50 protein-coding genes and 1 pseudogene (2 of these 51 cut by a window edge) are annotated in these 56,186 nt (G+C 60.5%); 34 read left to right on the top strand and 17 right to left on the bottom strand.

The window, feature by feature from the left end:
* On the bottom strand, positions 1-932 hold the 5' portion of the coding sequence (locus XpruCFBP8353_RS03290; protein WP_101361891.1) for a site-specific integrase. Its footprint begins 469 nt before the window's first position; the window shows 932 of its 1,401 coding nt (coding positions 1-932); it begins with the start codon at positions 930-932; its stop codon lies off the left edge, out of view.
* A 970-nt stretch (positions 933-1,902) separates the two neighbouring features.
* Here XpruCFBP8353_RS03290 and XpruCFBP8353_RS23780 point away from each other — a divergent pair.
* From XpruCFBP8353_RS23780 to XpruCFBP8353_RS03240, 11 genes are all read left to right on the top strand, one after another.
* Entirely contained in the window at positions 1,903-2,409 is a 507-nt protein-coding gene (locus tag XpruCFBP8353_RS23780) for a hypothetical protein (protein WP_162300962.1), read from the top strand.
* 40 nt (positions 2,410-2,449) lie between these two features.
* Complete coding sequence (locus XpruCFBP8353_RS24065) at positions 2,450-2,947, top strand: hypothetical protein (RefSeq protein WP_101361889.1); 498 nt, start codon at positions 2,450-2,452, stop codon at positions 2,945-2,947.
* Between the two features lie 286 nt (positions 2,948-3,233).
* On the top strand, positions 3,234-3,458 hold the full coding sequence (locus XpruCFBP8353_RS03275) for a hypothetical protein (RefSeq protein WP_101361888.1): 225 nt from the start codon (positions 3,234-3,236) through the stop codon (positions 3,456-3,458).
* 400 nt (positions 3,459-3,858) lie between these two features.
* Entirely contained in the window at positions 3,859-4,338 is a 480-nt protein-coding gene (locus XpruCFBP8353_RS03270) for a JAB domain-containing protein (RefSeq protein WP_101361887.1), read from the top strand.
* Positions 4,339-4,483: 145 nt separating this feature from the next.
* Complete coding sequence (locus XpruCFBP8353_RS03265) at positions 4,484-5,311, top strand: DNA adenine methylase (RefSeq protein ID WP_243391035.1); 828 nt, start codon at positions 4,484-4,486, stop codon at positions 5,309-5,311.
* Between the two features lie 10 nt (positions 5,312-5,321).
* The gene (locus XpruCFBP8353_RS03260) at positions 5,322-7,307 is read left to right on the top strand and encodes an ATP-binding protein (protein ID WP_101361886.1); all 1,986 of its coding nucleotides are present in this window, start codon (positions 5,322-5,324) and stop codon (positions 7,305-7,307) included.
* A 1-nt stretch (position 7,308) separates the two neighbouring features.
* Positions 7,309-8,646, top strand: coding sequence for a hypothetical protein (locus XpruCFBP8353_RS03255; protein ID WP_101361885.1), 1,338 nt, complete (start codon positions 7,309-7,311; stop codon positions 8,644-8,646).
* Positions 8,647-8,741: 95 nt separating this feature from the next.
* Positions 8,742-9,431 (top strand): hypothetical protein, encoded by a 690-nt coding sequence (locus XpruCFBP8353_RS03250; RefSeq protein ID WP_228423557.1) that lies wholly within the window; start codon positions 8,742-8,744, stop codon positions 9,429-9,431.
* Positions 9,424-10,836, top strand: a complete 1,413-nt coding sequence (locus tag XpruCFBP8353_RS03245; RefSeq protein ID WP_070690772.1) for an XVIPCD domain-containing protein — start codon at positions 9,424-9,426, stop codon at positions 10,834-10,836. The genes XpruCFBP8353_RS03250 and XpruCFBP8353_RS03245 overlap by 8 nt, the downstream gene beginning before the upstream one ends.
* A 174-nt stretch (positions 10,837-11,010) precedes the next feature.
* Complete coding sequence (locus XpruCFBP8353_RS24450; protein ID WP_258072051.1) at positions 11,011-11,133, top strand: hypothetical protein; 123 nt, start codon at positions 11,011-11,013, stop codon at positions 11,131-11,133.
* Positions 11,130-11,885, top strand: coding sequence for a reverse transcriptase domain-containing protein (locus XpruCFBP8353_RS03240; RefSeq protein ID WP_101361884.1), 756 nt, complete (start codon positions 11,130-11,132; stop codon positions 11,883-11,885). The genes XpruCFBP8353_RS24450 and XpruCFBP8353_RS03240 overlap by 4 nt, the downstream gene beginning before the upstream one ends.
* Before the next feature lie 21 nt (positions 11,886-11,906).
* Here XpruCFBP8353_RS03240 and XpruCFBP8353_RS03235 read toward each other — a convergent pair whose 3' ends face one another.
* Positions 11,907-12,236: a hypothetical protein gene (locus XpruCFBP8353_RS03235; protein WP_081340661.1), complete on the bottom strand. Its 330-nt coding sequence runs from the start codon at positions 12,234-12,236 to the stop codon at positions 11,907-11,909.
* Between the two features lie 266 nt (positions 12,237-12,502).
* Between XpruCFBP8353_RS03235 and XpruCFBP8353_RS24510 the strand changes: the two genes are divergently transcribed.
* Positions 12,503-14,104 carry a MobA/MobL family protein gene (locus XpruCFBP8353_RS24510; protein WP_101361883.1) on the top strand — a complete coding sequence of 534 codons (1,602 nt, stop codon included), beginning with the start codon at positions 12,503-12,505 and terminating at the stop codon, positions 14,102-14,104.
* A gap of 52 nt (positions 14,105-14,156) precedes the next feature.
* On the opposite strand, the gene XpruCFBP8353_RS03225 is transcribed toward XpruCFBP8353_RS24510, so the two are convergent.
* Both XpruCFBP8353_RS03225 and XpruCFBP8353_RS03220 read right to left on the bottom strand, forming a co-directional pair.
* Positions 14,157-14,498: a hypothetical protein gene (locus XpruCFBP8353_RS03225; RefSeq protein ID WP_070698044.1), complete on the bottom strand. Its 342-nt coding sequence runs from the start codon at positions 14,496-14,498 to the stop codon at positions 14,157-14,159.
* Between the two features lie 478 nt (positions 14,499-14,976).
* Positions 14,977-15,237, bottom strand: a complete 261-nt coding sequence (locus tag XpruCFBP8353_RS03220; RefSeq protein WP_101361882.1) for a hypothetical protein — start codon at positions 15,235-15,237, stop codon at positions 14,977-14,979.
* Positions 15,238-15,815: 578 nt separating this feature from the next.
* On the opposite strand from XpruCFBP8353_RS03220, the gene XpruCFBP8353_RS03215 reads away from it, so the two are divergent.
* The 4 genes from XpruCFBP8353_RS03215 to XpruCFBP8353_RS23305 all read left to right on the top strand — a co-directional run bounded on the left by XpruCFBP8353_RS03215 (position 15,816) and on the right by XpruCFBP8353_RS23305 (position 17,749).
* Positions 15,816-16,502 carry a thermonuclease family protein gene (locus XpruCFBP8353_RS03215; RefSeq protein WP_455685159.1) on the top strand — a complete coding sequence of 229 codons (687 nt, stop codon included), beginning with the start codon at positions 15,816-15,818 and terminating at the stop codon, positions 16,500-16,502.
* Positions 16,503-16,613: 111 nt separating this feature from the next.
* Positions 16,614-17,006, top strand: a complete 393-nt coding sequence (locus tag XpruCFBP8353_RS03210; protein ID WP_101361881.1) for a hypothetical protein — start codon at positions 16,614-16,616, stop codon at positions 17,004-17,006.
* A 90-nt stretch (positions 17,007-17,096) separates the two neighbouring features.
* On the top strand, positions 17,097-17,489 hold the full coding sequence (locus tag XpruCFBP8353_RS03205; protein WP_101361880.1) for an H-NS histone family protein: 393 nt from the start codon (positions 17,097-17,099) through the stop codon (positions 17,487-17,489).
* 71 nt (positions 17,490-17,560) lie between these two features.
* Positions 17,561-17,749, top strand: coding sequence for a hypothetical protein (locus XpruCFBP8353_RS23305; RefSeq protein ID WP_133125613.1), 189 nt, complete (start codon positions 17,561-17,563; stop codon positions 17,747-17,749).
* 234 nt (positions 17,750-17,983) lie between these two features.
* Here XpruCFBP8353_RS23305 and glgX read toward each other — a convergent pair whose 3' ends face one another.
* On the bottom strand, positions 17,984-20,116 hold the full coding sequence (glgX, locus tag XpruCFBP8353_RS03200; protein ID WP_101361879.1) for a glycogen debranching protein GlgX: 2,133 nt from the start codon (positions 20,114-20,116) through the stop codon (positions 17,984-17,986).
* Positions 20,117-20,617: 501 nt separating this feature from the next.
* On the opposite strand from glgX, the gene rimK reads away from it, so the two are divergent.
* From rimK to XpruCFBP8353_RS03180, 4 genes are all read left to right on the top strand, one after another.
* Positions 20,618-21,505, top strand: a complete 888-nt coding sequence (gene rimK, locus XpruCFBP8353_RS03195; protein WP_101362455.1) for a 30S ribosomal protein S6--L-glutamate ligase — start codon at positions 20,618-20,620, stop codon at positions 21,503-21,505.
* A 212-nt stretch (positions 21,506-21,717) separates the two neighbouring features.
* Positions 21,718-22,107, top strand: coding sequence for a hypothetical protein (locus XpruCFBP8353_RS03190; RefSeq protein WP_101361878.1), 390 nt, complete (start codon positions 21,718-21,720; stop codon positions 22,105-22,107).
* 79 nt (positions 22,108-22,186) lie between these two features.
* Positions 22,187-22,864, top strand: coding sequence for a response regulator transcription factor (locus tag XpruCFBP8353_RS03185; RefSeq protein WP_003490678.1), 678 nt, complete (start codon positions 22,187-22,189; stop codon positions 22,862-22,864).
* Positions 22,857-24,191 carry a sensor histidine kinase gene (locus XpruCFBP8353_RS03180; protein WP_162300930.1) on the top strand — a complete coding sequence of 445 codons (1,335 nt, stop codon included), beginning with the start codon at positions 22,857-22,859 and terminating at the stop codon, positions 24,189-24,191. Before XpruCFBP8353_RS03185 ends, XpruCFBP8353_RS03180 begins: the two co-directional genes overlap by 8 nt.
* Before the next feature lie 103 nt (positions 24,192-24,294).
* Here the strand turns inward: XpruCFBP8353_RS03180 and XpruCFBP8353_RS03175 are convergent, their stop codons facing one another.
* The 3 genes from XpruCFBP8353_RS03175 to XpruCFBP8353_RS03160 form a co-directional block, all read right to left on the bottom strand.
* The gene (locus XpruCFBP8353_RS03175) at positions 24,295-24,588 is read right to left on the bottom strand and encodes a SymE family type I addiction module toxin (protein ID WP_162300929.1); all 294 of its coding nucleotides are present in this window, start codon (positions 24,586-24,588) and stop codon (positions 24,295-24,297) included.
* 867 nt (positions 24,589-25,455) lie between these two features.
* The gene (locus XpruCFBP8353_RS03165; protein WP_101361877.1) at positions 25,456-25,824 is read right to left on the bottom strand and encodes a DUF6869 domain-containing protein; all 369 of its coding nucleotides are present in this window, start codon (positions 25,822-25,824) and stop codon (positions 25,456-25,458) included.
* Positions 25,825-25,828: 4 nt separating this feature from the next.
* On the bottom strand, positions 25,829-27,481 hold the full coding sequence (locus XpruCFBP8353_RS03160) for an RHS repeat domain-containing protein (RefSeq protein ID WP_407071303.1): 1,653 nt from the start codon (positions 27,479-27,481) through the stop codon (positions 25,829-25,831).
* Positions 27,482-27,898: 417 nt separating this feature from the next.
* Between XpruCFBP8353_RS03160 and XpruCFBP8353_RS03155 the strand changes: the two genes are divergently transcribed.
* On the top strand, positions 27,899-28,648 hold the full coding sequence (locus tag XpruCFBP8353_RS03155) for an AAA family ATPase (protein ID WP_052844664.1): 750 nt from the start codon (positions 27,899-27,901) through the stop codon (positions 28,646-28,648).
* 124 nt (positions 28,649-28,772) lie between these two features.
* On the opposite strand, the gene XpruCFBP8353_RS23300 is transcribed toward XpruCFBP8353_RS03155, so the two are convergent.
* The 5 genes from XpruCFBP8353_RS23300 to XpruCFBP8353_RS03135 form a co-directional block, all read right to left on the bottom strand.
* Positions 28,773-29,057 (bottom strand): DUF6968 family protein, encoded by a 285-nt coding sequence (locus XpruCFBP8353_RS23300; protein ID WP_101378132.1) that lies wholly within the window; start codon positions 29,055-29,057, stop codon positions 28,773-28,775.
* A 4-nt stretch (positions 29,058-29,061) separates the two neighbouring features.
* Positions 29,062-33,576 (bottom strand): RHS repeat domain-containing protein, encoded by a 4,515-nt coding sequence (locus XpruCFBP8353_RS03150; RefSeq protein WP_249027450.1) that lies wholly within the window; start codon positions 33,574-33,576, stop codon positions 29,062-29,064.
* A gap of 223 nt (positions 33,577-33,799) precedes the next feature.
* A complete protein-coding gene (gene coaE / locus XpruCFBP8353_RS03145; RefSeq protein WP_101361876.1) occupies positions 33,800-34,408 on the bottom strand; it encodes a dephospho-CoA kinase in 609 nt (202 codons plus the stop codon).
* A gap of 13 nt (positions 34,409-34,421) precedes the next feature.
* Positions 34,422-35,285 carry a prepilin peptidase gene (locus XpruCFBP8353_RS03140; RefSeq protein ID WP_101361875.1) on the bottom strand — a complete coding sequence of 288 codons (864 nt, stop codon included), beginning with the start codon at positions 35,283-35,285 and terminating at the stop codon, positions 34,422-34,424.
* Positions 35,286-35,291: 6 nt separating this feature from the next.
* Complete coding sequence (locus XpruCFBP8353_RS03135) at positions 35,292-36,551, bottom strand: type II secretion system F family protein (protein WP_101361874.1); 1,260 nt, start codon at positions 36,549-36,551, stop codon at positions 35,292-35,294.
* A gap of 354 nt (positions 36,552-36,905) precedes the next feature.
* Here XpruCFBP8353_RS03135 and XpruCFBP8353_RS03130 point away from each other — a divergent pair, with 354 nt between their 5' ends.
* The 7 genes from XpruCFBP8353_RS03130 to XpruCFBP8353_RS03100 all read left to right on the top strand — a co-directional run bounded on the left by XpruCFBP8353_RS03130 (position 36,906) and on the right by XpruCFBP8353_RS03100 (position 44,419).
* The gene (locus XpruCFBP8353_RS03130; RefSeq protein ID WP_101361873.1) at positions 36,906-37,325 is read left to right on the top strand and encodes a pilin; all 420 of its coding nucleotides are present in this window, start codon (positions 36,906-36,908) and stop codon (positions 37,323-37,325) included.
* Positions 37,326-37,405: 80 nt separating this feature from the next.
* Complete coding sequence (locus tag XpruCFBP8353_RS03125) at positions 37,406-39,313, top strand: hypothetical protein (RefSeq protein ID WP_101361872.1); 1,908 nt, start codon at positions 37,406-37,408, stop codon at positions 39,311-39,313.
* On the top strand, positions 39,310-39,771 hold the full coding sequence (locus XpruCFBP8353_RS03120; protein ID WP_101361871.1) for a GtrA family protein: 462 nt from the start codon (positions 39,310-39,312) through the stop codon (positions 39,769-39,771). The genes XpruCFBP8353_RS03125 and XpruCFBP8353_RS03120 overlap by 4 nt, the downstream gene beginning before the upstream one ends.
* Before the next feature lies 1 nt (position 39,772).
* Complete coding sequence (locus XpruCFBP8353_RS03115) at positions 39,773-41,317, top strand: NAD(P)/FAD-dependent oxidoreductase (protein ID WP_101361870.1); 1,545 nt, start codon at positions 39,773-39,775, stop codon at positions 41,315-41,317.
* A gap of 81 nt (positions 41,318-41,398) precedes the next feature.
* Complete coding sequence (gene galE, locus XpruCFBP8353_RS03110) at positions 41,399-42,376, top strand: UDP-glucose 4-epimerase GalE (protein ID WP_101361869.1); 978 nt, start codon at positions 41,399-41,401, stop codon at positions 42,374-42,376.
* A gap of 119 nt (positions 42,377-42,495) precedes the next feature.
* Positions 42,496-44,232, top strand: a complete 1,737-nt coding sequence (gene pilB / locus XpruCFBP8353_RS03105) for a type IV-A pilus assembly ATPase PilB (RefSeq protein WP_101361868.1) — start codon at positions 42,496-42,498, stop codon at positions 44,230-44,232.
* 67 nt (positions 44,233-44,299) lie between these two features.
* A complete protein-coding gene (locus XpruCFBP8353_RS03100; RefSeq protein ID WP_101362453.1) occupies positions 44,300-44,419 on the top strand; it encodes a pilus assembly protein in 120 nt (39 codons plus the stop codon).
* A 318-nt stretch (positions 44,420-44,737) separates the two neighbouring features.
* Here the strand turns inward: XpruCFBP8353_RS03100 and XpruCFBP8353_RS03095 are convergent, their stop codons facing one another.
* Together XpruCFBP8353_RS03095 and XpruCFBP8353_RS03090 are read right to left on the bottom strand one after the other, a co-directional pair.
* On the bottom strand, positions 44,738-46,192 hold the full coding sequence (locus XpruCFBP8353_RS03095; protein ID WP_207759566.1) for a sigma 54-interacting transcriptional regulator: 1,455 nt from the start codon (positions 46,190-46,192) through the stop codon (positions 44,738-44,740).
* A 269-nt stretch (positions 46,193-46,461) separates the two neighbouring features.
* Positions 46,462-48,075, bottom strand: coding sequence for a sensor histidine kinase (locus tag XpruCFBP8353_RS03090; RefSeq protein ID WP_101361866.1), 1,614 nt, complete (start codon positions 48,073-48,075; stop codon positions 46,462-46,464).
* A 232-nt stretch (positions 48,076-48,307) separates the two neighbouring features.
* Here XpruCFBP8353_RS03090 and sucC point away from each other — a divergent pair, with 232 nt between their 5' ends.
* From sucC to XpruCFBP8353_RS03065, 5 genes and pseudogenes are all read left to right on the top strand, one after another.
* Positions 48,308-49,477 carry an ADP-forming succinate--CoA ligase subunit beta gene (sucC, locus tag XpruCFBP8353_RS03085; protein ID WP_101361865.1) on the top strand — a complete coding sequence of 390 codons (1,170 nt, stop codon included), beginning with the start codon at positions 48,308-48,310 and terminating at the stop codon, positions 49,475-49,477.
* A 24-nt stretch (positions 49,478-49,501) separates the two neighbouring features.
* A complete protein-coding gene (gene sucD / locus XpruCFBP8353_RS03080; RefSeq protein ID WP_011038208.1) occupies positions 49,502-50,377 on the top strand; it encodes a succinate--CoA ligase subunit alpha in 876 nt (291 codons plus the stop codon).
* 150 nt (positions 50,378-50,527) lie between these two features.
* Positions 50,528-50,790 (top strand): annotated as a pseudogene (locus XpruCFBP8353_RS24060) (hypothetical protein); the annotation flags it as partial.
* Between the two features lie 64 nt (positions 50,791-50,854).
* The gene (locus XpruCFBP8353_RS03070; RefSeq protein WP_101361864.1) at positions 50,855-51,226 is read left to right on the top strand and encodes an endonuclease domain-containing protein; all 372 of its coding nucleotides are present in this window, start codon (positions 50,855-50,857) and stop codon (positions 51,224-51,226) included.
* Positions 51,227-51,248: 22 nt separating this feature from the next.
* Entirely contained in the window at positions 51,249-52,889 is a 1,641-nt protein-coding gene (locus XpruCFBP8353_RS03065; protein ID WP_162300928.1) for an NAD+ synthase, read from the top strand.
* On the opposite strand, the gene XpruCFBP8353_RS03060 is transcribed toward XpruCFBP8353_RS03065, so the two are convergent.
* Together XpruCFBP8353_RS03060 and XpruCFBP8353_RS03055 are read right to left on the bottom strand one after the other, a co-directional pair.
* Positions 52,883-53,860 (bottom strand): hypothetical protein, encoded by a 978-nt coding sequence (locus tag XpruCFBP8353_RS03060; protein ID WP_101361863.1) that lies wholly within the window; start codon positions 53,858-53,860, stop codon positions 52,883-52,885. The genes XpruCFBP8353_RS03065 and XpruCFBP8353_RS03060 overlap by 7 nt on opposite strands.
* 335 nt (positions 53,861-54,195) lie before the next feature.
* Positions 54,196-55,077: an outer membrane protein assembly factor BamD gene (locus XpruCFBP8353_RS03055; protein ID WP_101361862.1), complete on the bottom strand. Its 882-nt coding sequence runs from the start codon at positions 55,075-55,077 to the stop codon at positions 54,196-54,198.
* 120 nt (positions 55,078-55,197) lie between these two features.
* Here XpruCFBP8353_RS03055 and rluD point away from each other — a divergent pair, with 120 nt between their 5' ends.
* Positions 55,198-56,186, top strand: the 5' portion of a protein-coding gene (gene rluD, locus XpruCFBP8353_RS03050; protein WP_101361861.1) for a 23S rRNA pseudouridine(1911/1915/1917) synthase RluD. Its footprint extends 7 nt past the window's final position; only the first 989 of its 996 coding nucleotides appear in the window; the start codon lies at positions 55,198-55,200; the stop codon falls past the right edge of the window.

Below are 56,186 nucleotides of genomic sequence, written 5' to 3'. Positions count from 1 at the left end.
ATGATGCGCATGCAGCCCGCGCCTTTCATGCTTTGCCGGCTGCGCCGCCGTCGCTTCGGGTCTGCGGCCAAGTCTTGGTCCAACGTCTTCTGAAAAGCGATGCACCACACCCCGCGTTCCTCGATGATGTCGGTCAGCTTCAACTGGCAGACCTCGTTGACCCTGGCACCGGTATACAAGCCGATCATCGGTGCCCACCAATACTGTGGTTTCTTGGCCCAGGGGATGAAGGTTGCGGGGTCAAAAATGGCTTGCAGGTCTGCGTCCTCGAACAAGCGGATCGCCTTGTCGGGATCGATGGTGTGATCTTCTTTGGGTTTCCGGAAGGCTTTCATCGGTGACAAGTCGATGGCTTGTCCGTTGACCAAGTGGTTGAAGAAGGCAACAAGGAATCGGCGGTGACGCTCTTCCGTGGCAGGTGACAGCGGCGGCACGTCTTGCTCTTTCCCCAGCGCGATCGCTTCGTCGAAGGAGAGGTCCTTCAGCAGCGGATCAGACACCAGGTTCCTTGGGGCCCAGCGCAGCAGTTTCCAGAGCGCCTGGATGTGGTAATAGTCCACTCGAGCCGCGGAGATGTTGCCGCAGGTAAGAAGCAGGAGCTTCAACGTGCGTTCGGTGGACTGGATGGTTTTGGGCTCCAGTTGCCGGCGACGCATGTCTTCCAGATGATCCTCGATCTCCTTGGCAAGAGGGCGCGCCGGCGTGCCCATGGGCAACTGCGCGGGGTAGCGAGTGCTGTTTTTGATGCCGCTCCTTCGTCCGGTTTCGTCGAGCGCGGCGAGGATGCATTCTTGCAGGTTGATGGCGGCTTCCCGACCTCGGATGATGGCGCGGTCGATGCGGAACCGGCCGATGTGGATGCCTTCCAAATGCAGCAGGCCGAAGGGCGAGGCGATGTAATCGTTGAGGGTTACGGAGGGGTTGCTGGTCATGGGTCACTTCCATCGAAAGATGGAAGTAGGGATATGACAGGACGAAAATTCGTCAACGGGGGCGATACAAAAATCTGCGTTGCCAGCGCAGTCCTAAGGTGTTGGGGTGTCCCCTCTGGGGTGCTTCCCTGATTCGCCAATTCGTTACCTGGCAGAAATCCTTATATGCCAAGGCCTGCGAGGAAATTTGGGTCGATTTATCGCAGTCATTTGTGTACTGTTTGCAGTAAATAAGCTAACTAAATAACCCAACAGAGCTGGTTTAAAAATGAATATAAAATAAATGTTAGGTTATTTTCGTTAGTTTAATTGAGTTAATTGATGGCTGCGACGGTGCAGGCAACTCAGAAATTCCCTACATCGTGAGGGGATTGAGACCTATGGTTTACGAAACAACCTAAGCATAATTTGACATTGCCGGACGCGAGACCGATGGTCGCTCTCCTCGCGGACGATTGAGCAGCGTCATGCCGGCATCCTGTAAAAGTTCACGTGTGACATCATGGCGAGTCCAGGTCTCGCTTGGCGTCATGGCGCTGGGTCAGCGAGAAAATCGGATTCGCACTCGCATCTTCGTCGTTCGCTGCTTCGACAGACGTTGCTCCGATACGGACCTAATTTTGTGCAAGATTAAGCTTGCGTGAAGCGAGCTGATCTGCAACGCTATCCACCTTGGGACTGCGCTTGCGCGGCTGTAATGGAATTACGAGAAGGTGAGATGGGCAACAAAGCAGTAGCGCTAAGTGCAGCCGCACTGGCAGTCGTAGTAGGTGGCATCATCTGGACGCACGAAGCGCGTAAGGACGACGAAGGGTCAACGCAGGGCATCTCCCAGAGTGAGACTCCCAATGCAGCGAACGAATCAGTCAAAGAACGGGCCCCGTCTCAGTCGATTGAAGGCGGCGTCGATCTTCGGAATGACTCTCGTGTTCGACATCCGTTCCCAGAAGTGCCGAGAACTAGAGACGGGATGAGCTTCGATAACGATCCTGGCTATGCCGAAAGCAAGGCCGAGCAGAAGTGGCTGGATCGTCATGGTTATCCCAACGAAAAGCAGCTAGAGGCTTACATGGTCGCCCCGGAGGCCCTGCTGAAGCAGGCATCGGACGCGGGTGATAAAGTCGCTCAAACGATCTTGGATGCACGGTTGTTGCCTTCAGACCCCACGGCGCAACAGCGCTTGGTGGATGCTGGAGCGGAAGGAAACCTCTTTGCTTTAAACATGCTGGCATCCTTCCAAGGCGGCAGCGCAAGTGGTGATCCTGTTGCTGCGTATGCCGTGTCGCGTGTGGCGGAAATGCGTGGAGATACCCGTGCCTCTGTTACTCGAGAAGTGATGATGTCTAAGTCACTTTCAACAGAGCAAAGAATGCTCGGGGAGTCTGAAGCCTTGCGACTCAACGCCGAAATAGACCGGATCTACACGTCGAAGCATGGCAGGGCACCGGTATTGGATAAACGTCCAATCGGTCAGTAGGTTTGTGTGGTTAATTGTTTTTAAAAGGAGTGGGGCGTAAATGGGAATTATGAAGAAAGCTGGCGTCGCTGCGATGTCACTGACGGGGCTTATGGGGGTTGCATTTGCGTGCTCGGAACTCCCGATGCCGCCACTGGTGCCTATTCAGGTGCCCTTGACGCAGCTGCCAAAGTTTAGCGACAGCAAGAATCCTGCCAATGCCCTTTTTATGGACAGGCTTGATTCGGCAGCGTCTAAAGTGCTGGGTGAGGGGAATTGGGTCACAAACTCCTATAAGGGGTATGTTTCCTACACCGTAAAGATTCTCAACTATACTGGCCGGGGCATGGTCTACATTGAGAAGCCTTGCGGAAAGAAGGCAAAGGAAATGGCCGAGAAGATTGCTCAGCAGCCTTCAAGCGGCGGCGGTGGTGGTGGCGGCTCCGCTGGAACCGGCGGTGGTGGTGGTGGAGTGCTGATTGGCGGCGGTTGCTACGGCTCTTGCGGCGGCAGAATTCCGACGGGTGACGTAGGTCCCATCGAAACCCTGCCGAGCTGAGATCAGGTCGAGCTTTTCTAAGAACGCCCCAGTTCAAAGCTGGGGCGTTTTTCTTTGTAACCAGGAGACTCTCGTTCTTCAAAGGGTGAGGGGAACCAGGTGGCGCTGGCGAGGTTGAAAGCGTTTCGTTGGCCTACACTTTGGGGCTCGGTGGGCGTTGCCAGACTTTGAGAAGCTCCCCATGGAATGCTTGAGCAGCGTCGTGCCGGCATCCGAAAATAATTCCACGCTGCCTTGGCGGCGATGCGTCTCACGCAGTGCGACAAGACCGCCGATACTCAAGCCCATGAACAGAGCTGAGCTTCGCCGTCACCTTGAGCGTCTGGATACTGCGGTGCCCGCCCTGCGGGCCTCAAGTCCTGATCGCCGCCACTTCTGGCAAGCCTTTGCGAGCATGACCGCCGCCATCAAGAGCAAGGCAGCGACGCGTGAGGACGCGCAGTTCGTTGGCCGTCGAGCCGAGGAAATCTTGTCCTGGCATGGGCTCGAAGACATGGACGATCACGTCTGAGCCCGCTGGTGCCGAGCAGCTTATCCCGATGCCTGCGTGCTTCTCATGCGCAGCGGTGCGTGCGTAAGGCAAGCATGCACAGGTCCGCAGTAGCCCATCACTGACTGCGAAGCTCAGCCATCGCCTGCTGCCATCAATCGACCCCGCCCATCCAAATGCCGTTTGGCCCGTAGGCCTTGTAGGGCATGCATGGTGCTATCTCCACCAACGCTGGGCCTCTCAAGGGACCTTAGCTTCGCTGTCCCGACCGCAAGGGCGAGCCTCCTCCCCGACGCTGACGCTTTGTTGCGGGCCTTCGCTGCGCGCCGCTTGCGCGGTGCTCACTCCCGGGTGCGGTCGGGCCGGACGCTTCGCCTGTCGGTTCCCACGAGGCGCACAACGCGCTGGTGGAGAAGAACCGATGAAGCGCACCCAAGACCTGAAGGCCCAATACCAACTCCAGATGGACGAAGAGGGCATCTTGCTCGCAGCGGCCACAATCCTGGAGCAACGCCTTCAACGCCAAGGCCGCATCCACAGCCCGGAGCAAGCCGGCAGCTACCTAGTCGCCCGCTGCGCCCACCTGCCGCACGAAGTGTTCGGCGTCGTCTTCCTCGACACCAAGCACCACATCTTGGCCACCGAGCACCTCTTCAGCGGCACCATCGACGGGTGCGATGTCCACCCGCGAGTCGTAGCAAAGCGTGCTCTCGAGCTTAGCGCTGCCGCAGTCATCCTCTTCCACAACCACCCTTCGGGCAACCCGGAGCCGAGCGAAGCAGACCGCAAGGTGACCGAGCGCCTGCAGCAGGCCTTGTGCCTCCTGGACATCCGGCTGCTCGACCACCTGGTCATCGGCGGGCGTCAGCACACCAGCTTGGCGGCTAGGGGATGGGTGTGACCCATATCTCTGCTGCCAAGCGGATGTCAAGTCGGGGTAAGGCAGTCCCGCGCACAAGACGCGGGATTTCTGTTAACTTTGCGTGGATCGCGTTGTTCAAATGAGTTCTAACGCAAATCGGAGCGAGTCTGAGGGCATGGATCCCGTGAGTAGCGTCCAATCTACGCTTAGCCCGTTCCTGAAATGGGCAGGGGGGAAGCGCTGGTTTGTCCGGCATCACGCGGGCCTCTTCCCCACCACCTACAACAGGTATTTCGAGCCTTTCCTTGGCGGTGGCGCAGTCTACTTTCATTTACGGCCGCAACAGGCCGTGCTCAACGACGTGAACCCGGAGGTCATAGCCGCTTACCAGGCTATCAAGGGGCACTGGGTTGGACTCAAGAGAAGCTTGGCTTACCACCAGCGCCTTCACGATGTAGACGGCGATTACTACTACACCGTCCGTGCGCGAACGCCCACGAAGCTGGTGCAGAAGGCATCGCGAATGATCTATCTCAACAGGACCTGCTTCAATGGAATTTATCGTGTGAACCGCCAAGGTGAGTTCAACGTGCCTCGCGGTAGCAAAGATAGCGTCCTGATGGAGACCGACGATTTCAAATCCATGGCCGCTTTGTTATCCACGGCTGATCTTCGTGTCGGTGATTTCGAAAAAGTGATCGATGAAGCGAGCGAAGGCGATCTGGTCTTTGCCGACCCGCCATATACCGTTAGGCACAACCTCAACGGCTTTATCAAATACAACGAAGTTCTCTTCTCCTGGGCTGACCAGGAACGATTAGCACGAGCGCTCAAGCGTGCAGGCGCACGCGGTGCCAAAGTCGTGGCAACCAATGCCAACCATCATTCCGTTCGCGCACTGTATGAAAGTTGGGATTTCCTGACACGTTCAGTGAGCCGGTTTTCTCAGATTTCTGCTGACGGTTCAAGTCGCAAGCAATTCGAAGAGCTCATTATTACCTGCAATATCTAAAGGAGTCGCTATGTCCACGCTTGGAAGCTTGATGGATACCTCGGCCACGCAAGGCAATCCGATTGATGCCCTACGAAGTTTCCTTGATACAGAGGCTCGCAATGAGGCAGCAAAGCTGACGAGCAAGATGCGCTTTGTAGGCTACGTGCTAGAGCTAGGTTTTGACGCTGCAAAGATCATCACGAGCGACCCCTACAAGCTGGCTGTGGGCGGAATCCCTCGCGGCTCTTTTTTGATCATGACGCCGGTCAATACGGCGACAGCACCTGCGCATTTCACCCTTCTTCGAGTGACCGGTGTATCACCCACGCCACTGAGCAACCAGGTTCAGCAGACGTATTTCGAGCTGCACAAGAAGTCCATGCCCGAACTGGATGTTTGGACACAAAGCGAGTTGCAGTGGGGTGCGCTGGACTGTGATGTGCTGGGGATGTTCTACGCCGATCCTGCCGCTATGCAGCGCCTGGCCTACTCCGGTGATGTGAACAATGTGGTGAGCGCTCATCGATACAAAGTTTTCGCGCCGGATGACGCTCTATTGAAGGTGATCGTCAATGGCATGGTTAAGCCAGAGAGCCAGATCGAAATCGGCGCGCTGAGGACGATGGAATGCGGTCTTTCCAGCGCAACCACAAGCAGGATCGCCGTCTCAATCTCCATGCGAGATTTCAAAGGCTGCCGAACTGCGATGTTCGGTAAGACGCGGCTCGGAAAATCCAACGTAGTCAAGCTCATTGCCAAAGGCATGCTTGATGCAACTGCGGATGACAGGTCAGTAGGCCAGTTGATCTTTGATGTGAATGGCGAGTATGCCAATGACAATCCGCAAGACGGAAACAAGTCGATTCGTTCGGCCAATGCAGACCGTTGTGAGGTTTATGCATTGACAAGTCGCCCGGAGACGCCCTCCAAGCCGTTGCGATTGAACTTTTACGAACAGACCGAATCAGCGATCCAGATTCTCGGGTCGATGCTGACGCAAGACAACAATACGTCGCACTATGTGAAGAGTTTTGCCAGTGCATCGTTGCCGTCTGTGGACGCAGTGAAGGCTCTTCCGGCGGAAGAAAAAGTGCGCCCTATTCGTAAGATTCAAATGTTCTGGGCCATTTTGAACAAGGCTGGATTTGAAGTCGATGAGCGGAGGCTGCGCGCTTTGGGGCTCGTGGCTCGCCATACCAAGCACTTTGACCCCCATTTCAAGGCGGATTTGCGTGCCGCTGCCTATGCAGGAACGGGTGCCGGCACGCCGCCAGCTGCGATTGATTCAATCGATCTTCTCCAGGCCGAGCTTGAGGTGATGGCTCAATTTCGACGGGAAAATTCGTCCGATCCTACTTTGACCTCTTCATCATCGAAGAAGGCTGTATTCGATCCCGACGACATCGCCTTGTTAGATTTCCTCAATCCTGGAGCTGGCCGAACAGGGCCCGGCATGCTACGGGCTTACAAGAACTTCCATTCGCCTCAAGCTGGCGATTTCATCAACGAGATATTGGGTCTCCTGGATCAGGGCGCTACGGTGATTCTTGATCTAGGCAATGCGAACGACGAGATTCGCCGCTATTTCGCCGACATGCTGTCGAAGGCCGTGTTTTCACACCAGGAAAGAAAGTTTGTCAGCAATACGCTGGGTGGCCGCTTCGTGCAGCTCTATTTCGAGGAGGCTCACAATCTATTTCCTCCTGATGCGCGTGATTTGACCGGGGTGTATGCGCGCTTTGCTAAAGAGGGGGCGAAGTTCCACATCGGCATGGTGTATTCGACCCAGTCACCGTCCACGATCAACAAGGACCTCTTGGCTCAGACAGAAAATTTCTTCGTGGGCCATTTGTCCAGCCAGGACGAAGCCCGGGCTTTGGGGCGAGTGCAAATCGCATTTGAAGGAATTGAGCAGGACATCCTCAGAGCCAAGACCCCGGGTTATATGCGCATGCTTACGATGTCGCATCGGTTTATCATCCCATTGCAGGCAAATAAGTTCGAGGCCATTTGACATGCCTTACAGTGCCGGAACGCGCTTGCCCTTTGAATCAGCGTCGAAGCTGGGTCATTTGTCGGTTGTCCAGAGTGCGTGGGTCAAAGAGTTGGTCCGCGATTTCGAGCACGCCAAGCCGCTGGTGTCCGATACGTCCGGAACCTTGTGGCACCCCATCGACACTGAACGGTCGCTCCCACTCCGAAGTGTTTGGGCGGTCGATGGTTCGTTCGTTGCCGTTCGCTCAGAGGGCAAGCCGCCTAAAGAGGTGGCGTTCGTGAAAGCAGCACTGCTGTTGGTAGATCGCGCCAAACTTGATGCCATTGACAAGGAAAATCCGCACCCTCTTTTGCTGCAGGATGTTCTCAGGGATAGCGCGATCTACCATTCCACCGTGTTCCCACTAAAGAATGTGCGGACCCCGCTGGGTAACAACTACGACGCCGTGCGTCACATCGTTAGGGACTCTTTTAAGATCGACCAAGATGGGGCTTTCTTTGACACTCTAAAATGGCTCGTCTACAAAAAGTGGACCGATGGGACATCGTCGTCGCCCGCCTTTGAGTGCCCGCATTGTCACTCCATGATCGAAGGGCTGCCGCATGACGCAGACGAGGGTGTATGTGCTCTTTGCAAGCAGACAGTCTTTGTCTCGGACCTGATTGGCTTTCATTTGGACATGGATGAGGACAGCGCTCCCGATTCAGTGGCGTCCTCCTACATGTTGGTTATGGAGCATCTGATGCTCTTTACAGCCATTCGAGTTGCGTGGGGTCACACGGATAAGTCGCTTGTAGGGGAGACGCTTTTCATCAAAGACGGGCCACTATCGCTTCGCAGTCAATATTCAAAGCTTGTTCCTAACATCCGTGAGTTCTTGGCATTCGCTGTGAGCCAGGGGCGTGGTGTGCACATCATCGGACAGGAAAAGAGTGGTGCCTTCGTAGACCACCTGCAATCAATTGTGCAGTTTGCGTCACCGCACGAGCGAGGTGAGCCGGGCAGCTATGCCGCGCTCGATCACAACTATGTCCGCCGTGAGGTTTACCGCTCCCCGGACTTGTCCAATCCCTACGGCAAGCGGACCAACTGGGGAGAAAAACTTTTTGTGAAGCTCGACCCGGGTATGTCTATGGTTCTCAATGTGCCGACCGGCAGCTATCTAGATTCGGGCGAACGTCCGCTTGCCGAGGATTTGATCGGGCTACAGCGGATTTTAGCCACCTTGCCATCCATCGTGAGTCATAAATTCGAAGGGGCGCTGTTCCCTGTGGAGTTGGCAAATGGTATTGCCTCGATGTCCAGCTACCCCTCAGCTGCGATTTTGGCCAAGTTTTTGGAAGACCAGTCGGCGTAGATGCGAGGACAAAAGCACATCGGCCAGGCGCCCGCCTGGTATGAGCCCAGGAACTGACAGTAAGCTTTAGAATCTCAAGCGTCGGATTGGTTGCCATGGATCTCAACAAAGGAACCCGCATCGCCAAAGCCCTTTCAACAGTCACGCTGTTGTTGGGAGTGGCCGCATGCGCGCAATCGTCAAACGCACATCAGGAGAAAGCCGTGAAGGAACCGACCTCCGCTGACATTCGGCGCGAGCAGGACCGCGTCGCCGCACTGGTCGATGCCGCCGCTCCTGAGCGTTCGGCGCCAATGATGACCTGGGATGGCTATCCCACCTTGCAACCAGGGGCTGAGCACACCCCAGAGCAGCTTCTCAAGCAGATCGAAGCACTCGCCCAGTCCCTTCACTCCCAAGCAGACTCCAACCCTGCCAATGTGGAGCGAGTCTTGGGCATCGCGCTTCCTCCCGACGCCAAGCAAGAGCGCAGAGGGGTGACCGGCAAGGTGGGACAGGGCACTTACGATTGGGCTGTGTGGAAGCCATCACCTAAGCACCCAGGGCACCGGGTGGAACTGACCCTCACCCCGAATGCGTGCCTTGCCTACGACGCATTGAAAAAGCAAATGCAAGCCGACGGCTTCCGGGTGTATGTGCCAACCTTTGGCGACGACCAGCGAATCACGTTCGACAAGATTGTCGGCCCTTCGCTCGGGCTCTACATTGCCGCGACTCCTGACCATCGCGACGCGCCGACCTGCGTGACGGTCGTTGTCTTTGAAATGGAGCGCAGCGATGCTTGACCCTCGCATTGAGCGCATGCTTCAGGAGACCGAACAACAATCGTCTCTGTCCCCAGGTGCAGCCAAGGACCTCCGCGAGGCAGTGGAGTCCTCTCCTTACCTGGTCGAGGTGATGACCAAAGCCATCGACAACGGCGACCTTGAGCACATCAAGTTCGCTCGCACGCCCAACGAAGGCGGGCACTATAACCATGGTGAAAAGACGATCAGCGTCAACGCCGATGTATTGCAGCGACCTTCCCGGACAGAGCGCATAGACCAGCTGACGGGCATTCTTGGGCACGAGACGGGGCATGCTTTGATGGCCCGCTCCAACGACCTCAGCACCTACAAGCTGTCCTACCGAATCGATGAGGCGCTCAAAGAGGGTGCACGCTACGGCGATGCGACGGTGGACATCACCCCGTTGGCAAAGGAATACATCAACGCTTCCCGGGAGAACGAAGCGCTCGCAGAAATGGTGTCGATGAATTCGGTGGCCAGTCGGGTCAAGCACCAAGACAGCAACGTCAGCGAAGCAGAACTGCTTCATCGCCTCGACCCGACCACGCCCTGCGTCACGAATGGGCGGCTGGCTCCAGGCATCCAGATGGATGTCCAGGGCATCCAGCACACCGACAACCGCATCGACAGCCCGGCGATAAAAGCCGTGGCGATTTGTCAGTTCGATCAGTCCGGCAAAAGCTTGGGCGCGTTAGGACAGTCCGACTACAACGCTTTTTACTTGTCCTACGTCGTCTCCGCCGGGGCTGCTGTATCCCGTGACCTCGACCGGGCCTCCAGCCAGTCGATTCCGAGCCTTGGCCTAAACCTTAAAGAGCTCGGCAGCTCGGCGGAAGAGATCCAGGCGGCAGGCGTTGGACTGGGAGGGCAGGGGAAAGCCTTCGGGTTCACGGATACCTCTGATGGGCAGCTGAGACCCACGGAGGTGCGGCAGATCGGAAAAAGCGGCGTGGGGCAGCCCGACATCGAGTCCCAGGCCGTCCCTCGCAACGAAGCGGTGCTGGCCGACAATCCCGCTCACCCGGACCACTCTACCTACCAGCAGATCCATTCTTGGGTGCAGGGGACAGGGAACTGGAACGACGAAGAAAGCCGGAACGTGTCGGCTGCGCTTTACAAGCAGCAGGTGGACGACCCGTTGCTCAAGCGAGTGGACCAGGTCACCGGGGGGCTAGGCCGAGATGGGGCCCACAACGTCTTCGCGGTCTACGCGCCGCATGGGGTAGGAGTCGCGCCGATGTTCCATGCCCATGTCGATGGACGCGAGGCCTCCCAGCAGCCGGCCCAGCAGAGCCTGCAGCAGGCCGAAGTTATCAAGCAGGACCACGTGCGGCAGCAGCAGATGGAACAGACGCAGCAGCAAAATCAGCAGCAGGAACAGGGGCCGAGGATAACTATGTGACCCTGCCTTGAGTTACACTGTGCTGGCTCTGGCGATAGGCTCTCCGCCTGTCCCTCTATTCGTCACCAAGTGACTTACTCGACGCCGCATGTCTCTATTCGGTGGTCGCCGTTGGTTATGTGTCCATGCGCCCTGCGCTAGGCAAGCCGGAGCTAAGAATAGAGGAGTGATCTTATGAAGAAATACATTCGTAAGACCCGCCTAGTTCATGCGTTGCTGTCGTTTGGGGGCGGATTTTTCCGTTTCCTGGCAGCGCTCATGAACATGGCATCTAACTACTCGTGGGCTTCGCGATGAAGAGATGGGAACACCGCTTTGAGGTAAAGCCAGGGCGATGGGTGTATGTCCCGACTCCCTTGGGCAAAGCTGCAGGTGAGGCGATCCGTTTATCTGTGTCAAAGGTGTGGGCTCGCCCCAAGTTCTACTTTCACCTTCGCAAGGGTGGGCATGTGGCGGCTCTCCGGCGACATTTGAAAAATCAATATTTCTATCGCTGCGATCTTGACGACTTCTTTGGTCGCATCAATCAATCGAGAGTCACGCGCAGCTTGAAGGAGAGCTTTTCCTACGTTGATGCGAGGAAGATGGCAAGCGAAAGCGTGGTCATCCGTCCCGACGCTGGTAAGACCATGCTGCCATATGGGTATGTTCAATCCCCAATTTTGGCATCTTTAGCGCTTGACCGCAGTCGAGTAGGGCGGTTTTTACGGCAGTGCGAAGCCTCCGAAGACATGACGGTCAGCGTTTACATGGATGACATCGTCTTGTCGTCCAACGACGAAGCGCGCCTCTATGTCGCAGCCGCTGAGCTTGCTCAGCTCGCGACAGCTGCAGGCCTGCCACTTAGTGCAGGTAAGACAATTGGGCCTGCCTCAACAGTGACGGCCTTTAACGTTGAGCTCTCTCATGGCCTGTTGACGTTAACGCAGGACAGGCTTGATCGCTTCCGTGAGTCGTATGCCACGGCAAGCTCCTTGCATGTCGAACATGGAATAGTGCGCTACGTGCATTCGATTAACTCCGCCCAGGTTGCCACTGTGACAACCTGACGTGACCTCCTGCGATGGAGATTAGTGTGCAGCTGCCGTCGTTGGTGATTTGGCTGGACTCTTTATCTTGATAGATCCCAACATACGAGCCTCGACTTGGATTTCCTGAGAATGTCGCCGTTTAGCATGAAGCAGTAAGGCCCCTACGAGTTCCGCATCATCCAACTTCTGGACTCCGGCCAAGAAGACTAGGTCCGCCACGCGATGCCTTCGATTCATTTCTTCCCGCTTTGCTATTGCTAGCGACTTCGCTTCACGGCGCTGTTGCGCTAAAAGCTCGCGCGCTTGACGCTGAGCCAGTCGCTCCGTGGCGCGTTGAATTTGGTCGTGATAGTGATTAGTGTTGGTCATGGGTTTCTCCTGCGTTATGGAAATGAGTCAAGCAGGAAAAAGGCTCGCGTCAAGCATCGAGGTGGCCTCGAATTTCGTCCGCATCGAAAATCGAAAAGCTTGAAAAACAGGGCTTCAAAGAAAGAAGCAAGAGCGCACCTAGGCGTTCCTGCGGAACGCGTGCGCAAAGGGCTTCGCCCCTTGAACCCCAAGCGCCCAGGGCGCTTGCGAAAATCCAAAGCCGAGGCATAAACCAAGCAACCCCATCGCTTCGGAGTCGCCGCCTCATGGCCATCTACCACGCCAATGTCAAAACCTTCAGCCGTGCCAAAGGGCATTCCTCCATTGCCGCTGCTGCCTACCGCGCCGGCCTGCTGCTGGAGGACGCGCTCACCGGCCTGCGCCACGACTACCGCCGCCGGGACGGCGTGGTCGAAACGCGCTGCATTGCTCCCGAGGACGCGCCCGATTGGGCTCTGGCTCCCGCTGAGCTCTGGTCGGCGGCAGAGGCGGCTGAGCGTCGCAAAGATTCGACGGTCGCCCGGGAGTTCGAGTTCGCGTTGCCACACGAACTCGATGACCTCCAGCGTTCCGACTTGGCCGTGGAGGTTACCCGCGCCTTGGTCGATCGCTACGGGTTTGCGGCCCAGGCCAGCATCCACAGCCCCGGCAGCAAGGATGGCTTGAACTGGCATGTCCACGTGTTGGCGACGACGCGGCGCATGGGGCCGGCCGGCCTCATGGACAAAACCAAGGAGTTGGACGGCGGGCCGTCGGGACGTGTCGAGGTGCAGTGGGTGCGCGAACTCATCGCCTCCACCATCAACGCCCACCTTGAGAAGGCGGCACTGGAGATTCGGGTGGACCACCGAAGCCTGGCCGCCCAGGCGGACGACGCTCTGGCGCGTGGCGACCTGGCCGCGGCTGCCGTGCTCTCCCGGAAGCCCACCAAGCACGTCGGCAAGAACGGCACCGCCCTAGCCCGGCGCGGCCAGCCGTCGGAGCGTTCAGACGCAAACCGTCGAATCGAAGAGACCAACGAGGAGACCTTCCGAAAACTCATCGCCGTATTCGAGCAGGAAGAGCGTGCCATGCCGGTGCCCGACGGTCACAGCCAGGCCCAGGCCGAGCGCGAGGTCCGCCGACCTTCTGACGTGCTGTCCTTGCCGCTCAGACGCGGGGCAGGGCACATCGAGGTGTCCCGCAGCATGGCGACCATTGCCCGTGGGCTGGGACTGATGGAGGCCGAGGAGGCCAAGCCGTCGCGCGCGCCACGTTCGGTCGCCGAGCTTGCGGAGGAGGCCAGCGACGAGTGGGGCGTGGCTGTTCAAGCGGATCCCCGCCTGGCTCAAAACCTCCAAGCAACCCTGGACCTGCTGCAATGGATCAGGGAGCGTGTGACTGCCTTCGCCGAGGAGGCCCGGCTCCGTCCCGACCTCAACGAGCTACTGCGGCGGTTGCGGCGCTTCAAGGCAACGGCCATGAAGTTCGCCCGGCGGCTACTGGCGGTGCGCCGAGCCGAGAAGCTGCACCACATGGCCGAGAACGCGTGGCACGACTTCCTGGCGAACAATCCCGAGCCTGGGACCTCATGGACGCAGGGGGATTGGAAGCAGCGGCGTGGGCGTCGGTTGAGCACCCTCGAAGCCCGAGCCGCAGAGCTGGCCGATGCAAGGGCCAGGGTGACCCCGGAGGAACAAGCCCTCTGTGAGAAAGAAGCGTCGGCCAGTGCGGCGCATCTGGAGGCTTGGAGCCGGGACATGCTTCAGCGCTATCCCCTGCAGCTCGACATGGCGAATCAAACCGATGAGCCGCATCCAAGCCCTGCCATCTCCGCCCCTCCTATCCCTGCCCCTGCCTACGTTCCCAAGCCGCCGCGCTTCCACTGAAACCAAAGAGCCCCGCACTGCGGGGCTCAATGTTTGCGGGCGCTCGGCCGCTTCAGTGAAGGGTCGGACGCTTCTTGCTGCGGACTGGGTCCAGGTGTGCGTCCTTGTTCTTCCGGCCCGCGCGCCACTCGTCTATCGATGGTAGCTCCCGAACGATGACGGCTTCCCGTGTGCGCACCGGTTGGGAGGGCTGGGGAGGAGCGTGCTCCAAGGATTGGGCGGCGTTGCCCGCACCTGGCGGCTTCTTCTGGCTGTAGACGATCAACTCACCAGCGGACGCCCAGGCGTTACAGACATTGCGTTGGCGCACCAGTGGCTCGTCAGAGAGCGTTTGGCTCATCAGCCCGGCAAGCAGTTGGCCAGCGATTTCGAGTTGTTGGGGATGGGTTGTCATGAAAACTCCTGCGTGTGGGGAAGTCCTCATCCAACCAAGAATCGCCACTTCCGCAAGAGCTCGCTTCGGGCGCCATTTCACAAATTTGAATGCGGGCAAGGGTCTCATGCTAGGTATGCGCTTTAATCATATTTGCAGCTGAATGTCTCGACCCATGCCCGGCATGTGCCGACCCTGCTTCGGCGCAGTGACGCGTTCGGGATCTGGGTTGCCGTTCTTTCGGGGTGTTTGGTTTCCAATAACCCGGACTCAGCACATGAGCCTTGAGTCGCCGGCGCCCGCTTAGCTATGATCGGGTATCACGCGGGGTATCATGAAAGGTATCATTTTGGATCACCCGCCCCGGGGATAAGCTAGGAAAATCAATTGGTTGGCGTGGGAGGATTCTGTTCCCATCGCCCGCTCCATGTTCATCGAGGCTTTCGGAGAAAATATCCGCTCCGCAATATATGGAGCGCTCCGCAATTAGGCGTCTTGGCTAATCGATTGAATCCAGATAATTCTGAGCGCGCATGGCATCATCTTCGCTCGCAGCTCGGAAATCCCACATGCTGATCTGCGCTGGCGGCGACGATTTATCGGATTCGCTAAAGGCCGTACAGCCCGTAATCGGAATCCAGCTTCCAAGGCGGTTGCAATCGGGGATTGCGGCTTCAACAGCAGCGCGCTGCGCGTGGTCAACAAGCAGCGACAGCTTGTTGAACTGCAGGCAACGGTATGGCGATTCAATTGTCATCATGTGCGCGATCTCTGCATTTGATTAATGCAATTCTATTCAGCAAATCCGTTGGAAATGCGCGTAACGGCAGCGTTATATTCAGGGTGTGGGCGGTCTTCGTCTCGCTGTTGTCACACCATCATTTCGTCGGCGTCGTCTTGGCGCCCTTCCGCTTTCGCACATACGATTTCTGTTGTGGTGACCGATGTATTCCACAGCTGAGGCTGGCCCAGCGAATGTCGCCAGCCGAATCCGCCTTGTCCGTGCCGGTCTTGGCACGCAGGCCGCGAAACTGGAATTCATCCTTGGACACACCAGCCGACTCGCGCTAGGTCGAACCGATAGCACATCTGCATGCACGTCATCCAATGCGTCGCTTGCCTGTTTTTGCGCATGGAGGACGCCTGAAGCATGCGCAAAGGGCGAGGCGAAAAAGATAGGCATCGCGGGTGGATTGGCTTACAGTGCCGGCCCCCGCGCTGGCAGTGGCTGCCGGCGCAGATGTCAGGTTCGATGGAACGCTTGACCAGGCCGACCGGCTGCACTGGCAACAAGGCAAGACACGCGGAGCGCGGTCTGCTGATTTAGAAAGGAAGTAGTTGTTGAAGTTGTTGAAACGCTGGGTGTTGTCGGTGCTGGTGGTTGTTGGTTTACCTGTCGGTGCGACGGAGCTGGTCGGTCGTGCGGCGGTGACCGATGGTGACACCATCACCGTTGCGCGACAGCGCATCCGCCTGTGGGGAATCGATGCGCCGGAGAGTGCGCAACAGTGCACCGCACACGATGGTAGCGCCTGGCCGTGCGGCCGCCGCGCTGCAGGGGCGTTGGACGGCTATCTGCTGGACAAAACGGTGCGCTGCCAGCCGAAAGATACCGATCGTTATGGCCGTACGGTGGCCGAATGCTTCGTGCAGGGGCAGTCCGTCAATGCCTGGATGGTGCGATCCGGCTGGGCGGTCGCTTATCGTCAATACGCCACGGCATTCAGTGCAGACGAGCGCATCGCGCAGCAGCAGCGGCGCAACATCTGGCAAGGCGCGTTTCAGATGCCGGCAGACTATCGCCGCGACAAGAAAGCACGCGCAGCAACGGCACGCGAAACTGTACCGGCGGCGCCGGGCAATTGCAGGATCAAGGGCAATATTTCCAGCAACGGCAACAAGATCTTCCACGTGCCGGGCCAGCGCGATTACGCGAAGACGCGCGTCTCACCACAGAAGGGCGAGCGCTTCTTTTGCTCGGTGACTGACGCAACTGCTGCTGGATGGAGACCGGCACAACGGTGAGGGCATGGCGGTGTCCCGTGGCTTGCCAGCATCCCAAGGTTCTGAATTTCCTTGCGTAGCGTCAGGGAGATCCCGATTGAGCCGGCTCTGGCGCCGTCGCATAGTGCAGGCATGACCACGCATTCCCAACTTGTCGGCGCGCTGATAAAAGGGATGCGCCGTGCCGAGTCTGCGCGGAAGGCGTTGATCGCCTACAGCGCCGGGCTCGCCAAGCAGACGAGTATCGACGAGGTCACGCCGGACAATGCGAATAAGGTCTTGGATATGTTCGCGCTCGATCCCGAGCAAATCCGCGAACTCGGGCTGATTGGGGTGGAAGAGCTGGGCGAGGCGGTCTACCACGCTTGGTCCATCAATGCCGGCGAGCTGGAGCGGGTGGTGCAGTGGTTTCGCGCGCCGCGAGTGGAGTTCGTCGGCAAGCACTGCAGCGAACTGATCCGCGCCGGGCGAATCGGCCCGGTCCTGACCATGGCCCGTGAGCAAGCGCTGCTGCGCCATCGCTGAGCGCCAGCAGGCCCGCACGGGCCCGGGCGCTTTACGCTGGGCGGCCTAGCGGCAATACTCGCTGACCCGCCCATACCGTATGTTTTGCCAATGCGCCAGGATCCGCCCGCTTCACCCTCCGCCGCCGCTCGGGCCCAACTGCTGGAAGAGCTGCGCAAGCTTGAGCAGGAAGAAGCGCAGCTGAAGTACGCCCAGACGCTGGAAGCCTTCGATCAAGTGATCGAGGTGCTTACCCAGTTCGGCAACCGTTTCAATGCCAAACAGAAATCCCAGATTGCCTCGCTGGCGATGACCGGCAAGACCAAAGGGCCGTTGTCCTCCACTGGCGAAGTCGTTGCCAAATACTGGATTCCGCATTCCGGCGAGACCTGGTCTGGTCGTGGCCGTACGCCGAAGGCGTTTAAAGCCTGGGAAGGCACCAGCTCTTACAAGGAATGGAAAGCCAATCATCCGGACAAGCGCTTTCCGTTGTATCCGGGCTGATCGTTCGATCAGTTTTTTGAAGGCATCGCAATCCGGCAATGCGTTGCTTTGCGCCTTCGATGCATTGGCGAATGGTTGACGCACCAGTGCCCGAGTGGGCTTTTGTGCATCGAAAGGCATTGGCGAGTGGTTCCGGCCTGCCGGTCAGCCGGGTTTTTAGCGCTTTATCGGGAATCGATGTCGCATTCAATGCCGAATTTTCAAGCAATGCTGACGATCTGTGCCGTGATGAACAAGGCATTGGTCGTGTTTCTGAGTGAATCTTCGGAGCATGGATGCCTGCAACTTTCACTGCCCTATCCGGGTAGTCAGCGATAACTCGTCCAGAGTAAAAGTGGCGCCACCCCTTCACGAGGGTGTTGCCACCGGCATCATCGTCAAGCGCACGCAAGACAGGTCTGTCATTTCGACGGCCAAAACGAAAACGCTTGCTGCCCACCGAATACCGGCAGGCAGCAAGCGTCGTTCATCGTTTGCGTGTTGCGTAGAGAACCCTATTGATCGCTCTTGCACTCGAAGACCGACACGCTGCGTGGCGGTGCCAGGAATTCGCTGGCACCGGCCGGCATCATGTCCACTTCCAGTGCTTCATCTGTCGAAAGCACCAGCTTCCAGTGCACCGGTTCATCCGAGGAGGGCAGGGTAAAGGTCACGCCTTCGTGATACGCATTGATGACGATCAGCAACGTGTCGTCGTTGGCCAGTTCCTTGACGCCGGAGGTCTGCGCCTTGCCTTCGAGCACTAAGCCAACCGAGCGCGCGCCGGCATCGGTCCAATGCGCATCTTCCATCTCGGTGCCGCCGGGATTGAGCCAGGTGAGATCGCGCAGGCCCGCTTCTTCGTTGTATTGCCCATTGAGGAAGCGGCCACGCGACAGAATCGGGTAGCGCTTGCGCAGCGCGGTCAATGCCTTGACGAATTGGGTGAGCCGGCCGTCGGTCGGGTCGTTTTCCCAATCCAGCCAGGTGATTTCGTTATCCTGGCAATAGGTGTTGTTGTTGCCGCCCTGGGACTGTGCACGCTCGTCGCCGCTGAGCATCATCGGCGTGCCTTGCGACAGCAGTAGCGTTGCAAGCAGATTCTTCATTTGCCGCTCGCGAATCTGCAGGATGTCGGCGTTGTCGGTGTCTCCTTCTTCACCGTAATTGCAGGACCCATCGTTCGAAGAGCCGTCGCGGTTGTCTTCGCCGTTGTCGCTATTGTGCTTTTCGTTGTAGCTCACCAGATCGCGCAGAGTGAAACCGTCATGCGCGGTGATGAAGTTGACCGAGGCCCAAGGGCGGCGGCCGCGGCGATCGAACAGATCGGCCGAGCCGGTGAAACGGGTCGCGAACTCGGCCAGCTTGCCATCCTCGCCCTTCCAGAACTCGCGTGCGTTGTCGCGGAACTTGTCGTTCCATTCCGACCAACCCGGCGGGAAATGACCCACCTGGTAGCCTCCCGGGCCGCAATCCCAGGGTTCGGCGATGAGTTTGACCTCCGACAGCAGCGGGTCCTGGTTGCAGGCGTCCAGAAAACCGCCGCGCTGGTCGAAACCGCTCGGCTCGCGCCCCAGGATGGTGGCCAGGTCGAAGCGGAAACCGTCCACGTGCATTTCGCCGGCCCAGTAGCGCAGCGAATCGTTGACGAACTGGATCACCCGCGAGTTGCTCAGATTGAGCGTGTTGCCGGTGCCGGTGTCGTTGATGTAATAGCGCTTGTCTTCGGCGAGCCGGTAGTAACTGGCATTGTCGATGCCCTTGAACGACAGGGTTGGCCCCAACTCGCTGCCTTCGGCGGTATGGTTGTAGACCACGTCCAGAATCACTTCCAGACCCTGCTTGTGCATGGCCTTGACCATGTCGCGGAACTCGTCGCGGTGGCCGCTGGAGAGGTAACGCGACTTCAGCGCAAAAAAGCCGATGGTGTTGTAGCCCCAGTAATTGCGCAGCCCCTTGTCCAGCAGATGCTGGTCATCCAGATACGCGTGTACCGGCAAGAGCTCGACGGCAGTGATGCCCAGCTCCTTGATGTACTGCAGTACCTGCGGCTGGGCCAGACCTGCGAAGGTGCCGCGCACGGCCTCGGGCACCTGCGGGTGACGCATGGTGTAGCCGCGCACGTGGGTTTCGTAGATGACCGTGTCGTTCCACGGCTTGAGCAGGCGCGCATCGTCGCCCCAATCGTAGGTGTCTTCGACCACGACGCACTTGGGCATGAATGGCGCGCTGTCACGCTCGTCGAAGCTCAGGTCACCGTCCGGATGGCCGACGGTGTAGCCATAGAGCTCGTCGGCCCAGATCAGATCGCCTTCGAGCTCGCGTGCATACGGATCCAGCAGCAGCTTGTTGTGATTGAAGCGGTGACCTTCGGTCGGCGCATACGGGCCATGCACGCGGTAACCATAGCGCTGCCCCGGCTTGGCATCGGGCAGATAGCCGTGCCAGATCTCATTGGTGTATTCGGGAAGGTCCACGCGGGTTTCGTTGCCCTGTTCGTCGAACAGGCACAGCTCTACACGGGTGGCATGCGCGGAAAACAACGCGAAGTTGGTGCCCTTGCCGTCGAAGACGGCGCCGCGGGGGAACGGCCGCCCCTGACGGATACGGGAGGGGTTGGCATAAGCCGCGCTTGCTGGACGTCGCATGGAGAGTCTCGGATGCGCCGGCATGCCGGCATTGAGGGGTCTCAAGCATCGCGTTTCCAGCTGTGCAAAACGCGTTACGGCAACAGGGGTGTGGCGTGAGGGCGGGCCGGCGGGATGGCGCAATTGAGGCATTGCCACGCTGGCCTGCCGGCAAATGCCGACGCGCCGCGTAGCGGCCAAGAGCAGGTCCCGTGTCGCCGGTACCCGATGCAGTGCGATCGCGAGCGTGCGCATGCCGCGCTTTACGCACATGCGCGCATGTGCAGCTTGAGCCTCACGCAGGCGCCCTGCTAGCATCGATCCTGCCGAGTTCGTGCAGCGACTGCGTGTCCCGGCTTGTCGCGGTACCGTCGTTCTTCCGTTCTCGGGATCCGTTGCGGTCGGCCGATGCGGTGTGCAAGGCGAGGCTGCCGTGCACACGTAATGGGCGCACTGCGCGGACTTGGGTCACTTCGTCATCAGACTCTGCCCATGTCCAAGCCGCGCCGTGTGCCTGCCGCGATGAAAATCGCCATCCTTTCCCGCAACAGCAAACTGTATTCGACCCGACGGCTCATCGAAGCCGGACGCAAGCGTGGTCACACCGTGCGCATTCTCGACCCGTTGCGTTGCTACATGCGCATCGCCGCCGACGGCTTCAGCCTGCACTACAAGGGCAAGCCGATCACCGGCTTCGACGCGGCGATTCCGCGTATCGGTGCCTCGGTCACCCGCTACGGCACCGCCGTGTTGCGCCAGCTCGAATTCATGGGCACCTACACGCCTAACCCGTCGGACGCCATCCTGCGCGCGCGCGACAAATTGCGCGCGCATCAGTTGCTGGCCGCGCAGGGCATCGACATGCCGGTCACCGTGTTTGGCGATAACCCCGACGACACCCAGGACCTGCTTTCCATGCTCGGCCCGCCGCCGCATGTGGTGAAGTTGAACGAAGGTGCGCAAGGCGCCGGGGTGATCCTGACCGAAAAGGCCAGCGCCTCACGCGGCGTGGTCGAAGCGCTGCGCGGGTTGTACGCCAATTTCATCGTGCAGGAATTCATCGGCGAAGCTGAGGGCGCCGACTTGCGCTGCTTCGTGGTCGGCGACCGCGTGGTCGCGGCGATGCGCCGTCAGGCAGCCGAAGGCGATTTCCGTTCCAATCTGCATCTGGGCGGCACGGCGGTCGTGGCCGAGGCCACCGAACTGGAGCGAGAGGTCGCGGTGCGCTCGGCACGCGCACTGGGCTTGGCGGTGGCGGGGGTGGACCTGATCCGCTCCAAACGCGGCCCGCTGGTGTTGGAGGTCAACTCCACCCCCGGCCTGGAAGGCGTGGAGGGCGTGTGCGGCGTGGACGTGGCCGGTGCAATCGTCCAGCACCTGGAGCAGTCCGTCCGCCGATCGGCTGACTAACATTTTTACCAAAAAATTAACGAAAATCTAATTGTCGCCTCGCTAGCCTCTCCCGACCGTAGCTCCGCTCTCGGCAGTGACGGTGATCGGGATGAACTTTTGGCCCAAGTGCGGTGTCGCACTTGGGCCTTTTTATGGACGGCTTGCCGCTGTTGAGGTTCGCGTCTACATTCGCCAATGTTAAATCGGTCGGGCACACAAGGAGGCGTCGCATGGCAAGGCGGTGGAGTGTTGCGGGGCTACTGCTCGCGACGGGCCTAGCGAGTGGTCACGCCATGGCGGACGTGCTCGAGATGGACAAGCCGTTCAAGCCACAGGCAACGCAGGTCCGTACCGATCTTGCGCAGGGCGAGAAGGACTCCGAGATCAGTCAGGATGAGCGCGTTAAGCTGAGCGTGGCGCGTGATCGAAGCGAAGCAGCATGCCAGACGCGGTCAGATATTCACGCACTGCCGCCAGAGCAACTGGCAGCCGTCCGCAACGATCAGGAGCTCGTCACCCGAATTTTGACCAAGGCACGCGAAGATCGCCGGCGTATGTGCTGGTGCAAGCGTGCACTCGGTTTGCAGATGACGACGAAGCAGGACATGACGGCTGCCTAGCGGCGCCATCAGACCATTGTGAGTCGAAACGAAATTTCTCGGCGCCAGCGCTAAAAACAGCTTAACCAATGAGGTTCCAGTGCGAATTCTAGTAATTGAAGACAACAGCGATATCGCCGCCAATCTGGGCGATTACCTCGAAGACCGTGGCCACACGGTGGATTTCGCCGCCGATGGCGTCACCGGTCTGCACTTGGCGGTGGTCCACGAGTTCGACGCCATCGTGCTCGATCTCAACCTGCCCGGCATGGACGGCATCGAGGTCTGCCGCAAGCTGCGCAACGAAGCGCGCAAGCAGACGCCGGTGCTGATGCTGACCGCGCGCGACTCGCTGGACAACAAGCTGGCCGGCTTCGACTCCGGTGCCGACGACTACCTGATCAAGCCGTTCGCGCTGCAGGAAGTGGAAGTGCGCCTCAACGCACTGTCGCGTCGTGGCAAGGGCGTGCATACCCGCGTGCTGGAAACCGGCGATCTGGAATACAACCTGGATACGCTGGAAGTGCGCCGTCGCGGCAAGCTGCTGCAGCTCAACCCGACCGCACTGAAGATCCTGCAGGCACTGATGGAAGCCTCGCCAGCGGTGGTGACGCGCCAGGAACTGGAAACCCGCGTGTGGGGCGAAGAGCTGCCCGACTCTGATTCGTTGCGCGTGCATATTCACGGCCTGCGTGCAGTGGTCGACAAGCCGTTCGATGTGCCGATGATCCAGACCCGCCACGGCATCGGCTATCGCATCGCTTCGCCCGATGCCTGACAGCACTAGCGACGCGCGGCCGGCGCGCACGCGCGGCCGCTATCGGCGGCGCCTGCGCAGCCGCATCATCTTGTCGTTCGTATTGTTGGGTTTCTGCCTGACGACCTTGTTCGCCTTCGCCACCAACTGGGCGCGCTCACGCGTGGAAAACCAGTTGGTCGAAGACGTGATGAATCGCAACATCGACGCCTTCGCGCAGCGTTTCTACTCCGACCCGATGCGCAACCCCGATCTGCCGTTACAGCAGATGCGCGGGCGCGTGGTCAAAAGCGACAAGTTCGAGGCGCTGCGCCGCGAACAACCGGAGTGGTATCAGCTGCCCGACGGCATCCACACCATCACCGGCGTGGATGAAAGCGGCAATACGTATTCGTACAAACTGGCGGTGCGCAAGACACCCAGCGAATGGTTCTTCCTCGCCTATGACATGACCCAGGCGCTGAAGGGCGAAATCCAGCTCAAGCGCACCCTCATCTTGTCGGTGCTGGTGTTCAGCGGGTTTTCGCTGCTGATCGGCTGGTGGTCTGCATCCAAGGTGATGCGCCCCGTCTCCGATCTGGCCGCACGCCTGCGCGCGTATCGCGGCGGCACCAGTCAACCCAAGCCGCTGGCCGCACATTTCCCTGACGACGAAGTTGGCCAGCTCGCCGAAGCGCTGGACGACTACTCGGCGCGTCTGACCGAAGTGGTACAGCGCGACCGCGAATTCAACGCCGACGTCAGCCATGAACTGCGCACGCCGTTGGCGGTCATTCGCGGCGCCACCGAGTTACTGCTCACCAAACCCAACCTGGACGAAAAGGTCCTGCAGCGGCTGCAGCGCATCCAGCGCGCCGAACAGCAATGCAGCGATTTGATCGGCTCGTTGCTGCTGCTCTCGCGTAACGAGCGCGGCCAAGGCAGCAGCAATGTGGCCAAGGTGGCCGAGCAACTCATCGACTCGCACCGCGCACAGCTCGGTGGAAAACCGCTGGAACTGCTGCTGGAAGGCGAGCGCGACTTGGTCATCGACGCGCCCGAATCCGCCTTGTCGGTGGCGCTAGGCAACCTGATCGGCAATGCGGTCAAGTACACCCAGGACGGCCAGGTGCGCGTCCGCGTGCGCGGCGACTGTGTGGACGTCATCGACTCCGGCCCCGGCTTGAGCGAAGAGGACGCGGCCAAACTGTTCCAGCGCGGCTACCGCGGCACCCATGCGGGCCATTCGCAGGGTGGTGGCATTGGTCTGTCGATCGTCAGCCGGCTGTGCGACCTCTACGGCTGGCGCGTCAGCGTGCGCCCAGGCCAACAGCGCGGCGTCATCGCAACCCTAGCCTTCCATCGCTAACCACTACCCGCACTCCCGTAGGAGCGCACCCGGGCGCGACAGCCTTACCCATGACGCCCCCACGCCGGGGGCTTGCAAACAACAGCCGCACCCAAAACCCAGCTCAGCGCTCTACCACCGTCACCACCAACTCACCCTCGCGCGCAGTGATCTGCAGCTTGCACCCAACCGCAAACCCCAACTGCTCCAGCCACAGCCCGCGCAAGCGCACGCTGGGAATGCGCTGGCTGTGGGGCCGGCCCGGTTCTGCATCGTAGAACGCATAGCCCACCGTGCAGCGCGTGGGCGTGCGTGCCTTGCGCGGTGGCCGCGGCGGCAGATCGTCCACGGGAGGCCTGTGGCGACGGTCGAAGGCAAGGTTGTCCACATCGAACGTGGGTGACGGCACCAGCCGCATGGCTGCGTGTCCTTTACCGGCGTGGCTGCTCGCTTGGCGGAAGCGGTGCGCTTGGTATTTGATTTGGATCGCTTGGCGGTTGGAGACTGCGCCCGGCTCATCGTCTCACCTTCGCCAGCACCATGTAGCGACGATACTCACCCATCTGCACTATCGACACATTTGCCATGACAACGCGTCCTACGAAGAACAGGCACCGTCGCCGGCCGGCGACGGGATGTCGGGAGGTTAGAAACCGCTAGTAGTCGGCGGGCGTATTCCTCCCGAAGGAGTGTTGTATTAGCGCCCTCCCGACGTAGGCATCGCGTCGGTTTGTACCAGCAGGCAGGCACAAAAAACCCACCGGTTTGACGGAGGTGGGTACCGCTATGCACGGAGTTTCTACGCTCCTTGAGGCAAATGTTGCTACTGGTCTTGTGGAATGTCGCCTGCTCTGGGTCATTCAGATAGCCGTGTCAGTCATGCCTGGGAATGGAAAAGTCGGAAGTAAGAAGGCAAACTAACATTAATTTTGCTCAGAGATTGAATGATAACGCCCAGGTTATTTTAGGCTGGTCTGAATGTTCTCTTGTTGCCCGCCGCAAGAGATTCAATCCATTACATAAGTCCTCCAGTACAAATAAAGCAAGTTGCGACCATTATTTAGGAAAAACGTAAATAAATCATTTTCTAGTGTTCCCGAGATTATTTTTTAAATCATTTATCTTGCGCTCATGCCTAAAGTCGACGTCATTGCACCGGCGCCAACGCGGATGCTGCTGGGTAATGATTGCATTCGTTAATCTTCTTGCTATTGTTAATCTAGGTTGAAGTGGTGATTGATCTGGCAATTATTGCTGAATAAATTCAATGGATTTATATCAATTGTCACTTCTGGGATCTGATCTCCATGATTCTTGACCAGGTTGTGTTGTCGCTACTTTCCCAAACTGCATCAAGCATTTTCCTGAAAACCGAATTTCGCTCAGCTTCAACTTCTATTTGATCGATAAAGCGATTGCCATGGGAGTCAATTAAATCTTCAAGCGGGCCAGCGCCCGCAATACTGATGACGCCTTCCGGTGGATTGCATCGGCTTATTTCCACAAGAACTTCCCAGCAGGCTTCTGGCTTCGATTCCATTAGTTCGAAAAATAGGTCTACAGCCCACCAAAGTGGATCTTCGGTATTGGTGATCTGGCGCTTCTGTGCCTCAATGTAAGTCTGAGCCCAGCGTTGAATTTCATTGGGTTTCATGATTTTAAAAGCCTGGTGCGTTTAAGTTGGCGACGCGTTCCCATTCGCCGTACTCGGCTGGTAATGGCTTGCAGTACATTCGCACCCTTCTTAGGGCGTCGCGCAGGCGCGCTTGCAATTGAATTATTGCCTGTAAGTGACCAGGGTCGCGACCCCTAGTCCCACCGGTTTGAAATTGAGGGATTCTTTTTGTGATCAGTTTAAAATAGGCGTTTCGTGCATCTGTCTTTGCTTTTTCGCAGAGCTCGTCATTGTTCTCAGGGCATAGTGCGTTGGCTATTGTGAGCGACTGATCAAGCAAGGAAAAACCAGGTGTTGTCTTGGAAATTTGATAAAGTCCGCCAAGCATTCCTGCTGCGGTCGGCTCCGGTAGACGCGGGCCGCCAAAGTCATCCATGCCATTTTCTCCTTCTCCGAATCCTGGAGGTCCGATGGGAAGCGGCATAGGAAGAGGAATAGCTTGCAGCCCGTTATGATCTACGCTGCTTAGAGGTCTAGAGCTGACATAGGCGTAGGAACTCAATCCACCTTCTAGGCCAATCGGATCACTTTGCCCATACCGCCCGGTCGTGGCGTCATAGTCCCGGAAGTAGTTCTGATTCAATCCACTCGCCGCATCAAACCGCTGCCCCGGGAACCGCATATCCAACACCAGCGCCGCACCATCTCCATCAGGATCCTGATTCGGCGCAGTGTTGCCGAAGGCTTCGCCCTTCAAGCTCCACGTCCACACCGCCACATCGCGGGTGGGGTCGATCACCACGCGTGGGCTGCCCAGGTGGTCGGGTTCGATGTAGTGCAGCGTGTTGGCGTTGGCCAGCAGGCCGACCGGCAGGTCGTCCAGCCAGATCGCCTGCTGCTTGGGCGCACCGTTGCTGTCGTAGTCGCCCAGCCAATGGCCGGCTTCGTCATAGAGCGTGTAGGTGTTGGTGGTGCCGAGGAAGCGGCGCACCTGTTCGCCACGGCCGTTGTAGCGGTAGTTCATGGTCACCGCGCCGGCGCGGCGGGCCTGGGTCATGCGGCCGGTGGTGTCGTAGGTGTACTGACGCGCGGTGCCGCCGATGGCCGTGGTGTTGCCGGCGGCATCGTAACTACGGGCGACGCCGGCCACGGCACTGAGACGATGGCTGTCGGCCGGGTAGCTGTAGGCCTGCGTGGCCGTGCCGACCTTGGCGCTGAGGCGGTTGCCGGTGGCATCAAAGCTGTAGCCGTCGATCAGGGTGCCGGTGCGGCCGTCCTTGAGGCCGGTCAGGCGGCCCAGCGCGTCGTAGCCCAGGCCGATCTCCGGCGTCGTATTGCCGGCGGGCGTCAATGCGGTGAGGTTGCCAACCGGGTCGAAGCCGAAGCCCACTTCCAGCCCGCCCGGACGGGTGTCCTGGATCGCCTGCGGGCGGTAGTCCAGATCGTAGCGGCGGGCGAGGGTGCGGCCATTGCCGTAGGTCCAGCCGGCAGCCGGGCCGAACGGGTAGTAGCTGGCATTGCCCAGCAGCACCTGCCGGCTGCCTCCAGCCGGGGTCACGCCGACCTCGGTGGTCTGGCCTTGCGCGTTGCGCACGTAATCGACCACTGCCCCGTCGGGATAGGTCATGCGCCGCAACTGCCCGCCGACGGTGTAGTCGTAACGCAGCACCAGCGCCTTGCCGTTGCTGGTCTGCACCTTGCGCAACAAGCAGTCAAGTCAGTCGCGGCAGTTGCCTGGAGGACGATCGCGGCCTGGATTCCATCGGCATCGACTACCCGCTGCCCACAGTATTGATGAGCCGCGTCACCCTGCCAATTCGTATCGAACGGATACCGGCTTCTCATCAGCCGGGCCCGCCTTCGGGCATTGAGTACTGAAAGCGATGTGAGTCGTGAAGATGGGCTAGTTATCATCGCGGCGTGAGCGTCATTGGGTAGGCAGCAGCGGTCTTGCGTTCCATACTGACAGAATTAGAAATCACGAGTAGTGTCATATGGATAATCCGCAGGCATTCAGTGTCGCGCTAAACGCAATCTGTTGCGTTCAAATACGTTCTCCGCGCTTCATCACTTCAGCCGCGTGCGTACGCGCGCCGCGTAAAGGGTGATCCCCATGCGCGCACTCGATGCTAAACACTATCTGTTGGAAATCAAGCTCAAGAGGAAAGGTCAGACCTTCGATCGCTATCCTTTTTCTCTTCCTGCAGTCCGTCACTTGGGTACTTTGGAGCTGCATCCGAAGGTAACCTTTATCGTTGGTGAGAACGGGAGTGGCAAGTCCACGCTGCTGGAAGCCACTGCGGTTGCCTTTGGATTCAACCCGGAAGGAGGCACCAAGAACTTCAATTTCCAGACCCGTGCCTCGCACTCGGAGTTGCATGAGTACTTAACGCTTGTGAAAGGGGTTGCGCGCGCCAAGGATGGATTCTTCTTACGGGCAGAGAGTTTCTTCAATCTTGCTACCGAGATCGAGCGGTTGGATGAGGGGCCTTTCGGGGGGGCAATCATTGATTCCTATGGTGGAGTCTCGCTTCATCAGCAATCTCATGGCGAATCTTTCTTTGCGTTGATGATGAACCGTTTCGGTGGAAACGGTCTTTACATACTCGATGAGCCTGAAGCTGCGCTTTCGCCCCAGCGGCAGCTGGCAATGATGTCGCGACTGCACCAGTTGGTACAGTCGCGATCACAGTTCTTGATCGCTACTCACTCGCCAATTCTCATGGCGTACCCTGATGCTTGTATTTACCAGATCGGCGATAATGGACTAGAGAAGGTTGGCTATGAAGATACGGAGCACTACATGGTTACCAAATATTTTCTCAACAACTACAAGCGCCAAATAGATCATTTGCTAGATTAGTGAGCAATAGCCGTCGATGTTTCATTGCCGGCATTTCGTAAGGTTTCTGTGCTAGAAATTTTAATGGTTTGGCTGTAGTGGTGCTGCGATGATCCCGTAGGTGGGTTAGGTCATCTGCTAGCATTCAAAATCCACTGCCTTCAGGGCCATCTTCCAGCCAGTTAATGGGGTTTCCTATTTTTTCTCCTAAGGCCAAGAGGTCTATACTAATCTTCTTCATCGCTAACTGCATCGCCTGGACCGAATCCATTCCCATGGCGTAGCTAAGTCTTCTGGATTCGCCATCATCTATTGTGTATTGGCACCGGAAGTCTTCGCCCTCTTCAGAGGGCTTGTTTATTGTAACGACGATGGTTCTGGATCCTGCTTTGAGTGTTCTTTTTAAGATGTGTTCTTGATTTTCTTTCATGATTTCACCATATCACTAATGGTGGAAGCGGATTTCCGGACCTGCATGCTCCCCAGCGCGCTTGAACGCTTTCCCAGCACCTTGCTCTCGGAGCCGTACCAGGAATCGTAGCCATTCTGCACATTTGCTCATCAGCTTGAGCCTGCTTTTCACATTTGTCCACGTCATCATCTTCGCAGAGCGTGCCAGCTAACGCTATGGAAGTGTTGATCAGCTGGCCTAATGGAGACTGAGATGAACTTACCATCGGTGAGGCCAAAATTCCTCCCAATATCTGTTCTGCGGAAGGGTTGGGCGGATATGCTGGCTGCCCATTAGCACCGTAATTGTTGGGATTGTTTGGATTTGTATATCCTCCGGGAAATCCTCCCTGCCCGGGTTGGGGTAGTCGTCTAACCCCTTGAAGACCAGTTGCATCCACTGATGTGAATGGAGTGGCTTCTACGTAACTGTATGTCGACAAGCCGCCAATGAGCCCAATCGGATCACTCTGCCCATACCGTCCAGTAGCCGCCTCGTAGTCACGGAAGTAATTCTGATTTAGTCCACTAGCCGCATCAAACCGCTGCCCCGGAAACCGCATATCCAACACCAGCGCTGCACCATCTCCATCAGGATCCTGATTCGGCGCAGTGTTGCCGAAGGCTTCGCCCTTCAAGCTCCACGTCCACACCGCCACATCGCGGGTGGGGTCGATCACCACGCGTGGGCTGCCCAGGTGGTCGGGTTCGATGTAGTGCAGCGTGTTGGCGTTGGCCAGCAGGCCGACCGGCAGGTCGTCCAGCCAGATCGCCTGCTGCTTGGGCGCACCGTTGCTGTCGTAGTCGCCCAGCCAATGGCCGGCTTCGTCATAGAGCGTGTAGGTGTTGGTGGTGCCGAGGAAGCGGCGCACCTGTTCGCCACGGCCGTTGTAGCGGTAGTTCATGGTCACCGCGCCGGCGCGGCGGGCCTGGGTCATGCGGCCGGTGGTGTCGTAGGTGTACTGACGCGCGGTGCCGCCGATGGCGGTGGTGTTGCCGGTGGCGTCGTAACTGCGGGCCACCCCGGCCACTGCGCTGAGGCGATGGCTGTCGGTCGGGTAGATGTAGGCCTGCGTGGCCGTGCCGACCTTGGCGCTGAGGCGGTTGCCGGTGGCATCAAAGCTGTAGCCGTCGATCAGGGTGCCGGTGCGGCCGTCCTTGAGGCCGGTCAGGCGGCCCAGCGCGTCGTAGCCCAGGCCGATCTCCGGCGTGGAATTACCAGCGGGCGTCAGCGCGGTGAGGTTGCCAACCGGGTCGAAGCCGAAGCCCACTTCCAGCCCGCCCGGACGGGTGTCCTGGATCGCCTGCGGGCGGTAGTCCAGATCGTACCGACGGGCGAGGGTCCGGCCATTGCCGTAAGTCCAGCCGGCGGCCGGACCGAACGGGTAGTAGCTGGCGTTGCCCAGCAGCACCTGGCGGCTACCGCCGGCCGGTGTCACGCCGACCTCGGTGGTTTGGCCTTGCGCGTTGCGCACGTAATCGACCACTGCACCGTCGGGATAGGTCATGCGCCGCAACTGGCCGCCGACGGTGTAGTCGTAACGCAACACCAGTGCCTTGCCGTTGCTGGTCTGCACCTTGCGCACGAGGTCGCCGAAGCGGTTGTAGCAGTATTGGGTGATGGCGCCGCCGTCCTGCATTTTGGTCAGGCGCCCGATGGAGAAGGTCTCCCCGCTCGTGCAGGCCGTCTGCGTCACGTCGTAGGTGTAGGCAACATTGAGGCTGGTGGTGGGGTAGGTGACCTTGGTCAGGCGAGTGAGCGCGTCGTAGCCGTAGGCGGTGGTGTTGCCGCGCGCGTCGGTCTGGGTGGCACGGTTGCCGGCGCTGTCGTAGGTGTAGCTGGTGACGCCGGTGTCCGGGCTGGTGAGCTTCACCAGATCGCCAAAGCCGTTGTACTCGTATTTGGTATCCAGGCCCTTGGGGTCGGTGACCTTGGTGAGGTTGTCCAGCGCATCGTAGTCGAAGGTGGTGCCCGCCTTGATGCCGGCCACATCCTGCAGCGTGCGTGACAGGCGATTGAGCGGGTCGTACTCGCTCTGGGTCGCGGTTGCCAGTGCATCTGTCACCTTGGTGACGTTGCCATTGGCGTCGTACTCGAAGTCGGTGGGGTTGCTAGCCGCGGTGGCCTGCGTCTTGAGTTGCCCCAGTTGGTTGTAGACGCGCGAGAGCGTGCGCTTCAACGTACCGGCCGCGTCCTTGGTGTCTTCCTTGACACGATTGCCGGCGTTATCCAGCGTGTAGTGGAGGGTATTGCCCGCGTTGTCAGCGATATCGGTCAGCCGATGCGCCGCATCGTAGGCGAAGGCGGTGAACGCACCATCGGGCTGGGTGACCTGCTTGACCAGCCCGGTCGGCCAGTAGTCGATGCGGGTGATGCGGTCATCGGCCTCGCTGGATGCGTCGCTACCGCGCACCTTGCTGGCGGTGAGCCAACCGCGCGGGTGGTAGGTGTAGTCGGTGACGATGCCGTTGGCGTCCTTGATGGACAGCGGGCGGCCGGCGCCGTCGTAGGCGAGGTATTCGGTGACGCGGCCGAGGGCGTTGGTGACTTTCCACAAGTCGCCTTTGCGATGCGGACAGGTACTCGGCGATGCCATGCAACTGGCCTCGTCGGCAGTGTAATAAGCATAGCTGGTGCTGTCGGCGATATCCGTGCGTGCGCCATCGCTGGCCAGCAGCAAGCCGGGCAAGGGACAACTGCCGGCGGCGGCATCGCTGTCTTCGCAGTAACGCTGGGTGGTGACGCGGGTGGGACCTCCGCTTGGATCCGTCTGCGACACGGTTAGTGCCTGCCCCCTGGTGTTGTAGGTCCAGGTCGTCCTTGCTACCAGGACATCATTGGTATCGTAAGTGCGCCGGTCGGTGGGACCACGGAAGCTGGGGTGCCAGTCCGTTTGCAGCGTGCGCTTCTGGCCGCTGCTGCTGTTGGCCGCTTCGATCTTGCTGGCCAACAGGCCACGGTTGTTGTACCTCCAATCGGTTGCCACACCTGCAAAATCGACTTCCTGGTCGGGATAGCCGTTGCCGTCGTAGCTGCGCGATTGGAAAGCCCCAACCGTGCATTCGGGGCACAACCCCTGGACGGCGGTGACCTTGGCCTGGCCAAGTTTTGAGATGCCAGTCCGCGTTACCGCATTGCCAAGCGCATTGGAGACAGTGGACGTGTTCCCCGCGTAAGCAATCGTGGCCTCGTCGATCTTGCCGGTCGGATCGCCGTGCACGCTGCGGACGACGCGTTGCTGCGCATCGTAGGTCCACGAGGCATACACCTGGCCCTGCTCATCGCGGTGGTTGGTCAGTGCGTCCGGAAAGCGCGCATCATCATAGTCATACCCGGCGATAGCCGACACCACCACTCTTGCAGCTGTCTGCAAGGTCACCGACCTCAATCGCGCCTGGGGGTCGTAGCCATAGACCAGCACCATTCCATCGGGGAGTCCAACTTGTGCGATCCTGCCTGCCTGGTAGGAAAATAGCAGGCGACGGCCACGTGTATCCGTCACAGATTGCAACTGGCCGCCTGCGTAAGTCAGGGCGAGTTGCTCGCCATCGGTGTAACTGATGCCGGTCAGCTTGCCGTCCAGATCGAACTGCTCTTTGCTGTCGTCGATGGCAGTCACCTTCCATCCTGTCAGCGTCCCATTGTCTTGCACTTCGGACAGCGTTTCGCGTACATCCCAGTCCGGTGTCCAGGTGCCATTGGCAGATTTCTTGAACCTGTAGAAGTTACCGTTGGGGCGCGTCAGGATCAGCGTCGATGCATCGGTGACGGTGATGGTCCGGGTGTAGCTATGGCGCCAGGTGTTGCCGAGCGCACTGGTGGGTTGCAGGCCGACGGCACCGCTGTAATAACGGACGAATTCCAGATGCCCTGCCGGCGCACGGTAGTCGGCCGCCGTTTCGAGCTTGGTCCCTGTAAACACGTTAGCCGGGTTGCCGGCCGTGGTGGGGCCTGTCGTCCCGTCGCAACAGCCATTGTTCTTGCCAGGATCAAGCGGTGGTGGTGACGAGCAGACTGCACCGTTTGGCGTAGCGATCGGCTGTCCGCCATTGTTGCTTACCGTGTATTCGCAGCCCTCCTGGCAGACTTTGCCAGTACTGCCGGCTGCGGGGGTGAATGTCGGCCTGGCACTGCATTTTACTGGGTAAAAGCTCTCGCCTAAGCGAGATTCGCTGGTGTAGTTATCAAACGCTCTATAGCACTGAACGACTGCTTGGTAGCGCTGATCATAGGCTAGGTCGAGAACTAAGCTGGCATGGGTATTTACAGCGGCTAATGTTCCTTCGCCAATGCAGATTGCTTCGTTTCCTTCCTTTACCGCATTGAGATATGCCTGGCCCTGATCGCATAAGAGCGTTCCCGCATTGCAAACGCCTGAGTCATACGCATAAGCGATCTGTATCGTGGGAATGACGGAAACACATGTCACCACAATGGCCAACAGCATTCCGAACCACTTGCTCCCGTGTCTCGGGGCTCGCATCTGCAGGTTCTGCATCGCGTCCAACTCCTTGGATAATGTCTGCAGGTCATCGTGGCCGTGCCTGCGCTGTAAGCAGCTTATCGTACAAGCATGACCGCTAGGGACGAGCGTTGTGCTGCTTCTGCGATCGCCTCAGCGCACCCTCGGCGCTCTGCAGCAGATGCTGCAGCTAGGTCTGAGCGGAAAAGCGATCTACCTATTATGCCTGGTGCATAAGCGACTACCGACGCGCGATGGCCTAACGGTCGGACCGTGCCCGATAGTCCGCGTCCAATCTGTGTGCCGCCTGCGTCAACTGCTCCGGCACGCCGTCGTTACGGACCACATCGTCGGCGATGGCCAGCCGCTGCTCGCGCGTCGCTTGCGCAGCAATCATGCGGTCGGCCAGCTCGGCCGTCGCTGCGTCGCGCTGCATCAGGCGTTGGTGTTGCAACGCGACCGGCACGTCGACGACGAGGATGCGATCGAGCCAGGGATAGCCCGCCCGCCCGCCCACCTCGGCGAGTAAGGGGATGGCGACAATAGTGTACGGAGCCGGTGCCGCCAGCGCTGCGCGCTGCAGTTCGCTGCGGATGGCTGGGTGGGTGATGGCTTCGAGCACTCGTCGTTGTGCGGTATCTGCAAAGACGCGCTGGCGCAGGGTCTGGCGGTCCAGCGTTCCGTCGGTGAGCAAAACCTCGGCCCCGAACTGCGCGACGATGGCGTCGAGAACTGGCCCCGGCGCCACCACTTGCCGGGCCACGAGATCCGCATCGACCACGGGCACACCCAGCTTCTCGAACTCGGCGGCGAGGGCACTCTTGCCGGAGGCGATGCCACCCGTGAGGCCGACGATGAAGTCGCTCATCGTCGTGCCCCGGTCAACGCAGGCCTGCGAAGTGCAGGTAGCCGTCCACCAGATCGTTGCCCCAGAAGAACACCACCCAGCCGGCGATGGCCAGGTAGGGGCCGAACGGGATCGGGGTGGCGCGGTCGCGGCCCTTGGCCGCTAGCCAGATCGAGCCCAGGATGGCGCCGACCAGCGAGGAGATCAGGATGATCGGCAGGATGCCTTTCAGCCCGCACCAAGCACCGAGCGCGGCCAGCAGCTTGAAGTCGCCGTGGCCCATGCCTTCCTTGCCGGTGAGCTGCTTGAACAGCCACCACACCGTCCACAGCGAGACATAGCCGACCGCCGCGCCCAGCAGGGCGGGCTTGGCCGGCATATAGAGGTTGTCCATCGAGCCGACCAGGCCCAGCCACATCAGCGGCAAGGTCAGCTGGTCCGGCAGCAGCTTGTGGCGCAGGTCAATGCCGGACATCGCCACCAGAAAGCAGCTCAGCACGATTGCGCCGAAGCCCTGCCAGCCGAAGCCGAACCGCCAGACGCTGGCCACGCACAGGATTGACGTCAGTACTTCCACCAAGGGGTACTGAATAGAAATCGGCCTCCCGCTGTAGCGCGACTTGCCGCGCAACATCAGCCAGCTGAAGAGCGGGATGTTCTCCCACCACTTAAGCTTGTCGCCTGTCACCGGGTCGTGCGACGGCTCCACCACGATCCCGGGCGGCGGCGGCTCATAGATGTCCGGCAGCTCCAGGATCTCGCGCGCATCGCGCCGCCACTGCCACTCCATACGCTTGGGCAAGCGCAGGATCACCACGTTCAGGAAGCTGCCGATCAGCAGTCCCAGTCCGGCCGCGGCGGGAAAGCCGAGACCGGGATGCTGGTCGAGAAATGCCATTACGTCTTATCCAACCACTGCGCCGAGTTTGAAGATCGGAAGATACATGCCGATGACCATGCCGCCTACGATGGTGCCAATGAACACCATGATTAGCGGCTCCAGCAGGCTGCTTAGCGCATCCACGGCATTGTTGACTTCCTGCTCGAAGTAGTCTGCCACCTTGAAAAGCATGGTATCCAGGGCGCCTGCTTCTTCACCGATCGCGGTCATTTGTACCACCATGTGTGGAAACAAATTCACTTGCTTCATCGCCATGTTGACCGGATAGCCAACCGATACGTCATCGCGCATCCGCAGTACGGCCTCCTCGTAGACCTTGTTGCCGGTGGCACCTGCAACGATTCCGAGTGCCTCGACGAGAGGCACGCCTGCCTTGAACGTCACGGCAGTCGTCCTTGCAAAACGTGCAATTGCGCTGTTGTGCATGATCTGCCCAATCACGGGGACCTTGAGGATCAACCGATCAAGTCCATGCTGCATCCGCGGAGAACGTTTGTAGGCAAAGATGAAGCCAACGATAGATCCAACTGTCACCACCAGCATCAACCACCAATAGCTGACCATGAAGCGCGAGGCGTTGACGAGAAGCTGAGTGAATGCCGGTAGTTCAGCGCCGAAATTCTTGAATACCTCTTCGAACTGGGGCACCACGAAGATGAGCAAAATCGCACTCACGATGATTGCCACGGCAACCACCATGGCAGGGTAGAACATTGCCTTTTTGATCTTGCCCTTGAGGGCTTCAATGTTTTCTTTATAGGTGGCGACCGTATCGAGGACTGTCTCAAGCACGCCGGCACCTTCGCCCGCGCGGACAAGGTTGCGGTAGAGCTCGTCAAATTGAACCGGATGTTTGCCGATGGACTCATAGAGCGACGAGCCACCCTCAATATCAGTCCTAACCTGACCCACCATCTTCTTCATGCGCGGGTTCTTGTGTCCCTCGCCGATGATCTCCAACGAACTGACGATGGGCACGCCCGACTTCATCATCGTCGCCATCTGGCGGCTAAAGAACGCAATGTCTTTGGGGGTGATTTTCTTCCCCGCCGCTCCGAACAGAGGCTTCGGCTTTTGCTTCACCATGCTGGGCACGATGCCCTGACGGCGCAGCTCTGCTCGCAACATATTGGCGTTGCGGGCTGTCTGTTCTCCCTTCATCTTCACGCCACGCTTGTCAGCCCCTTCCCAAATGAAGGTCTGCAGCAGGCTGGTGTTCCGGTCGACCGGTTGCTTCTTGATGGCGCTACGCGCGACTGACATGTTTGGCTCCCCATCCAGCCATCCCCAGGCCGGAATTTGTGTTGATGGTAGCGTGTTTGATTGGGAAGGACATCACTGCGAGTTGCCGCACGTCGATTGACCTGATCGGGGCCGCATGGCGGTCAAAATGTGACCTGGCGCGTCACATCGTCTTTGCCGTCCCAGTTGCGAGAAGGCGTGCTTCCATCTGCGGAAATGCTTGGCATCATCTGTTCCGGGGAGCGAAACGAGCTGGTCATTGAGGGTTGGCATACAACCTGCATGTATCAATTCGCACAACACACCCTGCCTGGATGCGTTAAGTGCCCGGGCCGGAGATTTCGGCAATTCCATAAACCTCTAGGGGATGCACTCATGAAGAAGCAACAAGGTTTTACCCTGATCGAATTGATGATTGTGGTTGCGATCATCGCCATCCTGGCTGCTATCGCACTGCCGGCTTATCAGGATTACCTGGTCAAGTCGCGCGTGTCGGAAGTGGTGTTGGCTGCCTCGTCGGCCCGCACTACTGTGTCAGAGGCCGCCGCTTCTGACACCAGCGCAAACATGCCGGCGACTGTTAATATCGAAACGCAGTCCTCCAAGTACGTGTCTGGTGTGACGTATGCCCAGAGCGGCACCACTGGTGTCATCACTGCCACTGCGCAGGCCCTGGGCGGCAGCACCCCCACCGGGACGATCACGTTAACCGGCACCAAGAGCGCTAACGGTCAGGTGGCTTGGGTCTGCTCTGGCTCGATCGCCGCTAAGTATCGCCCGTCGACCTGCCAGTAATCTGGTAAGAGTGACGCGTTGGATACTGTAAACGAGCCCCGCATCTGCGGGGCTCGTGTTTTTGGATATGGACCTTGCACATGTTGACGTTGCGCAGGATCGCGCCCTGGTGTTTCGCGCTGGCATTGATCGTCTATCTCAGGCCTTACACCGGTATCCGCCACGATGCGACGTTGTATCTGGCGCAAGCTTTGCGCCTGATTTCGCCCGATATTTTTAACCGTGACCTGTTCTTCGTTGCGGGCAGCCAAGCCAGCTTCACGCTGTTTCCTCAGCAGCTGGCGCTGCTACTGGCCCACGTAGAGCCGGGCAAGGCCTTCTTGGTGCTGACCTTTGTCAGTCGTTTGCTCTTCTATGCTGCCAGCGCCTGGTGCGTGCATGTGCTGTTCCCGGCACGCTGGCGCTGGCCCGCGCTGCTGGCGTTGATCGTCATGCCCACAGGCTATGGCGCATTCAGCATGTTTTCGTATGCGGAACCTTTCCTGACCGCGCGACCCATTGCCGAAGCCCTATGCCTGCTGGCCATGGCGGCGCTGGTGCGCGCTCGGATGGCATGGGCAGTGGCCTTGTTCGCTGCTGCGGGTTTGCTGCATCCCCTGCAGGCCATCGTCGCTGTGCTAGTCGCTTGGTGTTGGCTCGTTTTGGGTGACCGCCGCTGGCTGTGGTCATTGCTGCTGGTGGTGCCTGTGCTGGTCCTGGCAGCATTGAAGGTCGGGCCCTTCGCTGGCCTGTTGCTGGTAATGGACACGCAATGGCGCAGCATGATTGATGATGTGGGCGACCAGGTGTTTCTGGGCGCTTGGACGCCGCGCGACTGGTGCATCGTGCTGGCGGATGTCTATTTACTGAGCCTGCTGGCCCAGTGGAGTGGTCCCAACGCGATGTTGGGCCGGCTTGCCAAGGCAGTACTGCTCGCCACCGTGATCGGTCTGGGCCTGAGCTTCCTGCTGGCTGATGTCTTGAGGCTGATCCTGCCCATCGGTCTGCAGCTATGGCGCGTGCTGTGGGTAGTGCATTGGTTGGCGGCGGCGTCGATCCCGTTCCTGGTCTGGGATCAGTGGCAGCGGGGGGGGCACCACTGGATTGCTCCCTTGCTGGTGGTCACCATTGCCGTGATCGGTGCCAGCGTGCCACGCAGCACTCTGCCATGGGCGGTGCTGGGACTGATTCCGCTGCATATGGTCTGGCCGCATGTGGCTGATCGGGTGAGCTCCCCCATTCGCTACCTGCTGCTGGCAGGATTGAGCGTGGCGATGGTTGTGGCCACAGCGCGCTACCAGTTGCAGATGTGGGCGGTGTACGAAATGACCGGGCGCAATCCGGAAGTGGTCCGCCAGGACGTGATGATCTTCGCCTACCCGCTGATCTGCGGCGGGCTGGTCGCGTTGGCCGTCTGGGGTTACCGCAGTAGCGGGCCGAAAGGGCAGGCGCTGATGGGCGTGCTCTCAATAGCTGCCTTGGTGGGCGCGTTGAGCGTGTGGGATTCGCGCAGCCCGTGGACCCGGGTCCAAGAGTCCGCCCATGGCACGGCGGTGTTTAGTGAAGAAATCCCTCGTAATGCCAGCGTGTTCTGGTTTGCCAGCGAGGCCTCCCCGCGTGCGGCTTGGCTGGTACTCCGGCGTGCCAATTACTACAGCCCGCAGCAGTTGTCAGGGCAGATGTTCAACCGGCAGACGGCATTGCTGGGCAGACAGTTGAGCGCCCAAGTAGAACCGGTGACGCTGCAGTCAGAGATCTGCGAGGTGATGGCGAACGTGCAGGTGGACGCCGAACCTTGCAGGATCAGCGAGTTGGGTCTGGAGCATATGTGTACGCGGCATGGTGATCTGGTGCCGCCTGATTACTTCGTGTTGCCGTTCGACCAGGAAAAGCACGTACACAGCAGGTGGCAGGTGCGTCACCCGCGGACAGGCGAAGTGATTACTACCGAGTACCTGTACAAGTGCTCAGACTGGGTGCCGCCGCTTGCGGGGGGCGCCCAGGCATGAACGAACCGTCTGCAGTGGAAGTCGCCGCACCCTCCACGGCCCGGCGCGGCTGGGCCTCGGAAGGCGGGGGCTATCTGCTGGCTTCGGCCTTGGCGTTGCTGGTTGATCTGGGTACTTTTGGCTTGCTCGCCAGATGGGGGTGGGGCTGGTACGGTGCTGCCACCGCTGGCTTCCTGGTAGGTAGCGTGGTGGCCTACGTCATCAGCGTGCGTTGGGTGTTCGCTACGCGCAGCCTCCATTCGCGCTCAGCAGAACTGGCAGCTTTTGTGCTCATCGGTTGTTCCGGCTTGCTTGTGGTTCAGGGGATAATGTGGCTGAGCATTGAATGGCTTGGTATGCCGGGGAGCATTGCCAGGTTGATTGCGGTGGGTTTTTCATTCAACTCCAACTTTGTACTGCGGAAATTGATTCTGTTCCGGCCGCGCGCGCGTGGCCGGTCCATTGGGGAAGGGAAGTAGCATGAGCAAGCATGTGGTGATCATTGGTGCCGGGCCCGCAGGGCTGACGGCAGCACTGGAGTTGGTGGGGCAGCCCGGCGTGCAGGTAACGTTGCTGGAGGCCGATGACTGCGTCGGCGGAATTTCACGAACGGTCAACCACAACGGCAACCGCATCGACATCGGCGGGCACCGTTTCTTCTCTAAATCGGACTGGGTGATGCAGTGGTGGGCCAATCTGATGCCCATTGAACACTCGGGTGATGTTCCTCTGAATCTGCGTTACCAGGGCCAGGCGCGCGATAGCCTGCCGGCCGGTGTCTCGGTGGCCGATGGGGCTCAGCCGACTGCCATGCTGGTACGCAACCGCCTTTCGCGGATCTATTTCAACCGACGCTTGTTTTCCTATCCGTTGAAGTTGAACGTGGACAGCTTCCGCAAGCTGGGTGTGGGCAAGTCCGTGTTGTTCGGTTTCAGCTACTTGCGTGCGCAGGTCAGCAAGATCGAGCCGGAGGTGAGCCTGGAGGATTTCCTGATCAACCGCTTCGGCCAGCGCCTGTACGGCCAGTTCTTTAAGGAGTACACCGAGAAGGTATGGGGTGTGCCTTGCAATCAGATCAGTGCCGAATGGGGGGCGCAGCGCATCAAGAGCTTGTCGGTCACCAAAGCGGTGCTGCATGCACTAAGAGCCATGTTGGGCCTGAATGGAAAGGTGGCGCAGACTTCGCTGATTGAAAATTTTCTGTACCCCAAGCATGGACCGGGTGAAATGTGGGAGACCGCTGCGCAGTTATTCAAAGCGCGTGGTGGCACCCTGCTGATGAAGCACAAGGCTGTGGGTCTGGCCGTGGATGTTGGGCAAGTACGCAACGTGACCGTGCAGAACGAGGCGGGCGAAGCTGTCAAATTGGACTGCAGCCACGTGGTGTCGACGATGCCTATGCGTGACTTAGTGGCGGCCTCGCGGCAGAGCTGGGGTGAGGACATTGCGGCTATCGCCGACAACCTGCAGTATCGCGACTTCATTACCGTTGGCCTGCTTTATCGGGCCAGCGAGTTGCCGCGTGCGTTGGGTGACAACTGGATATACATCCAGGAGCCAGGTGTGAACGTAGGGCGCGTACAAATTTTCAATAACTGGAGTCCGCACATGGTCAAGGACGCGTCCATGGTGTGGATGGGCTTAGAGTTCTTCTGTCGCGAGACCGACGATCTCTGGAAGATGCCCGATACCGACCTGCAGCAGTTGGCGCAACGCGAGATGCTGCAGATCGGGCTGGTTTCCGCCGCTGCTGCGCAGGACGCTGTGGTGATTCGGGTGCCCAAAGCCTACCCAGGTTATTTCGGCGAATCATATGCACGCTTCGACCAATTGCGCATCGCGTTGGACGCGGTGCCCAATCTGTTTCTGGTGGGGCGCAACGGCATGCATCGCTACAACAATCAGGACCATTCGATGCTGACGGCCAAGGAAGCGGCCGAGCAAATCCTCACCGGCAATGTGGATAAGAGCCGCCTGTGGTCGATCAACGTGGACGATGAGTACCACGAAGAAGCCAAGGCCTGAGCATTGCCCGTGCCGGTCCCTGCCGGGGCTGGTTGGAGGCGCCGGATTTCGTAGTGTTTTATCGGACTTGGAGTCGAACGGATGTGGGACATCCTTGTCTGTGGAGGGGCGGGGTATATCGGCAGCCATATGTCGCATTGGCTGGCCGAACAAGGGCATGTGGTGACCGTGCTGGACAACCTGTCCACTGGACACCGCGAAGCAGTGAAATGGGGCGAGTTCATCCATGCAGACTTGCTAGATGAAGCATCGCTGGCGCGAGCCTTCGATAAGCGTCGCTATGACGTGGTGATGCATTTTGCCGCGACCTCGCTGGTAGCCGCATCAGTGGATGAACCGTTCCCTACCTATCAGAACAACGTGACTGGTACGCTGAACCTGCTGGCGCAGATGCGCCGCCGAGGCGTGGAAAAACTGGTGTTCTCTTCCACTGCGGCGGTATTCGGGCAGTCGCCGGTGGCGCTGATCGATGAGCACCAACCAATGCACCCGATCACGCCTTATGGTGCTAGCAAGCTGATGGTCGAACGCATCTTGGCAGATGCGTATGCGGCCTATGGTTTGTCTTCGGTAGTACTCCGCTACTTCAATGCTGCCGGTGCCCTTGCCGAGCATGGCATTGGCGAGGCGCATCCGTGTGAGACGCATCTGATTCCGAACGCGCTGAGGGCGGCGGCCGGGAAAGCGCCGCCGCTAAAAGTGTATGGCGCAGACTATCCCACGGCCGACGGCACCTGCATCCGCGATTATGTCCACGTGCAAGACCTTGCCAGAGCTCACGCGCTGGCAGTTTCTCTACTGGAATGCAGTCCAGGGGCACACGATTTCAACCTGGGCAGTGAGCAGGGCTATTCGGTCATGGATGTCGTCGCTGCGGCAGAGCAGGTGGTCGGTCGGCCCGTGCCTTTCGAGCTGGTTGGGAGGCGTCCTGGAGACCCGGCGCGTTTGGTGGCCTCCAGTGCCAAGGCACGGCAAGTGCTGGGTTGGGAGCGGAGCTGGCAAGATATGTCCGCGATCATTGACAGTGCCTGGCGCTGGCACCGTACGCAGCCGTTTTGAAAGCAGTGAACGGTTTACGAAAGCATGCGTCCACTGGAGTTGCACGGTTAATATGTTTACTCGAAATTTCAACACGGCGCCCGCCTTGGGCGATGCGTCGGGCTCAATAGGGGAGACGCATGAACGCCGTTAACACCGCTAACCTCGTCGGCATTACCGGCCTTGCCCGTCGCCTAGTCCAGGATGGCGCGCTGGATGAAGCTGCTGCTCGCGATGCCATGGCAAAGGCGGCTGCAGCCAGGCAGCCGCTGCCAATCTGGCTTACTCAGAACAAAGTCGTCGGTGCTGCGCAACTGGCCGCTGCCAACGCAGTCGAGTTCGGCATGCCATTGATGGACGTGTCGGTATTCGACGCCAGCCAGAGCGCCGTCAAGCTGGTCAGCGAGGAATTGCTTCAGAAGCACCAGGTGCTGCCTTTGTTCAGGCGCGGCAACCGGTTGTTCGTTGGGGTGAGTGACCCGACTCAGACACGTGCGCTGGACGACATCAAGTTCCATACCAATCTGGTTGTCGAGCCGATCTTGGTCGATGAGGACCAGATCCGTCGCACTCTGGAGCAGTGGCAGGCTAGCAATGCCTCGCTTGGCTCCTCCCTCGGTGACGATGACGAAGAGATGGGGGATCTTGACGTTTCGAGCGGCGACGAGGACATGGGCGCCGGCGGGGATTCCGGGGTCGATGCCAAGGGCGACGACACGCCGGTGGTGAAGTTCGTCAACAAGGTGCTGGTGGATGCGATCCGGCGGGGAGCCTCCGACATCCATTTCGAGCCCTACGAAGACGATTACCGGGTGCGCTTGCGCATCGACGGCCTGCTGAAGAATGTGGCCAAGGCGCCGGTGAAGCTGAGTCAGCGCATTGCCGCGCGCCTGAAGGTGATGTCGCAGCTGGATATCGCCGAGAAGCGGGTGCCGCAGGACGGGCGCATCAAGCTCAACCTGTCCAAGACCAAGCAGATCGACTTCCGCGTGAGCACCTTGCCGACCCTGTTCGGCGAGAAGGTGGTGCTGCGTATCCTGGACGGCAGCGCAGCCAAGCTGGGCATCGAGAAGCTGGGCTATGAGGCGGACCAGCAGAAGCTGTTCCTGGATGCGATCCACAAGCCCTACGGCATGGTGCTGGTGACCGGGCCGACCGGTTCCGGCAAGACGGTGTCGCTGTATACGGCCTTGGGCATCCTCAACGACGAGACGCGCAACATCTCCACGGCCGAGGATCCGGTGGAAATCCGCCTGCCCGGCGTCAATCAGGTCCAGCAGAACAACAAGCGCGGCATGACGTTTGCCGCGGCCTTGCGCTCGTTCCTGCGCCAGGACCCGGACATCATCATGGTCGGCGAAATCCGCGACCTGGAGACGGCCGAGATTGCGATCAAGGCGGCGCAGACCGGCCACATGGTGCTATCGACGCTGCACACCAACGATGCGCCGCAGACCATCGCACGTTTGATGAACATGGGCATCGCGCCGTACAACATCACCTCGTCGGTGACCCTGGTGATCGCGCAGCGTCTGGCGCGTCGGTTGTGCAACAACTGCAAGCGCAAGGCGAACCTGCCCGAGCATGCGTTGCTGGCCGAAGGCTTCACGCCGGCGCAGATCGCTGCCGGTATCGAACTGTACGAGGCGGTCGGTTGCGACGAGTGCACCGAAGGCTACAAGGGCCGTACCGGTATCTATCAGGTGATGCCGATGACCGACGAGATCGGCGCGATCGTGCTGGAAGGCGGCAATGCGATGCAGATCGCCGAGGCCGCTCAAAGTATCGGCATCCGTGATCTGCGCCAGTCGGCCTTGATGAAGGCCGCGCATGGGGTGACCAGCCTGGCGGAGATCAATCGGGTGACCAAGGACTGAGCGCCCTCATCCGCCCTTCGGGCACCTTCTCCCGCGGGCGGGAGAAGGGAGTTTTGTCGACGTTGTGTTGCAGGCAGGTGCTCTGCTGATTTGCCTCGGTATCCGCGGTTTGCGCCAGTCGGCCTTGATGAAGGCCGCGCATGGGGTGACCAGCCTGGCCGAGATCAATCGGGTGACCAAGGACTGAGCGCCCTCATCCGCCCTTCGGGCACCTTCTCCCGCAGGCGGGAGAAGGGCAGTAGCGTGCTTTGCGTGGTGGGGTGGTGGTGCCTTGAGCCGCCCTCGGGCAGTTTATTGCGCCGACGTGAAAGGGCTGAGCGGCGGGGAGTTGGGATTGGGGATCAGGGAAACGCCAAGTCGAACCGTGCGTGTACTGCTATCGACTTGGCTTCGGCCCCGCGAGAGCAATCGAAGCTGCAAGATCTTCCCGATTCCCGATTCCCGATTCCCGATTCCCGATTCCCAATTCCCAATTCCCAATTCCCAATTCCCAATTCCGCCCTCTCTACTCCATCCCCAACTTCTTGAGCTTGTAACGCAGCGCCCGAAACGTGATGCCCAGCTGCGCGGCGGTCTTGGTCTTGTTCCAGCGGTTTTCTTCCAGCGCCTTCTGGATCGCGGCGCGTTCCAGCTGCTCGATGTAGGAGGGTAGGGCGGCCGAGGCGGGGTCGATGTCGACGACGGCTTCGCGCGGTTCGACGGCGGCGCTGCCGGGCGTGGCGGCGAGGCGGTGCCCGCCGTGGGCAGGCAGGCGCAGGTCGGTGGCGCTGATCTGGTCGTCTTCGGCCAGGGCAAGGGCGCGTTCGAGGATGTTTTCCAGTTCGCGCACGTTGCCGGGGAAGCCGTAGTGATTCAATGCGTCGAGCGCGGATTGGGTCAGCAGTGGAATGGGGCGGCCGTGACCGTGCGCCAGGCGCGCGATGATGGCAGCGGCCAGTTGCGGCAAGTCGCCGCCGCGTTCGCGCAGCGGTGGCACGCGCAGTTCGATCACGTTGATGCGGTAGTACAGGTCATGCCGAAAGCGGCCGTCGGAGACCAGGTCGCCCAGGTCCTTGTGGGTGGCCGAGAGGATGCGCACATCCACCAGCGATTCGCTGGAGGCGCCAACCGGGCGCACCGACTTTTCCTGGATGGCGCGCAGCAGCTTGACCTGCATCTGCAACGGCAATTCGGCCACTTCGTCCAGGAACAACGTGCCGCCGTGTGCGGCCTGGAATAGCCCGGGCTTGTCGGCATGCGCGCCGGTGAAGCTGCCTTTCTTGTGGCCGAAGAATTCGCTCTCCATCAGCTCGGCGGGAATGGCGCCGCAGTTGACCGGCACGAACGGGCCGGCGGCACGTGCGCCTTGCTCGTGGATGGTGCGTGCGACCAGCTCCTTGCCCACGCCCGATTCACCGACGATGTAAACCGGCGCCTGGCTGCGCGCGACCTTGCCGATGGTGGCGCGCAGGCTTTCCATGGCGCCGGAGTCGCCGAGCAGGCGGCTGGCCTGTTCCGGTGGTGGCGCGGGCGGGGCGGGGCGGTCGCGGTTGTTCAATTCCAGTGCGTGCTTGACCAGGCCGCGCAGCACGCCGATGTCGACCGGCTTGCTGACGAAATCGAAGGCGCCGGCTTTCAATGCTTCCACTGCCAGGTCCATGCTGCCGAACGCGGTGATCATCGCCACCGGGGTCTGCGGGTACTGTCTGGCGATTTCGGTGACCAGTTCGATGCCATTGCCGTCGGGCAAGCGCATGTCGGTCAGGCACAGATCGTAGGGATTGTTCGCCAGCAATTCGCGGGCTTCGGCCAGATTGGCGGCGGTGCTGATGCGCAGCCCCATGCGGCCCAGGGTGAGAACAAGCAACTCGCGGATATCACGCTCGTCATCGACAACCAGGGCGCTTTTGGGTTCGTTCATGGGACGCACGATAGCCCAGCGTGATGATGGTCGACAATTGTCGACCGGGTCGCGGCTCAACGATTCACCTGCAGCGCAGGGGCATCCATGTGGTTTTTTGAGCGTTTGCGATGAGCAGATGCCAGTCGGCGAAGGGGGCGTGGCCAAGGGCAGCTTTTCGAACGGATCTGCTGCCGAGAGCCTCCCCCGCCCAAACCCGCGCGACCTGACAGCCCGTTGCTGCGGGGCATTGGCACCGTCGGTCACTGCAACTGTCTGGTATCGGACAAGCTGCGCGATCGACTCGATATCACCACATCAGATATCCCACGCAGCCGACGGCCGAGCACTCACTTCCGAAGTAATCCGTTTGGTCCCTGCAACGAAATCCGGAAACACGCGCCGCCGCCGGGGATCGAGACGTACTCCAGTTGTGCCTGGTTGGCGCGGCAGAGTTCCTGCGCGATGTACAGGCCCAGGCCAGTGCCGTGTTCGGAGGTGGTGTAGAACGGGCGGAACAACTGCGCGGCGACGGCGTCGGGGATGCCGGGGCCGCGGTCCACGACATCGATCACCGCCATGCGCTCAAGGCGTTCGACGCGCAACTTGACCCGTGCCGGTTCGTCCATCACCCGACCGTACTTGAGCGCGTTGTGGACCAGCGCGGTGAGGATCTGGTGCAGATGCTTGGGGTCGACCAGGGCATGCACCGAGCTGCCCTGGATGCTGGCCTCCAGGATGTCGGTCTCCATGGACAAGGTCTGCCGGTACTCGACCACGAAGCGCCGCACGAATGCGGCCAGATCCAGGTTGTCAGGGGTGGCGCGTTCCCGGCGCGCCAGTGCGAGCACGCTTTCGACGATGCCGTTGGTACGCTGACATTGCTGATGAATGATCTGCAACAGGCGACGGTCGGCATCGCCGATGTCCGGCGACTCCTCCAGCAACTGCGAGGCGTAGCTGATTGCGGCCAGCGGGTTGCGAATCTCGTGCGCCAGGCTGGCCGAAAAGCGCCCCATCGCCGACAACGTCAGCGATTCGGCGCGACGCGACACCACCGTGGCGTCGTCCAGAAACACCAGCACCAGGTCGCTGTCGGCGAGCAGGCGCACGAAGCGCGGCTGCACTTCCGGGCGGTCGGCGCCGAGTTGCAGCGGGGCTTCTTCCTGGCGCCAGCCACTACGCCAGCGCTGTAGCCGGCGGGCCAGTTCCGGGGTGAGTGTCACCAGCGATAGGTCGGCCGGCGCATTGCGTGGGTCGCCATCGCCAAGCAGGGCCAGTGCCGCCTCGTTGGCCAGCGAGATGCGGTTATGCGCATCCACCACCAGAACACCGGTGCGCATGCGCCGGATGATCAGCTCGTTGATCTCATACAGATTGGCGACCTGCGCACCGCGCTCTTCGGCCAAGACCTGGTTGCGGCGCGCGCGCGAGGCGATCTGCTCGCAGATGAAGGCCACTGCGACGTAGCTGGTGGCAAACATCGCAAGCTCCGCGACCGGGCGGGTGGCGCCGCCGCCCTCGAGCACGGTCCACAGGTATTCCAGCAGGATGGCCGCGCTGGCGAGCACGGCGATGCTCATGCCGTAGCGCAGCCGTAGCAGGATCGAGGCGGCCGCCACGTTGAACAGCAGCATCATCGCAATGCCGGCGCTGGCGCCGGGCAGCGCATGCGTGGCCAGGGTTGCGGCCAGGATGTCGGCCACCACCGCGCATAACACGGTCGCAGTGAGGCGGCGTTCGCTGCGGCCCCAGAACAGCAGCGGGATCGCCATGCACAGGTAACCGATCGCCACGCCGGCGGCCAGGTGCGGGTAACGCGGCTCGGGGATGGCGTCGGACAACGGGCTGAACACCAGTGCGGCGATCAGGCCGGCCACCAGCACCCGGTACAACGAGAAAAAGTACAGCTCGCGCTGCGGCGCGGACTGGATCCGGGCGATGAGCGATGCGATGGATGCCAAGCCGATTTCCCCGCTGGAGCGAGCCGCGAGTATAGGCAGGTGCGCGGTCTGCGCAGCGCTTGCACACAGAGTCGGTCCGCGCGCAAGCGCTCCGATCAGCCGGCCGATCCCGGCGACTTTTGCGCCGCACGGCGTGGTCGGCCACAATAGGCGGCCCGTTCGCGTCCCATGACGTGCCGCCCTGGCGGTCTGCGTTGCACGCAGCGGTCGTTTCCTTTTCCCACGGTGACGCATGAATTTCCACGAATACCAGTCAAAACAGCTGCTTGCCGAGTACGGCATCCCCGTTCCGGCCGGCAAGGTCGCGGCGACCCCGGACGAAGCGGTTGAAGTCGCCAATTCCCTGGGCAAGGGCCCTTGGATGGTGAAAGCGCAGATCCACGCGGGTGGCCGCGGTAAGGCTGGCGGCGTCAAGTTCTGCAAGACCACCGACGACGTGAAGGCCGCAGCGGCCAAGATGCTCGGCACCAAGATGTCCACCTACCAGACCGCCGGCGTCGAGCTGCCGATCAATCTGGTGCTGGTGACCACCGCCGGCGAGATCGTCAAGGAGTTGTACCTGTCGATCCTGGTCGACCGCGGCACCAAGACCATCACCTACATCGCCTCGAGCGAGGGTGGCGTGGAGATCGAGCAGGTTGCGGCCGAGACGCCGGAACTGATCCACGCGCTCAACGTCGATTTCGTCGAAGGCGTGCAGGGCTACCACGGCCGCGATTTCGGCTTCAAGCTCGGCCTGACCGCCAAGCAGGCCGGCCAGTTCGCCAGCATCATGGTGAACCTGTACAAGCTGTTCAACGAAAAGGATCTGGCGCTGGTTGAAATCAACCCGCTGGCGATCCTGGACGACGGCAACCTGTACGCGCTGGACGGCAAGTTCGACAGCGACGACAACGCCGCGTTCCGTCAGAAGCAGTTGATCGCCATGCGCGACAAGACGCAGGAAGACGAGACCGAAGTCACCGCTTCGGAGCTGGACATCAACTACGTCACCATGGACGGCAACATCGGTTGCATGGTCAACGGTGCTGGTCTGGCCATGGCCACCATGGACGTCATCAAGCTCAACGGCGGCGAGCCGGCGAACTTCCTGGACGTGGGCGGCGGTGCCAACAAGCAGCGCGTCATCGAAGCGTTCAAGCTGATCCTGTCCTCGGACAAGGTCGAAGGCATCTTCGTCAACATCTTCGGTGGCATCGTCCGCTGCGACATGATTGCCGAAGGCATCATCGCTGCGGTCAAGGAAGTGGGCGTCAAGGTTCCGGTCGTGGTGCGCCTGGAAGGCACCAACGTGGAAGAAGGCAAGCAGCTGCTGCGCGACAGCGGCATGGCTATCATCCCGGCCGACAACATCAACGACGGCGCCAAGAAAGTCGTTGAAGCTGTCAAGAACGCCGCCTGATCCACGACACCGAAGGAACTATCCATGTCCGTTTTGATTAACAAGAACACCAAGGTGATCGTGCAGGGCTTCACCGGCCAGCAGGGCACCTTCCACGCCACTCAGATGATCGAGTACGGCACCCAGGTCGTCGGCGGCGTGACCCCCGGCAAGGGCGGCACCACGCATATCGACCTGCCGGTGTTCAACACCGTCGCCGACGCCGTGCAGAGCACCGGCGCCGATGCCTCGGTGATCTACGTGCCGCCGCCGTATGCGGCCGACGCGATCCTGGAAGCGGCTGCGGCCGGCATCAAGGTCATCGTCTGCATCACCGAGGGCATCCCGGTGCTGGACATGCTGCGCGTCAAGAACGTGCTGACCCGTTCGCATCCGGACACCGTGTTGATCGGGCCGAACTGCCCCGGCGTGATCACTCCGGGCGAGTGCAAGATCGGCATCATGCCGGGCCACATCCACAAGCCGGGCAAGATCGGCATCGTGTCGCGTTCGGGCACCCTGACCTATGAAGCGGTCAAGCAGACCACCGAAGTGGGCCTGGGCCAGAGCACCTGCATCGGTATCGGTGGCGACCCGATCAACGGCCTGAACTTCGTCGACTGCCTCAAGCTGTTCAACGAAGACCCGCAGACCGAAGGCATCATCATGGTCGGCGAAATCGGTGGCGACGCCGAGGAAGCCGGTGCCGAGTACATCAAGCAGTTCGTCAAGAAGCCGGTGGTCGGCTTCATCGCCGGTGCGTCGGCTCCGGCCGGCAAGCGCATGGGCCACGCCGGTGCGATCGCATCGGGCGGCAAGGGCACGGCCGAAGGCAAGTTCGCGGCGATGGAAGCCGCTGGCGTCAAGACCGTCCGTTCGCCGGGTGATCTGGGTGCGGCGATTGCTGCGCTGGTGAAGTAAGCACGCCGCGCGCGCAAGCGTGTGAGCGTCAGAAAGGCCGCCTTCGGGCGGCCTTTTTTTGTTGGTGCTTGGGAGCTTGCCCTCATCCGCCCTTCGGGCACCTTCTCCCGCAGGCGGGAGAAGGGAGGGGCAAGCGCAGGTGTGAGTGTTGTGGCGGTAGGAGTTACAACTGTGCAGCAGCAGCAGCAGCAGCAGAAGCAGAAGCAGCAGCAGAAGCAGAAGCAGAAGCAGAAGCAGAAGCAGAAGCAGAAGCAGAAGCAGAAGCAGAAGCAGAAGCAGAAGCAGAAGCAGAAGGAGCGTTAGGTCAGACGCAGACCGATCCACCGTCTGCCTTTCGCCTGGGATTTCCCCTCTCCCGCTTGCGGGAGAGGGGTAGGGGTGAGGGCAGCTTTCCTTACATCCCCCAACGGCCGCAGCCGATAGCGAGCAGCGGCGCTCCACACCAAGCTGTGAGCTCTCCAGACCTGGGAGCTCCCGATGCGCACCGGTGAAAAAATCGGCTTTGCAAAGACCTTGCGGCGCGAGATGACTGCCGCCGAGCGTTTGCTTTGGTCTCGCCTGCGTGATCGGCGCTTGCTGGGATTCAAGTTCCGCAGGCAGTGTCCGGTGGGCCCGTATGTCGCCGATTTCGCTTGCCTGGAACGCACGCTGATCGTGGAACTAGACGGCAGCCAACATCTGGACGCGCCCTCCGATGCCATGCGCGAGGCCTTCCTGCACCGCAAGGGCTTCCAGCTGCTGCGCTTCTGGAATAATGAGGTACTGGTGTGCACCGACACTGTCTGCGACGCGATTGCGCAACGGCTCTGCGTTGCCCGCTTCTCTCTTTCTCCTTCCGGCGTTCGGTAGGAATCTGCAAAAGGCTGCCGATATGTCCCAGACCCTCCGCATCGCCATGGCCCAGTTCGACTTCCCGGTTGGGGCGGTGGCAAAAAATACCGATCGCATCATCGAGTACATCGCCGCAGCGCGCGACGAGTTCGAGGCCGACATCGTGCTGTTTCCCGAACTGGCGATCAGTGGCTACCCGCCGGAAGATCTGCTGTTGCGGCCCGGCTTTCTGGCCCATTGCGAGCAGGCGTTGGCACGGATTGCGGCTGCCACGCGCGGCATCGTTGCAGTAGTCGGCTGGCCGCAAAGCGCCGGCAGCGTGGTCTACAACGCCGCCAGCGTGTTGCGCGACGGGCGCATCGAGGCGACCTACCGCAAACGCGAATTGCCCAACTACGCGGTGTTCGACGAGCGCCGCTATTTCGACGTGGACCCGGATGGCGACAACTGCGTCGTCACGATCAAGGGCGTGCAGGTGGGTGTCGTCATTTGCGAAGACCTGTGGTTTGCCGAGCCGCTGGCCAAGACCGTGCAGGCCGGCGCCGAGCTGGTGCTGGTACCCAATGCCTCGCCGTACGAGCGCGGCAAACACGCGCAGCGCGACGCGCTATTGGCCGAGCGCACACGTGAGAGCGGGGCGGCAATCGCCTATCTCAACGTCGTTGGCGGCCAGGACGCGCTGGTGTTCGATGGCGCCTCGGTGGTGGCCGATGGCGATGGCACCGTGCATCCGGCCGCCGCCGCCTTTGTCGATCAATGGCTGGTGGTGGACTACGCCGCCGGCGAGCGCCGCTTCACCCCGGTGACCTGGGTGGACGATGGCGACGAGAGCATGGACGCGCTGGCCTGGCGCGCGGTGGTGCGTGGCCTGCAGGATTACTGCCGCAAGAACGGCTTCAGCAAGGTGTGGCTGGGGCTCTCCGGCGGTATCGATTCGGCGCTGGTACTGGCGATGGCGGTCGATGCGCTGGGCGGCGATAACGTCACCGCCGTGCGGCTGCCGTCGCGCTACACCGCCTGTCTGTCCAACGATCTGGCCGAGGAGCAATGCCGCGCGATGGGCGTGAAGCTGGAAACCATCGCGATCGAGCCGGCCTTCGAAGGTTTGCTCGCCGCGCTGGGCCCGATGTTCGAGGGCACCCAGCCGGATATCACCGAAGAAAATCTGCAGTCACGCAGCCGTGGTGTGATCCTGATGGCGCTGTCCAACAAGTTCGGTGGGCTGCTGCTGACCACTGGCAACAAGAGCGAGTACGCGGTGGGCTACGCCACCATTTACGGCGATATGTGCGGTGGCTACGCGCCGCTGAAGGATCTGTACAAGACCGAAGTGTTCGGCCTGGCGAAATGGCGCAACACCGTCGGCGGTGCGCCGGTCATTCCGCCAGCGGTGATCTCGCGTCCGCCATCGGCCGAGTTGCGCGACAACCAGACCGACCAGGATTCGCTGCCGCCCTACGATGTGCTCGACGGCATCCTGTACCGCTACGTCGACCAGGAGCAGTCGCGCGATGAGATCGTTGCCGCCGGTTATGCGGCCGACACCGTCGAACATGTGCTGCGCTTGGTGCGAATCAACGAATGGAAGCGCCATCAGGCCGCGCCCGGGCCGAAGGTGTCGCGGCGCGCGTTCGGTCGCGAGCGGCGTTACCCGATCACCAATGGCTATTCCGGTCAGTAACCCGGCGCGCCGGCCATCGCGGCGGTGGCCGGCGGTTGCGCGAAGCCGGTGAGCAGCTCCAGGGTCGGCTTGGGCCGCGTCAGGTCGTACATCAGGCCGAAGTGGCCTTCCGCTCCCTGGATGGTGGTCTGGTCCAGCAACTCGTAGACATTGATCTCCGACACCACGTCGGCATAGTTGCTGCGCACGTTGCGCAGCAGCTGCGCCAGGCTGTCGTAGCAGCCGCCATCGCCTTGCGTGCCGCCGGTGGTATTGCCGGTGTAGACCTCGGCGCAGTTCAGCTCGTTGAAGAACACCGGTGTCCTGTAGGTCTGCGCCGCCGTGCGTAGCTGGCCCAGATACAAGTCCGTCCAGTAACCGGCATCGTGGTGGAACGCGTAGTAATGGAAGCTGATGTGGTCGAAGTCGAAGCCGGCTGCCTTGGCCTTGGCAAGAAACCATAGCGAACCATTGCGATCGCCCGGGCAGCGCGCGGTGACGCTGCGGTCGTCGCTGTTGCAGGCGGTGATGTTGATGGTGAAACGCAGTCCGGCACCCAGTTCGTTGGAAGCCTGGCGCATGCCCAGATACATGGTGGTCATCGCGGCGATGCGGGTGTCGGCCTCGGCGCGTACCAGGTCCTGTTCGTTGCCGATCTCCCAGACCTTGATGTCGTCCGCATAGCGGCGCGCCAGTTGATAGCCGATCTCGCGCGACATCGGATAGACCATCGGGCGCAGGGTGATGCCGTACTGACGCGCCAGTGAGACCAGCGCATCGAGCGTTGCGTAGTCGCGCGGATCCACATCGAATCGGTAGCTGCGCAGATTGCGCGCCGCCAGCAGCTTGAAGCGTGCCTCGGCCTGGCTCATGGGATAGCCAGGGCGATTGTCGTGGGCGTTGACGCCGTAGACGATGGGCGCGGCGGTGGTCGTCGTGGCCATTGCCGCCAGCAACACGGCGAGCACGAACGGGACGATGCAGCGAGACATGCGGCCTCCTGAGCTGACGCCAGCGGAGAGTCGGATCTTCTTCACAACCGAGTATAGGCAGCGCGCAGGGGCGGTTCGGTGATCTGGTGCCGGGTCTTGCGAGGTGCTCGCAGCTGTCGCAGCTCGGCGCGACTCGCGCTACTGGAGAGGGTGGGACGCGGGCGCGTGAGGCTGGACAGGGGATCTCCCGGCCGATCAGGCATCACCGTCGTCAGACACCACAAGCGCCTGCGGCGATCAGCGCGCCGTTGCAGGCGTGTGGCTGCATCCGCGTCGCCGCAATAAATAAAGGGGCCTTGCGGCCCCTTTACTCATGACACCGGCGACTGATGATCTCAGTCGCGATTCATCTGCGCATTGCGCTGACCGGTGGCGGCAGACTTCTCGCCGGCAAACGGGTTGAGCTTGCGGATGGCCCAAGGGTACTTCGGCCAGTTGCCGGTCAGCCATGGGTGCTGCGGGTCGTTGAGCTCCAGCACGCGGCGTGCGTCGGCCGCCAGGGTCTTGTTGCCCAGGTGCGTGTAGGCCTCGGCCAGCACCGCAACGGCGTCGTATTGATAGGCGCTCTGCGGATAGGTTTCCAGCAGGTAGTTGGCGCGGCCGGCAGCAGACACCCATGCATCGCGCCGCAGGTAGTACAGCGCGTTGTCCAGCTCGTGCTGGGCAAACACGTCGCGCAGCTCGATCATCCGCTTGCGCGCGTCGGCCGCGTAGCGGCTGTTCGGGTAGCGGTCGGTGACGGTATTGAAGTCGTTATAGGCCTGCTGCGGCGACGACAGGTCGCGACGGCTCGGGTCCAGCGACCACACGCGACGCAAGAACACCGTGTCGCGGTTGCTGTTGGCCAGCCCGCGCAGGTAGTACAGATACGAGATGTTGCGGTGGGTCGGGTAGGTCCGGATGAAGCGGTCGACGCTGGACACGGTGTCGTCGTGCTTGCCGGCCTTGTACTGGGCGTAGGCGCTTTCGATCATCGCCTGCTCGGTGTACGGTCCGTACGGGTACTGGGCGATCAGGCGCTTGAAGCTGGCTTCGGCGCCAGACCAGTTACCCTTCTCCATCAGATTGTGGGCCTTGCCGTAGAGCTGCTCGACCGGCATGCCCTCGTCGGGATTCTTGTCCTTGGCACCGCGGTGGCAGCCGGTGACGACGAACGCCATGACCAGCATGAGGGCAATCAGGCGCGCAGGCGCGGAAAACGTGGACCGTCGGATCATGGGTCTGGGCAGGACGCATCAGGAAAACGAGAGCGCGATGATAGCCTAGTGGCCTGTCCGGCGACTGACTCTTGCCGCCCGGACTCCCAAATTCCCGCTTTTGCCTGAGTGCCTGTGTCCATGTCCGACCCATCTGCCGAACCCCTCGACCCGTCCATCCGCCAAGCGATCGTGCCCGATAACGCCGCCGGACGCCGTTTCGACGCGGTACTGGCCGAGCTGTTCCCCGAATTCTCGCGCTCGCGGCTGTCGGAGTGGATCAAGTCCGGCGACGCGCTGCTGGATGGCGCCATGGCGCGCCCACGCGACACCTTGCGCGGCGGCGAAAGCGTGCAGGTGCAAGTGGTGCTGGAAACCCAGACCCACGCCGCGCCGCAGGACATCCCGCTGAACGTGTTGTACGAAGACGATCAGGTGCTGGTGATCGACAAGCCGGCCGGCCTGGTGGTGCATCCGGGCGCCGGCAATCCGGACGGCACCCTGGTCAATGCGCTGCTGTTCCGCGACCCGGCGCTGGCGGCGGTGCCGCGCGCTGGCGTAGTGCACCGCCTGGACAAGGACACCAGTGGCGTAATGGTGGTGGCGCGTACCGTGCAGGCGCAGACCGCGTTGGTGGAGCAGCTGTCTGCGCGTGACGTGCATCGCCAGTATCTGGCGGTAGTGGTCGGTGCGCTGGTCTCCGGCGGCACCGCCAATGCGCCGATCGACCGTCACCCGCGCGACCGCCTGAAGATGGCGGTACGCGACGACGGCCGCGATGCGGTGACCCATTACCGCCTGCGCGAGCGCTTCCGCGCGCACACCGCGCTGGAGTGCCGGCTGGAAACCGGGCGTACCCACCAGATCCGCGTGCACATGGCGCACCTGAAATCGCCGATCGTCGGCGACCCGCTGTACGGCGGCGCGCTCAAGCTGCCCAAGGGTGCCACCGACGAGCTGGTGCACGAACTGCGCACCTTCAAGCGCCAGGCGCTGCATGCCGAAACCCTGGAATTCCTGCATCCGGTCAGCGGCGAGCCGGTCCGCGCCAGCGCGCCGGTGCCAGCCGACCTGCAGCGGCTGATGGCCGCGCTGCGCGAAGACAGCGCACGCGCCGCCGAGCTGGCACG

Origin of the sequence: Xanthomonas prunicola (assembly GCF_002846205.1) — a bacterium.
In the GTDB taxonomy this organism is placed as follows: Bacteria; Pseudomonadota; Gammaproteobacteria; order Xanthomonadales; family Xanthomonadaceae; genus Xanthomonas; species Xanthomonas prunicola.
The sequence above is the reverse complement of the archived record's forward strand: the minus strand, read 5'-3'. Positions and strand labels throughout refer to the sequence as shown.

Excerpts from the sequence above, each read along its gene's own strand:
- XpruCFBP8353_RS03220 (WP_101361882.1), bottom strand. The coding sequence starts at position 15,237 with ATGATGACAATTGAATCGCCATACCGTTGCCTGCAGTTCAACAAGCTG.
- XpruCFBP8353_RS03180 (WP_162300930.1), top strand. The coding sequence starts at position 22,857 with ATGCCTGACAGCACTAGCGACGCGCGGCCGGCGCGCACGCGCGGCCGC.
- XpruCFBP8353_RS03190 (WP_101361878.1), top strand. The coding sequence starts at position 21,718 with ATGGCAAGGCGGTGGAGTGTTGCGGGGCTACTGCTCGCGACGGGCCTA.
- XpruCFBP8353_RS03065 (WP_162300928.1), top strand. The coding sequence starts at position 51,249 with ATGTCCCAGACCCTCCGCATCGCCATGGCCCAGTTCGACTTCCCGGTT.
- XpruCFBP8353_RS03130 (WP_101361873.1), top strand. The coding sequence starts at position 36,906 with ATGAAGAAGCAACAAGGTTTTACCCTGATCGAATTGATGATTGTGGTT.
- XpruCFBP8353_RS03115 (WP_101361870.1), top strand. The coding sequence starts at position 39,773 with ATGAGCAAGCATGTGGTGATCATTGGTGCCGGGCCCGCAGGGCTGACG.
- sucC (WP_101361865.1), top strand. The coding sequence starts at position 48,308 with ATGAATTTCCACGAATACCAGTCAAAACAGCTGCTTGCCGAGTACGGC.
- pilB (WP_101361868.1), top strand. The coding sequence starts at position 42,496 with ATGAACGCCGTTAACACCGCTAACCTCGTCGGCATTACCGGCCTTGCC.
- XpruCFBP8353_RS23780 (WP_162300962.1), top strand. The coding sequence starts at position 1,903 with ATGAGCTTCGATAACGATCCTGGCTATGCCGAAAGCAAGGCCGAGCAG.
- XpruCFBP8353_RS03175 (WP_162300929.1), bottom strand. The coding sequence starts at position 24,588 with ATGCGGCTGGTGCCGTCACCCACGTTCGATGTGGACAACCTTGCCTTC.
- XpruCFBP8353_RS03135 (WP_101361874.1), bottom strand. The coding sequence starts at position 36,551 with ATGTCAGTCGCGCGTAGCGCCATCAAGAAGCAACCGGTCGACCGGAAC.
- XpruCFBP8353_RS03060 (WP_101361863.1), bottom strand. The coding sequence starts at position 53,860 with ATGTCTCGCTGCATCGTCCCGTTCGTGCTCGCCGTGTTGCTGGCGGCA.
- XpruCFBP8353_RS03275 (WP_101361888.1), top strand. The coding sequence starts at position 3,234 with ATGAACAGAGCTGAGCTTCGCCGTCACCTTGAGCGTCTGGATACTGCG.
- XpruCFBP8353_RS03150 (WP_249027450.1), bottom strand. The coding sequence starts at position 33,576 with ATGCAGAACCTGCAGATGCGAGCCCCGAGACACGGGAGCAAGTGGTTC.
- XpruCFBP8353_RS03070 (WP_101361864.1), top strand. The coding sequence starts at position 50,855 with ATGCGCACCGGTGAAAAAATCGGCTTTGCAAAGACCTTGCGGCGCGAG.
- XpruCFBP8353_RS23305 (WP_133125613.1), top strand. The coding sequence starts at position 17,561 with ATGGTTGACGCACCAGTGCCCGAGTGGGCTTTTGTGCATCGAAAGGCA.
- XpruCFBP8353_RS03240 (WP_101361884.1), top strand. The coding sequence starts at position 11,130 with ATGAAGAGATGGGAACACCGCTTTGAGGTAAAGCCAGGGCGATGGGTG.
- glgX (WP_101361879.1), bottom strand. The coding sequence starts at position 20,116 with ATGCGACGTCCAGCAAGCGCGGCTTATGCCAACCCCTCCCGTATCCGT.
- XpruCFBP8353_RS03260 (WP_101361886.1), top strand. The coding sequence starts at position 5,322 with ATGTCCACGCTTGGAAGCTTGATGGATACCTCGGCCACGCAAGGCAAT.
- XpruCFBP8353_RS03205 (WP_101361880.1), top strand. The coding sequence starts at position 17,097 with ATGCGCCAGGATCCGCCCGCTTCACCCTCCGCCGCCGCTCGGGCCCAA.
- galE (WP_101361869.1), top strand. The coding sequence starts at position 41,399 with ATGTGGGACATCCTTGTCTGTGGAGGGGCGGGGTATATCGGCAGCCAT.
- XpruCFBP8353_RS03225 (WP_070698044.1), bottom strand. The coding sequence starts at position 14,498 with ATGACAACCCATCCCCAACAACTCGAAATCGCTGGCCAACTGCTTGCC.
- XpruCFBP8353_RS03235 (WP_081340661.1), bottom strand. The coding sequence starts at position 12,236 with ATGACCAACACTAATCACTATCACGACCAAATTCAACGCGCCACGGAG.
- XpruCFBP8353_RS03155 (WP_052844664.1), top strand. The coding sequence starts at position 27,899 with ATGCGCGCACTCGATGCTAAACACTATCTGTTGGAAATCAAGCTCAAG.
- XpruCFBP8353_RS03120 (WP_101361871.1), top strand. The coding sequence starts at position 39,310 with ATGAACGAACCGTCTGCAGTGGAAGTCGCCGCACCCTCCACGGCCCGG.
- XpruCFBP8353_RS24510 (WP_101361883.1), top strand. The coding sequence starts at position 12,503 with ATGGCCATCTACCACGCCAATGTCAAAACCTTCAGCCGTGCCAAAGGG.
- XpruCFBP8353_RS03255 (WP_101361885.1), top strand. The coding sequence starts at position 7,309 with ATGCCTTACAGTGCCGGAACGCGCTTGCCCTTTGAATCAGCGTCGAAG.
- rimK (WP_101362455.1), top strand. The coding sequence starts at position 20,618 with ATGAAAATCGCCATCCTTTCCCGCAACAGCAAACTGTATTCGACCCGA.
- XpruCFBP8353_RS03055 (WP_101361862.1), bottom strand. The coding sequence starts at position 55,077 with ATGATCCGACGGTCCACGTTTTCCGCGCCTGCGCGCCTGATTGCCCTC.
- XpruCFBP8353_RS23300 (WP_101378132.1), bottom strand. The coding sequence starts at position 29,057 with ATGAAAGAAAATCAAGAACACATCTTAAAAAGAACACTCAAAGCAGGA.
- XpruCFBP8353_RS24065 (WP_101361889.1), top strand. The coding sequence starts at position 2,450 with ATGGGAATTATGAAGAAAGCTGGCGTCGCTGCGATGTCACTGACGGGG.
- sucD (WP_011038208.1), top strand. The coding sequence starts at position 49,502 with ATGTCCGTTTTGATTAACAAGAACACCAAGGTGATCGTGCAGGGCTTC.
- coaE (WP_101361876.1), bottom strand. The coding sequence starts at position 34,408 with ATGAGCGACTTCATCGTCGGCCTCACGGGTGGCATCGCCTCCGGCAAG.
- XpruCFBP8353_RS03165 (WP_101361877.1), bottom strand. The coding sequence starts at position 25,824 with ATGAAACCCAATGAAATTCAACGCTGGGCTCAGACTTACATTGAGGCA.
- XpruCFBP8353_RS24450 (WP_258072051.1), top strand. The coding sequence starts at position 11,011 with ATGAAGAAATACATTCGTAAGACCCGCCTAGTTCATGCGTTGCTGTCG.
- XpruCFBP8353_RS03140 (WP_101361875.1), bottom strand. The coding sequence starts at position 35,285 with ATGGCATTTCTCGACCAGCATCCCGGTCTCGGCTTTCCCGCCGCGGCC.
- XpruCFBP8353_RS03250 (WP_228423557.1), top strand. The coding sequence starts at position 8,742 with ATGGATCTCAACAAAGGAACCCGCATCGCCAAAGCCCTTTCAACAGTC.
- XpruCFBP8353_RS03210 (WP_101361881.1), top strand. The coding sequence starts at position 16,614 with ATGACCACGCATTCCCAACTTGTCGGCGCGCTGATAAAAGGGATGCGC.
- XpruCFBP8353_RS03270 (WP_101361887.1), top strand. The coding sequence starts at position 3,859 with ATGAAGCGCACCCAAGACCTGAAGGCCCAATACCAACTCCAGATGGAC.
- XpruCFBP8353_RS03245 (WP_070690772.1), top strand. The coding sequence starts at position 9,424 with ATGCTTGACCCTCGCATTGAGCGCATGCTTCAGGAGACCGAACAACAA.
- XpruCFBP8353_RS03125 (WP_101361872.1), top strand. The coding sequence starts at position 37,406 with ATGTTGACGTTGCGCAGGATCGCGCCCTGGTGTTTCGCGCTGGCATTG.